This window comes from Streptomyces sp. NPDC002886, assembly GCF_042888445.1.
Taxonomy (GTDB): domain Bacteria; phylum Actinomycetota; class Actinomycetes; order Streptomycetales; family Streptomycetaceae; genus Streptomyces.
Genome location: NZ_JBIAPV010000004.1, coordinates 870,192 through 926,306, shown reverse-complemented (window position 1 = coordinate 926,306; position 56,115 = coordinate 870,192). Strand labels below are relative to the sequence as shown.

Annotated in this window: 52 protein-coding genes, 1 tRNA gene and 1 riboswitch (1 of these 54 cut by a window edge); of the genes, 26 read left to right on the top strand and 27 right to left on the bottom strand. The window is 71.8% G+C overall.

The features are described 5' to 3' along the window. The 3 genes from ACFYYB_RS22525 to ACFYYB_RS22515 form a co-directional block, all read right to left on the bottom strand. Positions 1-738 carry the start of a calcium-binding protein gene (locus ACFYYB_RS22525; RefSeq protein WP_389437024.1) on the bottom strand. The gene continues 1,284 nt to the left of window position 1, outside the view, so the window shows 738 of its 2,022 coding nt (coding positions 1-738); its start codon is at positions 736-738; its stop codon lies beyond the left edge, outside the window. A gap of 291 nt (positions 739-1,029) precedes the next feature. Continuing rightward, positions 1,030-1,434, bottom strand: a complete 405-nt coding sequence (locus ACFYYB_RS22520) for an FKBP-type peptidyl-prolyl cis-trans isomerase (protein WP_389437023.1) — start codon at positions 1,432-1,434, stop codon at positions 1,030-1,032. A 191-nt stretch (positions 1,435-1,625) separates the two neighbouring features. After that, positions 1,626-3,647, bottom strand: a complete 2,022-nt coding sequence (locus ACFYYB_RS22515; protein ID WP_389437022.1) for an ATP-binding cassette domain-containing protein — start codon at positions 3,645-3,647, stop codon at positions 1,626-1,628. 454 nt (positions 3,648-4,101) lie between these two features. On the opposite strand from ACFYYB_RS22515, the gene ACFYYB_RS22510 reads away from it, so the two are divergent. After that, positions 4,102-4,224: a hypothetical protein gene (locus ACFYYB_RS22510; protein ID WP_389437021.1), complete on the top strand. Its 123-nt coding sequence runs from the start codon at positions 4,102-4,104 to the stop codon at positions 4,222-4,224. On the opposite strand, the gene ACFYYB_RS22505 is transcribed toward ACFYYB_RS22510, so the two are convergent. Then, the gene (locus ACFYYB_RS22505; protein ID WP_389437020.1) at positions 4,214-5,449 is read right to left on the bottom strand and encodes a methyltransferase domain-containing protein; all 1,236 of its coding nucleotides are present in this window, start codon (positions 5,447-5,449) and stop codon (positions 4,214-4,216) included. The genes ACFYYB_RS22510 and ACFYYB_RS22505 overlap by 11 nt on opposite strands. Before the next feature lie 644 nt (positions 5,450-6,093). On the opposite strand from ACFYYB_RS22505, the gene ACFYYB_RS22500 reads away from it, so the two are divergent. Next, positions 6,094-6,513 (top strand): molybdopterin-binding protein, encoded by a 420-nt coding sequence (locus ACFYYB_RS22500; protein ID WP_389437018.1) that lies wholly within the window; start codon positions 6,094-6,096, stop codon positions 6,511-6,513. Between the two features lie 77 nt (positions 6,514-6,590). Here the strand turns inward: ACFYYB_RS22500 and ACFYYB_RS22495 are convergent, their stop codons facing one another. The 5 genes from ACFYYB_RS22495 to ACFYYB_RS22475 form a co-directional block, all read right to left on the bottom strand. Beyond that, complete coding sequence (locus ACFYYB_RS22495) at positions 6,591-7,367, bottom strand: class I SAM-dependent methyltransferase (protein ID WP_389437017.1); 777 nt, start codon at positions 7,365-7,367, stop codon at positions 6,591-6,593. Positions 7,368-7,832: 465 nt separating this feature from the next. Further along, positions 7,833-8,342, bottom strand: a complete 510-nt coding sequence (locus ACFYYB_RS22490) for a DUF2199 domain-containing protein (protein WP_389437016.1) — start codon at positions 8,340-8,342, stop codon at positions 7,833-7,835. Positions 8,343-8,489: 147 nt separating this feature from the next. Then, entirely contained in the window at positions 8,490-8,876 is a 387-nt protein-coding gene (locus ACFYYB_RS22485) for an excalibur calcium-binding domain-containing protein (protein WP_389437015.1), read from the bottom strand. 4 nt (positions 8,877-8,880) lie between these two features. Then, complete coding sequence (locus ACFYYB_RS22480) at positions 8,881-10,458, bottom strand: prepilin-type N-terminal cleavage/methylation domain-containing protein (protein WP_389437014.1); 1,578 nt, start codon at positions 10,456-10,458, stop codon at positions 8,881-8,883. A gap of 68 nt (positions 10,459-10,526) precedes the next feature. Beyond that, positions 10,527-11,123 carry a hypothetical protein gene (locus ACFYYB_RS22475; protein WP_389437013.1) on the bottom strand — a complete coding sequence of 199 codons (597 nt, stop codon included), beginning with the start codon at positions 11,121-11,123 and terminating at the stop codon, positions 10,527-10,529. A 417-nt stretch (positions 11,124-11,540) separates the two neighbouring features. On the opposite strand from ACFYYB_RS22475, the gene ACFYYB_RS22470 reads away from it, so the two are divergent. After that, entirely contained in the window at positions 11,541-12,686 is a 1,146-nt protein-coding gene (locus ACFYYB_RS22470; RefSeq protein WP_389437011.1) for a hypothetical protein, read from the top strand. A gap of 434 nt (positions 12,687-13,120) precedes the next feature. After that, entirely contained in the window at positions 13,121-15,013 is a 1,893-nt protein-coding gene (locus ACFYYB_RS22465) for an FG-GAP-like repeat-containing protein (protein WP_389437010.1), read from the top strand. A gap of 155 nt (positions 15,014-15,168) precedes the next feature. Here the strand turns inward: ACFYYB_RS22465 and ACFYYB_RS22460 are convergent, their stop codons facing one another. The 3 genes from ACFYYB_RS22460 to ACFYYB_RS22450 all read right to left on the bottom strand — a co-directional run bounded on the left by ACFYYB_RS22460 (position 15,169) and on the right by ACFYYB_RS22450 (position 17,196). Then, complete coding sequence (locus ACFYYB_RS22460; RefSeq protein ID WP_389437008.1) at positions 15,169-15,726, bottom strand: PadR family transcriptional regulator; 558 nt, start codon at positions 15,724-15,726, stop codon at positions 15,169-15,171. Between the two features lie 146 nt (positions 15,727-15,872). Continuing rightward, a complete protein-coding gene (locus ACFYYB_RS22455; protein ID WP_389437006.1) occupies positions 15,873-16,703 on the bottom strand; it encodes a prepilin peptidase in 831 nt (276 codons plus the stop codon). 145 nt (positions 16,704-16,848) lie between these two features. Beyond that, entirely contained in the window at positions 16,849-17,196 is a 348-nt protein-coding gene (locus ACFYYB_RS22450) for a type IV pilin protein (protein WP_389437005.1), read from the bottom strand. 280 nt (positions 17,197-17,476) lie between these two features. Between ACFYYB_RS22450 and ACFYYB_RS22445 the strand changes: the two genes are divergently transcribed. From ACFYYB_RS22445 to ACFYYB_RS22420, 6 genes are all read left to right on the top strand, one after another. Further along, complete coding sequence (locus ACFYYB_RS22445; RefSeq protein WP_389437004.1) at positions 17,477-19,318, top strand: GspE/PulE family protein; 1,842 nt, start codon at positions 17,477-17,479, stop codon at positions 19,316-19,318. Between the two features lie 144 nt (positions 19,319-19,462). Beyond that, complete coding sequence (locus tag ACFYYB_RS22440) at positions 19,463-20,674, top strand: type II secretion system F family protein (protein WP_389437002.1); 1,212 nt, start codon at positions 19,463-19,465, stop codon at positions 20,672-20,674. Further along, a complete protein-coding gene (locus tag ACFYYB_RS22435; protein WP_389437001.1) occupies positions 20,671-21,141 on the top strand; it encodes a prepilin-type N-terminal cleavage/methylation domain-containing protein in 471 nt (156 codons plus the stop codon). Before ACFYYB_RS22440 ends, ACFYYB_RS22435 begins: the two co-directional genes overlap by 4 nt. Then, a complete protein-coding gene (locus ACFYYB_RS22430; RefSeq protein WP_389437000.1) occupies positions 21,138-21,662 on the top strand; it encodes a type II secretion system protein in 525 nt (174 codons plus the stop codon). The genes ACFYYB_RS22435 and ACFYYB_RS22430 overlap by 4 nt, the downstream gene beginning before the upstream one ends. Beyond that, the gene (locus ACFYYB_RS22425) at positions 21,659-25,612 is read left to right on the top strand and encodes a hypothetical protein (protein WP_389436998.1); all 3,954 of its coding nucleotides are present in this window, start codon (positions 21,659-21,661) and stop codon (positions 25,610-25,612) included. Before ACFYYB_RS22430 ends, ACFYYB_RS22425 begins: the two co-directional genes overlap by 4 nt. Then, positions 25,609-26,709 carry a type IV pilus twitching motility protein PilT gene (locus ACFYYB_RS22420; protein WP_389436997.1) on the top strand — a complete coding sequence of 367 codons (1,101 nt, stop codon included), beginning with the start codon at positions 25,609-25,611 and terminating at the stop codon, positions 26,707-26,709. Before ACFYYB_RS22425 ends, ACFYYB_RS22420 begins: the two co-directional genes overlap by 4 nt. Here the strand turns inward: ACFYYB_RS22420 and ACFYYB_RS22415 are convergent. After that, a complete protein-coding gene (locus ACFYYB_RS22415) occupies positions 26,673-27,374 on the bottom strand; it encodes an NADPH-dependent F420 reductase (RefSeq protein WP_389436996.1) in 702 nt (233 codons plus the stop codon). The genes ACFYYB_RS22420 and ACFYYB_RS22415 overlap by 37 nt on opposite strands. Positions 27,375-27,450: 76 nt before the next feature. Between ACFYYB_RS22415 and ACFYYB_RS22410 the strand changes: the two genes are divergently transcribed. Then, positions 27,451-27,801, top strand: a complete 351-nt coding sequence (locus ACFYYB_RS22410; RefSeq protein WP_389436995.1) for a winged helix-turn-helix transcriptional regulator — start codon at positions 27,451-27,453, stop codon at positions 27,799-27,801. A gap of 64 nt (positions 27,802-27,865) precedes the next feature. Here ACFYYB_RS22410 and ACFYYB_RS22405 read toward each other — a convergent pair whose 3' ends face one another. From ACFYYB_RS22405 to ACFYYB_RS22390, 4 genes are all read right to left on the bottom strand, one after another. Continuing rightward, a complete protein-coding gene (locus ACFYYB_RS22405; RefSeq protein WP_389436994.1) occupies positions 27,866-28,720 on the bottom strand; it encodes an NmrA family NAD(P)-binding protein in 855 nt (284 codons plus the stop codon). 8 nt (positions 28,721-28,728) lie between these two features. Continuing rightward, positions 28,729-29,181 carry a hypothetical protein gene (locus tag ACFYYB_RS22400; RefSeq protein WP_389436993.1) on the bottom strand — a complete coding sequence of 151 codons (453 nt, stop codon included), beginning with the start codon at positions 29,179-29,181 and terminating at the stop codon, positions 28,729-28,731. Between the two features lie 113 nt (positions 29,182-29,294). Next, positions 29,295-29,816, bottom strand: a complete 522-nt coding sequence (locus ACFYYB_RS22395; protein ID WP_389436992.1) for a MarR family winged helix-turn-helix transcriptional regulator — start codon at positions 29,814-29,816, stop codon at positions 29,295-29,297. Positions 29,817-30,069: 253 nt separating this feature from the next. After that, positions 30,070-30,143, bottom strand: a tRNA-Met gene (locus tag ACFYYB_RS22390). Positions 30,144-30,453: 310 nt separating this feature from the next. Between ACFYYB_RS22390 and ACFYYB_RS22385 the strand changes: the two genes are divergently transcribed. From ACFYYB_RS22385 to ACFYYB_RS22350, 8 genes are all read left to right on the top strand, one after another. Then, entirely contained in the window at positions 30,454-31,317 is an 864-nt protein-coding gene (locus ACFYYB_RS22385; RefSeq protein ID WP_389436990.1) for a CAP domain-containing protein, read from the top strand. Positions 31,318-31,500: 183 nt separating this feature from the next. Beyond that, the gene (locus ACFYYB_RS22380) at positions 31,501-32,064 is read left to right on the top strand and encodes a hypothetical protein (protein ID WP_389436989.1); all 564 of its coding nucleotides are present in this window, start codon (positions 31,501-31,503) and stop codon (positions 32,062-32,064) included. Between the two features lie 286 nt (positions 32,065-32,350). Next, positions 32,351-33,145, top strand: a complete 795-nt coding sequence (locus ACFYYB_RS22375; RefSeq protein ID WP_389436988.1) for a thioredoxin family protein — start codon at positions 32,351-32,353, stop codon at positions 33,143-33,145. Then, a complete protein-coding gene (locus ACFYYB_RS22370; RefSeq protein WP_389436987.1) occupies positions 33,142-33,759 on the top strand; it encodes a TlpA disulfide reductase family protein in 618 nt (205 codons plus the stop codon). The genes ACFYYB_RS22375 and ACFYYB_RS22370 overlap by 4 nt, the downstream gene beginning before the upstream one ends. Then, a complete protein-coding gene (locus tag ACFYYB_RS22365; protein WP_389436986.1) occupies positions 33,756-34,544 on the top strand; it encodes a cytochrome c biogenesis CcdA family protein in 789 nt (262 codons plus the stop codon). Before ACFYYB_RS22370 ends, ACFYYB_RS22365 begins: the two co-directional genes overlap by 4 nt. Before the next feature lie 47 nt (positions 34,545-34,591). Beyond that, positions 34,592-35,233 carry a hypothetical protein gene (locus ACFYYB_RS22360; RefSeq protein WP_389436985.1) on the top strand — a complete coding sequence of 214 codons (642 nt, stop codon included), beginning with the start codon at positions 34,592-34,594 and terminating at the stop codon, positions 35,231-35,233. A 27-nt stretch (positions 35,234-35,260) separates the two neighbouring features. Continuing rightward, a complete protein-coding gene (locus tag ACFYYB_RS22355; protein WP_389436983.1) occupies positions 35,261-35,992 on the top strand; it encodes a response regulator transcription factor in 732 nt (243 codons plus the stop codon). Next, complete coding sequence (locus tag ACFYYB_RS22350; protein WP_389436982.1) at positions 35,989-37,392, top strand: ATP-binding protein; 1,404 nt, start codon at positions 35,989-35,991, stop codon at positions 37,390-37,392. The genes ACFYYB_RS22355 and ACFYYB_RS22350 overlap by 4 nt, the downstream gene beginning before the upstream one ends. 55 nt (positions 37,393-37,447) lie before the next feature. Here the strand turns inward: ACFYYB_RS22350 and ACFYYB_RS22345 are convergent, their stop codons facing one another. The 8 genes from ACFYYB_RS22345 to ACFYYB_RS22310 all read right to left on the bottom strand — a co-directional run bounded on the left by ACFYYB_RS22345 (position 37,448) and on the right by ACFYYB_RS22310 (position 45,686). Then, positions 37,448-38,083, bottom strand: coding sequence for a TetR/AcrR family transcriptional regulator (locus ACFYYB_RS22345; RefSeq protein WP_389436981.1), 636 nt, complete (start codon positions 38,081-38,083; stop codon positions 37,448-37,450). A gap of 132 nt (positions 38,084-38,215) precedes the next feature. Next, positions 38,216-39,076: a 3-hydroxybutyryl-CoA dehydrogenase gene (locus tag ACFYYB_RS22340; RefSeq protein ID WP_389436980.1), complete on the bottom strand. Its 861-nt coding sequence runs from the start codon at positions 39,074-39,076 to the stop codon at positions 38,216-38,218. Positions 39,077-39,156: 80 nt separating this feature from the next. Further along, positions 39,157-40,332: an acyl-CoA dehydrogenase family protein gene (locus ACFYYB_RS22335; RefSeq protein ID WP_389436979.1), complete on the bottom strand. Its 1,176-nt coding sequence runs from the start codon at positions 40,330-40,332 to the stop codon at positions 39,157-39,159. A 65-nt stretch (positions 40,333-40,397) separates the two neighbouring features. Continuing rightward, on the bottom strand, positions 40,398-41,573 hold the full coding sequence (locus ACFYYB_RS22330; RefSeq protein WP_389436978.1) for an acyl-CoA dehydrogenase family protein: 1,176 nt from the start codon (positions 41,571-41,573) through the stop codon (positions 40,398-40,400). Between the two features lie 67 nt (positions 41,574-41,640). Then, entirely contained in the window at positions 41,641-43,734 is a 2,094-nt protein-coding gene (locus ACFYYB_RS22325) for an acetate--CoA ligase family protein (protein ID WP_389436977.1), read from the bottom strand. 1 nt (position 43,735) lies between these two features. Next, positions 43,736-43,927, bottom strand: a complete 192-nt coding sequence (locus ACFYYB_RS22320; protein WP_389436976.1) for a ferredoxin — start codon at positions 43,925-43,927, stop codon at positions 43,736-43,738. Then, a complete protein-coding gene (locus ACFYYB_RS22315) occupies positions 43,924-45,237 on the bottom strand; it encodes an NADH-ubiquinone oxidoreductase-F iron-sulfur binding region domain-containing protein (protein WP_389436975.1) in 1,314 nt (437 codons plus the stop codon). Before ACFYYB_RS22315 ends, ACFYYB_RS22320 begins: the two co-directional genes overlap by 4 nt. Further along, a complete protein-coding gene (locus ACFYYB_RS22310; RefSeq protein WP_389436972.1) occupies positions 45,234-45,686 on the bottom strand; it encodes a hypothetical protein in 453 nt (150 codons plus the stop codon). Before ACFYYB_RS22310 ends, ACFYYB_RS22315 begins: the two co-directional genes overlap by 4 nt. Positions 45,687-46,097: 411 nt before the next feature. Here ACFYYB_RS22310 and ACFYYB_RS22305 point away from each other — a divergent pair, with 411 nt between their 5' ends. The 7 genes from ACFYYB_RS22305 to ACFYYB_RS22275 all read left to right on the top strand — a co-directional run bounded on the left by ACFYYB_RS22305 (position 46,098) and on the right by ACFYYB_RS22275 (position 54,291). Further along, a complete protein-coding gene (locus ACFYYB_RS22305) occupies positions 46,098-47,285 on the top strand; it encodes an aromatic ring-hydroxylating dioxygenase subunit alpha (protein WP_389436971.1) in 1,188 nt (395 codons plus the stop codon). 38 nt (positions 47,286-47,323) lie between these two features. After that, positions 47,324-48,454, top strand: a complete 1,131-nt coding sequence (locus ACFYYB_RS22300; protein WP_389436970.1) for a spermidine/putrescine ABC transporter substrate-binding protein — start codon at positions 47,324-47,326, stop codon at positions 48,452-48,454. Positions 48,455-48,578: 124 nt separating this feature from the next. After that, positions 48,579-49,379 (top strand): ABC transporter permease, encoded by an 801-nt coding sequence (locus tag ACFYYB_RS22295; protein ID WP_389436969.1) that lies wholly within the window; start codon positions 48,579-48,581, stop codon positions 49,377-49,379. Then, positions 49,376-50,305, top strand: a complete 930-nt coding sequence (locus ACFYYB_RS22290) for an ABC transporter permease (RefSeq protein ID WP_389436968.1) — start codon at positions 49,376-49,378, stop codon at positions 50,303-50,305. Before ACFYYB_RS22295 ends, ACFYYB_RS22290 begins: the two co-directional genes overlap by 4 nt. A 5-nt stretch (positions 50,306-50,310) precedes the next feature. Beyond that, positions 50,311-51,396 carry an ABC transporter ATP-binding protein gene (locus ACFYYB_RS22285; RefSeq protein ID WP_389436967.1) on the top strand — a complete coding sequence of 362 codons (1,086 nt, stop codon included), beginning with the start codon at positions 50,311-50,313 and terminating at the stop codon, positions 51,394-51,396. Between the two features lie 143 nt (positions 51,397-51,539). Beyond that, positions 51,540-52,856 (top strand): flavin monoamine oxidase family protein, encoded by a 1,317-nt coding sequence (locus tag ACFYYB_RS22280; RefSeq protein WP_389436966.1) that lies wholly within the window; start codon positions 51,540-51,542, stop codon positions 52,854-52,856. Positions 52,857-52,953: 97 nt separating this feature from the next. Beyond that, positions 52,954-54,291: an aldehyde dehydrogenase family protein gene (locus tag ACFYYB_RS22275; RefSeq protein WP_389437237.1), complete on the top strand. Its 1,338-nt coding sequence runs from the start codon at positions 52,954-52,956 to the stop codon at positions 54,289-54,291. Between the two features lie 39 nt (positions 54,292-54,330). On the opposite strand, the gene ACFYYB_RS22270 is transcribed toward ACFYYB_RS22275, so the two are convergent. Together ACFYYB_RS22270 and ACFYYB_RS22265 are read right to left on the bottom strand one after the other, a co-directional pair. Next, on the bottom strand, positions 54,331-54,783 hold the full coding sequence (locus ACFYYB_RS22270; RefSeq protein WP_389436965.1) for an Ohr family peroxiredoxin: 453 nt from the start codon (positions 54,781-54,783) through the stop codon (positions 54,331-54,333). A 75-nt stretch (positions 54,784-54,858) separates the two neighbouring features. Further along, positions 54,859-54,915, bottom strand: a riboswitch (guanidine-III (ykkC-III) riboswitch). A 58-nt stretch (positions 54,916-54,973) separates the two neighbouring features. Continuing rightward, positions 54,974-55,999 (bottom strand): AraC family transcriptional regulator ligand-binding domain-containing protein, encoded by a 1,026-nt coding sequence (locus tag ACFYYB_RS22265; protein WP_389436964.1) that lies wholly within the window; start codon positions 55,997-55,999, stop codon positions 54,974-54,976. Between the last annotated feature and the right edge of the window lie 116 nt (positions 56,000-56,115).

Genomic DNA, 56,115 nt, shown 5'->3' with positions numbered 1-56,115 from the left:
GACCGCGACGAACCTGCCGTCCGGCCGGAGCGCCAGGCCGGTGGCCTGGCCGCCCGCGTCCCCGGGGAAGGCGGGGGCGAAGCCCGCCACCACGGTGCCGTCCCCGCCGAAGGACGGGTCGGGACTGCCGTCCGGGTTGAGGCGGGCCAGCGCGAAGCCCGCCCCGCCGCTCAGGCCCACCGCGAGGATCTTTCCGTCCGGCTGGACGACCAGGTCGGCGGCGCCCGAGGCGCTGCCGAACGCGTCGACGCGCACGAGTCCGGCCGAGCCGAAGCCCTGGTCGGGCGAGCCGTCGGCGTTGTAGCGGGCGAGGGAGAAGAAGCAGCAGCCGCCGCCCTCGTCCGGGACCTCCGTACGGCCGGCCACCACGATCTTCCCGTCGGAGGGCTGTACCGCCACGGCCTCGGCTTGGTCGTCACCCCCGAAGTCGCTCGTCACCCGGCCGTCCCCGCCACCGAACCCGGTGTCGACACTGCCGTTGGCGTTGTACCGGATCAGCGCCATGTCGAAGGGGACGCCCGGCCCTGTCACCCGCCCGGCCACGACCAGCTTGCCGTCACCCTGCCGGGCGACGTCCAGACCCTCGGCGTAGTCCCAAGGCCCGCCGTCGTCGGGGAAGTACGTCTGCACCTTGCCGGAGCCGGCGAAGGCGGGGTCCAGGTCCCCCGGAGCCGCCAGCGCGGTGCCGGGCAGCGCGAGCACCAGCGCCAGGGCGGCAGCCGCCGAGGCCGCCACCACCCTGCCCGCCCGCCCTCCGGGCCGGCCGGGGCGGAGGAGATCTTCAGATGGTCTGGGGCAGGAGCGGGTCATGGGCGTACGGACCTCCGAGTCGCGTCGGCGCGAACGAGCAGGCAGCAGCTTCGTCCCGCCCGCGCGCGGTCCGCCCGAGGCGCGGTCCGCACTAAGCCCTCCGAGTCAGGGATCCACCCCTGCGGGCGAACTGAAGGGGGCCGCCCTCAGGGCCTAGGCCGTCTCTTTCGGATCTTGCCGGGCCCGCGGACTCGGCCGACAAGATCCGAAAGAGACGACCTAGCCCTTGCTCCACCCGGTCGTGCCGGAATAGCAGTCCAGCAGGTCCACCACGAAGACCAAGGTCGAGCCCGCCGGGATCAGCCGCGAGGGCGACTGGTTGCCGTAGCCGAGACGCGGGGGAACGACGATCTCGCGCCGACCGCCGACCCGCATCCCCTTCACCCCGCGGTCCCAGCCCTTGATGACCCGGCCGCCGCCCAAGGCGAACTTGAACGGCTCGCCCCGGTCCCAGGAGGCATCGAACTCCTTGCCGGACTCGAAGGTCACCCCGACGTAGTGGACCCTGACCACCATGCCCGACGTGACCTCGGGCCCGTCCCCGACGACCAGGTCCCGAATGGTCAGCTCGGCGGGAGCGGCACCCTCCGGAACCTCGACCTCGGGCTTCGTCAGCTCATTCATCGCAGCCTCACACTCTCCAACGGAAGCCCCGCACGGACCGGCCCGCACACAGGGACACAGGACACATGGACACCCCATGCGGCGGCTGTCCACGCTACCGACACCGCCGATCCCGGGAGTGCACGGGCGGGGCCCGGTCCGCGGCCGGGTGGACCGGCGGCCCGGGCGGGGCAACGGCTCAAGCATCCGCGTCACGACACCTCCTCCGCGTCGGCCGCGGCGGATTCCCCGCGCGGGCCGGGCAGGGTGTCGGCGAACGCGGCGGCCTGGATCCGGTACGCGGTCCGGAAGTCCCCCGTGCCCGTACCGGTGTTCTCGTCCATGAGCTCGGAAAAGGTCCCGGACTCGGCGAGTCGTCCGTCCTTCATGACGTGGATGACGTCCGCGTGCCGTACGGAGTGCAGGCGGTGGGTGATCAGTACGACGGTCTGGCCGGCCGCGGCCAGGGCCCGGATCCGGTCGAAGACGCGTTGTTCGGCGACGGCGTCGAGGGCGCTCGTCGGCTCGTCGACCACCAGGATCTGAGCGCGTTTGTACCAGGCGCGGGCGATCCCGACCATCTGCCACTCACCGCCGGAGGCTTCCTGGCCACCCCTGTAGCCGCGCCCGAGCAGAGTGGAGAGTTCGCGGCGCAGGCCGGCGATGAACCGGTCGGCGCCGGAGAACGCCGCGGCCTCCCGCACCGCCCGGTCGTCGATCGGGACGGTCGGATTTCCGATGCCGATGTTGACGCGGACGGTGAAGGGCCACCGGAAGAAGGACTGCGACATGAGCCCGACGCGGGCGAAGATCTGGCCGCGGTCGGCGGCGGCGGCGTCCACGTCGTCCCACCAGACCGTTCCTCCGCCCTGATCGGGCTGGTGGAGGCCGGCCAGGAGCTTGACGACCGTGGACTTGCCGGAGCCGTTCTCCCCGACCAGGGCGATGACCTTGCCCATGGGGAAGGCCATCGACACCTCCCGCAGCGTGGGGTCGGGCACGTGGCCCCCGCTGCCGGGATAGGTGAACGTGACCTTCTCGAACCGGACTTCCCGCACCCGCTCGGGCAGGTCCACACCGCTCTCGGGGATGGCCCGCGCCTTCGCCTCCGTGCACAGGCGCTCGAAGTCGGCGACGAACAGGGACTCCTGGTGCAGGTCGGCCATCTGCAGCACGAGACCGTCCAGGCTGGAGGACCCGGTGCGGATGGCCAGGACCGCGGTGCCCGCGACCGCGAGGTCCATCCGCCCGCTCCACAGCAGCAGCCCCAGCGCCCCGTACGTGAGCAGGGTGGCGACGCCGGACGCGCCGTCGGCGATCAGGCCGATCTTCGCCGCGTTGCGGGCCAGGCGGGTCTGCTCGCGCTCGCTCGTCTCGGCCATCTCCCGGAAGTGACCGAGGAGAAAGGGCCCGACCTCGTGGACACGGACCTCGGCGGCCGCCTCCCGCTGGGTCAGCAGCTGCCCCAGGAGGTGTCCGGCCCGTGCGTGCTGGACGAAGGCGTGGAAGGAGAGGTAGCGCTGCCGGGAGATCGTCAGGGACCGCCATCCGCTCGGCAGGGTCATCAGCACGAGCAGGGGCAGAAGTCCGAGGTGCAGCACGGTGAGCACACCGGCCGCGGCGACCAGGGAGATCCCGGAGTTCAACGTGTTGGTGCAGTACCGGATCATGCGCCGGGCGGAGTCGGCCCCGTAGCGGGCGGCGTCCAGCAGCCGGTGGAACTCGTCGTCCTCGATCGCCGCGAGCTCCACCCGGTGCACCAGCCCCAGGTACTGCTCGGTGGCGACCCGCTGCACTTTCGGCTCCAGCTCACCGGTGGCGGCCGTGGACGCGGACCGCAGCAGCGAACCGAGCAGCGCGGCGACGGCGACGACCGCCAGTGCCGGGAACGCGCTGCTCAGACGCTCGTTCGTGCCACCCCCGGCGAGTATGTGCCCCAGGACGGCATTGACCGCGACCAGCCCGGCCGCCTGCGCGATGCCGCGCCCCACCTCGGCGCCGAGTACGACGCGCAGGGCGCGCGCGTCGGCCAGGTGCGCGAGCCGCAGCCCCGTGCCGATCATCCGGGGTAAGCCCTTGGCCATGGCCCAAAGCCCCAGCTTGAGCCAGGCCCCCTCGTGCTGGTCCCAGCCGACGTCGTACGCGAGCTCCCCGCCGAACAGCAGCCGCTCGGAGTCCGACACCGAGGCGGCAGCGGGCGTCTCCTCCGCCGCCTGTTCCTTGGACCGGATCATTTCCCCACCTCCGCATCCGGTCGTGCGGTGCGGCGGACCCGGCCGACGGCGCCAAGCCGATGCCCGGAGGACGGCCGGGGGCGGCATTCGCTCTCGCGCTGTTCGATTGCGGGCCGGGTGGGCCGGGTGAGCCGAGGGACGGAGCTGGGATGCACGGGATCCTCCGGATGGGGGAGTCAGGGGTACGTATGCTCCAAGAACGGCCCGGATTCCGGCTCGTAACGGCCGATCCGGGGGCAGACCGTGAACGGATGTCCCAGTCTGGACGGTCGGTCAAGTGCCGGCCGGGCAGCGGGCACCGGCGATTGTTCGACCGGGCGGACCACCCTTTCGAGGCATTGCCGCCGCCCAGGCGCGGGCGGGCGGCGGGGCCGGGCCGCGGTCCCGGCGCTGAGAACGCCAAGTGCGCCCGGGTTCAGCCGACTCGGCGGCCGGCGGTTTCCCGTACTGGTGTGTGTCAGTGCTGTCCACCGTCGACCACAGGATCGACTACACCGACCCACAGCTGGTTCGGCTCGGAGACGGAGCGGGCATCGACCCCGTGATGGGGTTCCTGGGCGGCACGGTCATCCCGTGAGGATGGCGCGGGCGAGGAAGTACTGCTCGGCGTCGTCGTAGACCGTCAGCTTCCAGCCCGTGGCGTGCAGCGTCGGCCGGAGGTTGGGTTCGGCGAGCGGGTCGTCGGGGCTGACGGGGCGGCCGTGCCGGGCCGCCCGCTCGGCTCGGCCCGCCGGGTGGAACAGGAGGAGGGTGCCGTCGGCCGCGCTGACGCGTGCCCATTCGCGCAACGCGGCACGCGGGTGGGGCAGGTGGTCGAGGAGTCCCGCCGCGAAGATCCCGTGCACCGACGCCGAGGGCAGGGGGAGTTGGGTGCAATCCGCCAGGAGGAGTTGTCCCCAGCCGCCGCGGCCGATGCGGGCGGCCGAGGCGAGCATCGCGTGGGTGACGTCCACGCCGAGCACCGTTCCCTCGGCGCCGACCTGGGCGCGTAGGGCGGGCATGGCCCGTCCGGTGCCGCAGCCCAGATCGACCGCGGTCTGGCCGCGTTCCAGTGCCATGCGGGCGACCGCGGCATCGTAGGCCGGGGTCTGGTAGGCGAAGCGGTCCTCCCAGGAGCCGGCCCGCTGCGTGAAGAAGGCGCGGGTGGCGGTGTGCTCGGCGCGGCCTGCGGCAAGGTCGGTGAATCGTGCCAGCAGGCGCTCCCGCCACGTCTCCGGGACGGCGGACGCGCCCGGTTCCTCCGGGGCCGGTTCCCCTGCTCCGGAGTCGGGTTCGAGGGGGAACCGCAGGCCCCAGGCGCTACCGCCGATGCGGAACGCCTGGACGGCCTGGCGGTCGTCCGCGGCCAGGACCACCGCCTGCGCGGGGAGCTCGACGAGGTCGCCCTGCAGGTGCGGAACCCGGCTCTGCCCGGGTGCCCCGGCGAACAGCGGGTCGGAGGCGGCTGCGGGCGCGATCGCCAGCGGGCCCCAGCCGAGGTGCGCTTCCGGCGCGGAGACGGCGGTACCGCCGGCCGCCAGGGCCAGTCGCTGAGCGCCGTGGCCGACCCCGAGCACGGGAACCTCCGCCGCCAGCGCGCCGCGCAGCAGGGTGAGCTCGGCGCCCCTCGTCGTGGCGCCCTCCTGGGTGCGGGTGGTCGTGGGGTCGCCCGTCACCACCAGGGCGTCGACCCCGGCGAGGCCGTCCGGCAGGTCGCCCGCCCAGGCCTGGTGTACGCGCAGCTCCAGGCCGGCGGCTTCGATGGCGGCGGCGATGGTCTGGGGTGCAGCCCCAGGTGTGTGCTGCAGGACGACGACGGCCACCGGCAACTCCTTACGTGCAAGCTGTTGCGGCAGTCTTGAGCCGCACATGCGCAATGATGACGCGAATGGTGGCGCATATGCCAGACCCTGCGAGGGGTTCGCCTGCCGCCTGCCGCGCGCCGTCGGCGCGAACTCCATGGCATGACGGAGCCCCCGCCCGCCGAACACCGCGATCGGCAAGCAGGGGCTTCCTCCACCGCGCCCGCTGTGGCAGCGAGAGCCGCAAGCAGCCCAGGGGCGGGTGTTCGTGCCCAGTGAACCAACTGTCGACCGGGCAGGGCGACTGGTTCTGGATACGGAAACCGGCCACGCGGGCCGGTCTGAATGCAGTAAATCATCCAAGAGGCGAACGCGCCATAGTTGCCGGTATCTGCGAGCTGAAATTGTAAAAGTGTGCCGCAAATGCCGATTCTGGTGGATCGGGGTGGTGAGCGCCGTGCCCGGAGTGCGGGGCCCCATGGGGCACGGTCGAACGTCCCGAATGGTCGAGATGGTCGAATGGACGGAAAATGCCATGTCATACGGGTTGTTCGCCTAGCGGATGAGATAGGCGTCCAGCAGCGGGGGACCGCTGCGGATAGCGTGATCTTCGTGGCGGCCAACAGGTCGCTTTCCCCACCCATTCAAGGCGAGGCGCCAACTCCATGAGCCTGAGCATCCGTAACCAGATCCCCGGCACCATCACCTCCGTCACGGCCGGCGAGGCCATGTCCACGGTGAAGGTCCGCCTGGCCGGCGGTCAGGACATCACCGCCGCGATCACCACCGACGCCGTCAAGGACCTCGGCTTCGCCGAGGGCACCGCCGTCAAGGCGCTCGTGAAGTCCACCGAGGTCTCCCTCGCCACCGGTCCGGTCGAGGGCATCTCCATCCGCAACCAGATCGCGGGCACCGTCACCGACGTCGCGACCGGTGGCGCCATGGGCTCCGTCAAGGTCTCCGTCGAGGGTGGCGAGCTGACCGCCGCCATCACCAAGGACGCCGTCGAGGCCCTCGGCCTGGCCGCCGGATCCTCCGTCGTCGCGCTGATCAAGTCGACCGAGATCTCCCTCGCCACCGCCTGATCGCCCCCGCGTCACGCCCGAGGGCCCCACACCGGCCGGTGCGGGGCCCTCGGGCGTGGTCCTGGTCCTGTTCGTCGTCACGGATTCGCGCGCACGATGACCAACGAACCCTCGTACGTGGGCTGCGTGCGCAGGTGCCCGTAGCGCTCGTCCCAGGCCCCGGACTCCAGATCGCGGCGGAGCCGTTCGTCGAAGCGTTCGCGGACGCCGTCGTCGATGAAGCTCCATGCCGAGCAGGCCTGGCGGACCGCGGGGTCGAGGAGCATGTCCGGACGCCCGTAGTAGGCCTCGTTGAAACCGTCGGTGCAGTCCAGGGGGATCGGGACCGTCTGGATGGTGCCGGTTCCGCCGAGGGCGGCGGCCATGTCCTCGATGGGCGGGAAGCGGCGGGCTTCCGTGTCGAGGACCTCGGGGGCGTACTCGTACAGCCAGAAGTCGCGTACGAGCTTCGGGTCGCAGGTCAGGACGACCACCGGGCCGCGGGTGACGCGCCGCATCTCGCGCAGGCCGGCCGCGACGTCGCTCCACTGGTGCACGCTGAACAGCGTCATCGCCGCGTCGAACTCCCCGTCGGCGAACGGCAGGTCCTCCGCGACGGCGTCGACGGCGCGTGCGAGGCGGGCCGGACGCTGGGCGCGCATGGACTCGGAAGGCTCGACGGCGGTCACGGAGCGGGCGGCGCTCTCGTAGGAACCGGCGCCGGCACCGACGTTGAGGACGGCCTGCGCACCGGCGAGGGCCTCGGCGATGAACTGGGCTATCCGCGCGTCGGGTTGGCGGTAGGAGGCGTATTCGGCGCCGATGGTGCCGTAGTCGACATCGCCGGCGCCGCCGTCGCGGGTGCGCGTATTCATGGGTCCTTACCTCGCCTCGTGAGCAGGAACAGGGGGATGTGCCCGCCGCCCGCCGGAGGTACCGACGTCGCAGGGTGCGGGCGGGTGCGGTGCCGCTACGGCCGCTGCGACCAGAGCCGCGACCGTTCCCAGCCGGCGGCGTTAACCTCGCCGGGGCCGGGCGTCACGGGCCCGCGGATCCTGACCCGGCGGCCGTGCTCCGGCCCATCGCGTGCGGATCGCACACACCGTCCACCTGCTCCGAGCCCGCTGTCATCCTCGGCTCCTCCAGCTCATCCGGCCCCGGCAACCTCACGACACCATCTTGCATCCGCGAGGCTATCTTTGTGAATCAACTAGCAAATGCTTGTTGATTCGACCAGTGGGCTCCTAGGTGCGGTTTGGATGAACCGTGCCCGGTCTCGAGGCCGGCAGAGCGGCGCGCCGTCGGCGCGTCGCGTACTGGCGGGTCTGGTCCGCGGCCCGTCAGGCCGGATGCAGTACGGCCATGGCGATCTCGCGCACGCGGTCCCGCGTGATTCCGGTGCGCTGTTCGACGGCGAGCGGGTGGTCGGTGGGCTCCAACTGGATGAGGGGCCTCCTGCCGACCGGTCGGGTGTGGGCGTTGGTCTTCAGGTCGGTGGTGCTCTCCGAGTAGAGCGCGAGCTCGGTGCTGAGCCAGCCGAAGTACGGCTTCTCCGCCTCACGCCCCTCCGTGTTCCACACGTCGAGGGCACGGGAGAAGTTGTCCCTGCTCAGAGAGACCCAGACGCCCCACGAGAAGACGTCCTCACCGCCGATCACGGGTATCTCGATCAGGCCCCGGACGAAGAAGTGCTGTCCCTTGATCACGCACTGGTCGGACGACAGCGTGCTGTCCGGATCACTCTCGAAGGCGGGTTCCCAGACGTCAGGAGCCATGGCCGAGTAGCTCATGGGGAGTTCCGCGTGGTGGTCGCCGCAGCGTGAGCACCTGAAACCGAGACTGTTAGACATGGCGCGAGCCTAACGACCATCCGGGCGGGTGTTTCCCGCGGGCCGCTCTACGGCTACCGGCTCGCCGCCGCCATCGCGGCCGTCGCCCTCACGCACGCGGGCCCCTCCCGGAAGGACGAACGGGGAGGGGCCTTACGTCGATCGTTGCTACGTCGACGACGGGTCGACCGGCTCGGTGATCGGGGCACCGTCGAGATCGGTCATGAAGTCGCGGTGGACCGGCTTCTTGTCCGTCGGCTTGGGGAGGCTCGGGCACGCGATGCCGTCGCCGTCCCGGTCGAGTTCGTTCGGGTCGAGTGCGTCCGCCCGCAGCACCGCTTGCGCGTCGGCCTGGGCCTTGAACGCGTCGCAGTCGGCCACGTGCCCCTTGTTCACGTACGGAGCGACGTCGAACGTGTGCTTCGGGGCGTCATTGCCGGTGCACGCGGTCAATGTGATCGCCGCGATCACACCGATGGCCGCGATGGAGGTACGACGACCCGGTCGCAGCCGGTGATACCGGCCCTTGTGGTCGGTGCGTGACTGGTCTGCCATGGTCCTAGGCCGATCCCGTCCGGAACACCCTGACATTCCCGTTTGCCGGATCGAGTGCGTACAGCTTCGCCGTGGTGTTGTTCACGGCCAGCGAGCCGAATTGGTGAGGCCTGCCGAGTGGAGCCTGCGTCAGCATCGTGGTGCCGTCGGTCACCGCGAGGCCGCCCGGCGCGACGTCTGTCAATTGCTGTGAGACGAAGACCCTGTTGGAATTCTTCAGCACGGTGAGCTTGTGCGCCGGGTTCGCGGCGGCACCCGAGTTTCCGCAGGCCGGCGCCTGCGTCGTGACCGCGTTTCCCTGGATCAGGGTGATCAGGCCGCCGGACTGGCCGCATTCTCCTTCCCCCTTGGTGGTGGAAAAGGTGAAGACCGACGCTGCCGAGGCGTTGTAGACCGCGTAGAAAGGACTGGTATTCGTATCCGGGTGTTCGTTGATCTCCGTTGACTTGCCGTCGGTGAGGTTCAGGACGATCGTCGTCCCGACTGATTTCACCCCGACGGTACTCTTCGGGTCCTGAACGCACCTACTGGCAAGGAGATAGACGAAGTTGCGGTTCGGGTCGACGACCGTCACGCCCTTGACGGAGGTGGGCGAGAGGTGTCCGTAGCCGTTGGCCCTGGTGCAGGCCTTGGTCGGGAAGTCCGCTACGACCCTGACCTCATGGGTCTGCGTCGAGATGGCGAAGAGGCCGATGTTGGCGCTCGCGTTCTGGCCGGCTCCCTGCTTCGCGAAGTACACCGTGTGACGCGCGGCGTCAAAGGAGAAGTCCATGCCGGAGGCTGCGGACGCGAGGAGACCCCCGGCGGGCAGAGGGATCAGCGTCGCCGATGAGCTGCCGGCCGCGATATAGGCGACCGCCGGGGTGTTCGGGTTGGGACCACCGCCGACGTAGACGTCGCCGTTCTCGGGCGAGACGGCCAGGCCGCTGACGATCCCCGGGAAGTCGACGCGGGTCACTTGATCGCCATTGGCCGTGTCGATGATCGCGACGCTGTTCGTACCCCCGACGTAGACACGCCCCGTGCCGGAGTCGATCGCGATCCGGATCGGGTTCGACACCGCGCCGGAGACGTCGATCGGAGCACCGATCGCTTTGTCGGTCTTGCCGTCGATCACCGTCACGGTGTTGTCGGTGTCGGAAACGACGTACACGCGGTTGGTCTTCTCATCGACCGCGAGGTCCGTCGGACGCCGGCCCGCCGGGATCGGATCACCTGTGGGCTTCGACGGTGACAAGTCATACAGCGTGAACGACGACTTCGCGCCCCGCCCGCACTTGTTCTCCTCGCCGACCGCCACCATGTTGTAGGCCGGTTCGCCGGCCAGCAGCCCGTCGGTCTTCAGATCATCGATGGTCCCGTAGTGCCCGTGCTTCGCGCAGTAGGACTCTTCCGCTGTCCGCAGGGTAGCCGCGTCCGCGGCGACCGCGTTCCCGCGGCCCTTGTCGCCGATGCCCCTGACGGAGAACACCACGATGGCCGCGAGGACGCCCAGGATCACGATGACCACGAGCAACTCGATGAGTGTGAAGCCGTCTTCGCGTCTGGCGCGCAAGGGGAACAGACGATGGTCCGGTCTCATGACAGTCGGGGTTTCCTTCAATCGATGGGTCACGTCCAGCCCGAGCGGACGCGCGAGCCCTCGCCGCGTCACGGTGTTCCCCGTCGCACGGGCTTGACGTCCTTGGGTTCCGGCAGATCCGGGCATGCGATGCCCTTCCGTTCGCCGTCAAGGTGATTCGGGTCGGACGGCGCGAAGCGCAGGACGGCCTGCGCGTCCGCTTGGCTGGCGAAGTCCTGGCAGTCGTAGGCGTCGTTGCCGTGGCGCAGGAAGTAGCGAGCCTCGAAGGCTCGATCCGGCTGCGGGCAGAGTCCGCTACGGGCGTCGCCGGGACGGCACTTGAACTGCTGCGCGATCTGCGGAATCGGTTTGGCATCGCGCGGTTCCGGCAATCCGCGACACGCGACGCCGCCTCCGTCGTCAAGGTGATTCGGATCGCTGGGGTCGGCCCGCAACACGGCCTGGGCATCCGCCTGATTGGCGAAGTTGATGCAGTCGAAGGCGTCGCCGTGAGTGGCGTATTCCTCTGCGTCGAACGACTTGTTGTTCGGGCAGAGCACGGTGCGCGGGGTACCCGGCGTGCACCACTCGCGGTCGGGCCTCTGGGCTCGGGGAGCCGTATCCGACCCACCGCGTACGAACACCGCGACGCCCAGTGCCACTGCGACCACGGCGAGAACCAGCACACCCCGCCTGATCGCGCGCGAGCCCGACCATCTGCTCACCACTGCCATACCGCGCCTCTGCCCATCGTGCCGCCAGTCTCTTCTCTGCTTCCTGCAGCGGCCCGACGACACTCGCCCACCAGGCCCGTTGCAGTCTGGATACGTGCATTAGATCCACAGCAAGTGGAGTTGTCAGAGATTGACTACTGGAGCCCCACGTGAGCACCATCTAGGCGCGTGCGGCACCTTCATGCCGGAAACCTCGCAGATGCCCATGAGTTTCCGGCATTCGCCTGGACCCATCAGCAGGGTGACCGTCCGGCAGTCGCCGCGAGTCAGAACAACTAGGAGTAGCAGATGCAATCAAGGTTCAGCCGCGCTCGAAGCGGTCCGAACTCCGTCCGCACCGCGATGCGCCGGGTCCGGAACGCGTTCGCGGTGGGTGCCCTCGCGACGGCGCTGATCACCGCCGCGGCACCGGCAGCGTCCGCGACCACGGACTCGGAGGTCGGCGTCGCGAACAATATGTACCCCGCGTTGAAGGATCTGAGGACCTACATCGCGACCTACAAGTCGTTCACGCCGTTCGTGGCGAACCCCGCTTCGCAGATCGGCGGGTTCTGGAACAAGCCGGTGATCGATACGTCGACGATGCGGGGGATCACCTCGGGAAGCCTGCGTCAGCAGCTGAAGAGCGCCGGCCCCTACACCACCTGCAATCCCGCCGCCTCGAACAACTGCGTCAATGGGCCTTTGCACATCGATGCGTTCCTGTCGGCGGACGAGACCAACGTGGACGCGGTCATCCCGACCTCGGATGGCGGGACGTGCACGGCGAGCGGGTCCGTCGAGTGCAACGGCGATGTCAACAGCAAGCACCTCGTGGCCATAGGACGCCTGGCGATCTACAGCTGTAGCGGCAGCTGGGCGGGCTCGACCAAGGGTGACGACCCGTCCAACGCGGGAAGCCCCCCGCTGGCGTTGGGTTCGGACGTCAATGGCAGCGGCAACGGCAAGGCCCAGTCGCCTCGTTGTGATGCCTCGCCGATCTCCGGCGCTCCCACGACGATCTCCCAAGTGGTGAGCTGGCTGACGGGGAGCGGGAAGCGGATCGCGGTGGCCGACCCGGCTTCCGCACCGTTCGGTGCCGCGTCCAAGCAGGCTCTGGTGCAGGCCGGGTTCCCGTGGACCGACAGCGGAGCGGGTCAGAACGTGTTCCGGGGAAGCGCGTGTGACAGCGCGGGCGCGGCGTGCAAGGTGCGCCTGGAATCAGGGATCAGCCAGGTGCGCGGCGCGGTGACGGCGAACGCCGGCGGAAACACCCAGCTGGGTCTCGTCGCGAAGTCGAACGTCGTGAACGTGAGCTGGTCGTCGAGTTCGCTGAGCGGCACCACGGCCAATGACCCCAACACGTGGACCGAGCTCAATGCCAGCGCGTACTCCGGCTACGGGGACATCGAGCAGTACGGCGTCGCCCTGAGCGGTGGACACGCCGGCGCGGCGGCCATCTGGAGCGACCTGTTCACCAACGACTGGGACTTCGACGGCACCGTCCAGGGGACCCTCGCCGCCTACGGCTACTAGGCGATCCGGAACGCCGGGCAACGGACTGTCGGCGGGCGCGAGCAGCGCCCGCCGACAGTCCGGGCTCGGGGGATCCTCGGCGGCGGTCCCAGTGACCGCCGACGGCAGAACCGCCGGAGTGCGCGTCCCGGCAGACCGCATGAGGCGAATGGCTCGCTTTGCTACCCCGGTTGTCAATCACTGACTAGCGTCGTCGGTCACCCGACGCCATCCCGCCGTGAATTCCGGCCGGACCGATAGCGATCGGCACGGCATTTCGCCGATCGCCGATCGCCGGCCGTCAGGCCGAGCCGTGTAACCCATTCCCATTCATCAGGCCCTTAGGAGGGTCCTCACCCATGCATAGATCACCACGTCGCCACCTCACGTCGGCCGGCACCTCAGGCGCGGTCACGCGCAGGCGGTCACGCCGAATCCCGGCGCTCGTCTTCGCGGTGGCGACCGTCGTGATGGCCGCGACCCCGGCCTCGGCGACAGGCACCAACACGACCGGCTTCGCGACCGCGGCGAACCTCGACGACAACGGCCGCGGCAGCTCCGCCGTCGCGATCGGGGACCTCGACAACGACGGGACGCCGGACCTCGTGACGGCGATCCGCACCGAAGGCCTCGGTGTGTTCCTCGGGTCCGGCGGCGGCAGCTTCGGTGGTGTGACCAAGTACGCGGCGCCGCTGACCTCGACGAGCCGCTTCCTCAACTCGGCGGAGATCCGCGACGTCAACGGCGACGGCCACAAGGACGTCGTCAGCCAGGACGCGCGCGGCAACGTCGCTCTGGTCTGGCTCGGCGACGGTTCCGGTGCTCTCGGCGCCGGAGCGGTGGTGGAACTCAACCCGACGCCCGGGTGCGACACCACGGGCGACAACCCGTGTGTCGCGCGCTTCCCGTTCGGCGTCGCCGTGGGCGACTTCGACGAGGACGGCAAGCCGGACCTCGCGACCAACAACGCGAACACGAACAACGTCTCGGTCGTGCTCGGCAACGGCGACGGCACGTTCGGCGCCGCGACCGGATTCGGGCTGAACGGCGGCACCAACCCGCAGGGCGTCGCGGCTGCCGATCTCGACGGCGACGGACACCTGGATCTCGTCACGTCGAACGCATCGAGCGGGACCCTCTCCGTGCTGCCGGGTGACGGAGACGGGGGCTTCGGTACCGCGTCGAGCGTCGCGGCCGGCCTGACACTGGCGTCCAAGCTCAAGCTCGCCGACGTCAACGAGGACGGCAAGCCGGACGCCGTCCTCGTGGCACCCGGCACGCCGGGTCGCGTCGCCGTGCTGCTGGGCGATGGGACGGGCGGCTTCGGTACCGCGAACCCGCTGTCGGCGGGGTCGAACCTCACCTCCGCTTCGGTGTCCGACCTGAACGGCGACGGCCACGTCGACCTGGTCGTCTCCAGCTACGGCTCGAACGAGGTCGCGGTGTTCGAGGGCGACGGCACGGGTGCCTTCGGCAGCCCGCTCGCATTCGGGCTCAACGGTGGTACCAACCCGCAGGCCACCGCGGTGGCCGACCTCAACGGCGACGGGCGTCCCGACGTCGTCACCGCCAACAGCAACAGCTCGGCGACGTTCGTCAAGGACGCGTCGGTGCTGCTCAACGCGACGAACCGGACGCCGACGGCCGCCAACGACTCGTACGGCCACGTCGGGGCGGACACCCCGCTGGTCGTCGGCGCTCCCGGTGTGCTCGGCAACGACACGGACCCCGACGGCAACACGCTCACGGCGTCCCTCGTGACCGGCCCGACGCACGGCACCCTCACGCTCAACCCGGACGGCTCGTTCAGCTACCAGCCCACCAGCGCCTACACCGGAAGCGACAGCTTCACGTACAAGGCAACGGACGGCACGGTCGACTCCAACATCGCGACCGTGACGATCAACGTCTCGACCGGCTGCAACGGTCTCGCCGCCACGATCACCGGCAACGGGATCGTGAGCGGTACGAGCGGCTCCGACGTGATCGTGACCGGCAACGGGAACGACGCCGTCGCCGGGAACGGGGGCAACGACACGATCTGCACGTTCGGTGGCAACGACGCCGTGTCCGGCGGCAGCGGCAACGACTACCTCGACGGCGGTGACGGCAACGACGCCCTCAGCGGCGGCAGCGGCAACGACAGCGTCAAGGGCGGGGCCGGCGACGACGCGCTCTCCGGCGGCTCCGGCAACGACACCGTGGTCGGCGGCTCCGGCAGCGACATCCTCTCCGGCGGCAGCGACACGGACGTCTGCGCGGGCGACGCCAACGGCGGTCCGACGCTCCCGGGCACGGATTCGATCGCGTCCGGCGGCTCCTGCGAGACCGTGGTCGAGGTGCCGTAGCCGACGAGGCGTATTCTGCGGCTGACTAGCCAACTGGACGGCCAAGAGACGCTGACGTGCGTCGCGGGTGGGCTCGGTGATCGCGATCGATGCGATCGTCGGGCCCGTCTTGCCGCTCGGTACGCGCGCGTCATTCGGGTACCGCGAGCGTGAGGTCAGCTCGCCTTGGCGGCCGGCCGCGTCGAGTCGACGTTCACGGCGTCGAGGAGCTGGCGCGCGGCGTGGACGAGGTCCAGCCGCCAGGCGTAGATGGCACGGGTGACGTGATCGCCGGTGTGCTCCTTGACGCGCAGCGCCTCCTCGATCTCGTCGAGGACCACCCGTTGGCGCTCGACGAGGCGGGCCGGGCTGATGCCGCGGCGCTGGAGCAGGAGAAGTTTGCTCGTGAGGTCGGCGCGGATGTCGCGCAGGTGACCCACGGGTTCGCCGAGCCACCGGTTGACGATCGTCTTCGCCGAGCGGGTGGCGGCGTAGATCGTGCGCTGCGGTCCGCGATCGCTTTCCTCGGTGCCGACCGGTGTGATCAGTCCGCGCTCGACCAGCCGCGTGATCGACCTGTAGACCATGGGCCGGGAGATGTGCCAGAACTCACCCATGTCCGTGCCCTCTACGGTCAGGGCCGCGATGGCGAAGCCGTGGCTCGGTCGTTCGGCCACGAGGGCGAGCACGATCCACTCGGCCAGCGGCAGATCAGGGCGGTCGGGTTTCTCCATGGTGACCAGGTTACCAATCGGTCCGTCCAGGTGGTTGTGCGATGAACCAGGTTCCGACGCCCGTGCGGCCCGCGGCCCTGTAGGTAAACCCAGAAGCGCCGCCTCGGGTCCGCCGGTAGCCCATGGATGACTTCCGGCCCCGGTTCTTACGGTCGATGGCCGCCCGTTGTGAGCGACGTACCGATCGTGTTCGCGTACGGGTCACTCAGGCTGTCGTACCAGCGGACGACGGGAGCACCGACGAGGAGGGCGGCGATGGCGCCGCCGGCGAGGATCACGCCGAAGGGGAGGCGGGTCTGGCGGGTCATCCGTCCCGCCGCCATGAGCGCGAGGCCCACCAGCAACCCCGCGAAGCTGCCGGCTACCACCGCGAAGACGAGATGCCAGGGACCGAGCCAGCCCAGCCCCGTCCCGAGCAACCCGGCCAGGCGCACGTCGCCGAAGCCGAGCCAGGCCGGCCGCACCCAGTGCAGGGCGAAGAAGAGGGCGAAGGCGCCCACTGCGCACGCTGCGGTCACGCCGAGCCGGTGCCACTGGCCGGTGGCACCGGCGGCGGTGAGCAGGCAGGCCGCGGTGAGCCCGAGCGTCGGATAGACCAGCCGCAGGGGGAGGAGGAAGAGCTCGGCGTCGCAGGCGGCCAGGGCCAGTAGTCCTGCGGTGAAGACCAGTGCGGCGGGAAGGGTTTCCGACCAGCCGAAGCGCAGTGCCTCGGCGGCGAACAGGAGCCCGGTGAGCGCTTCGACGATCGGGTAGCGCGCGGGAATCGGAATCCGGCAGGCGCGGCAGCGCCGGCCCAGCAGGAGCCAGGACACGACGGGGATGTTGTCCCGGGCCGCGATCGGCGTGGCGCATCCCGGACAGGCGGAGCGGGGCCGCAGGACCGAGCGGCCGGCCGGCACCCGGGAGACGGCGACGTTGAGGAACGATCCGACCGCGAGCCCCAACAGGCCCATAAACACGGCAAATGTGGATGACATGGGCGCAATGGTGCCGTACCGGATGCCGCCCGTCACCACCCGCCCGTCGAGCGGGAGTGGCCAGGCGGCGCTTGCGCTGCCACCTGGCCAACGCGACCGCCCGACGGCCGCCAAGCGGCGTCGGGAGGTGAGGAATCCTCTTGCGTCAGGGGGTCTTGCAGGGGTTCGGCTTGCCGTTGGCGAGCGTGTCCTTCGGCGTCACGACGAACGCGGCGCCGGGGTCCTTGACCTCGTGCCACTCGGAAAGGGTGGACAGGAGCCCGGCCGTCTTGAGCTCCTCCACGGTGCCGTAGGCGTTCTTGTTGAGGAAGTACGCCTCTTCCGCGGTCTGGATCGTGGTCTTGTCGGTCTTGCAGGCCGCGTCCTGGCCCTTGTCGTTGATGCCGCTGACGGAGAAGACGACGATGGCGGCCAGGATGCCGAGGATCACGATGACCACGAGAAGCTCGACGAGCGTGAAGCCGGCTTCCGGGGTCTCGTTCCGTGCGCGCATTCGCTGACGCAACGCGCCTTGCAGGTTTGTGAACATCTTTCTCCATCTACGGCGACCGGTTCAAGAAAAACCGAGCGTTAGTAACTGCTTGATTAATCAGCCGTAGACTACTTAGTGGGTGATGGACTTACAAGGGGCGAATCCACCGACGGGGCCCCGAAGCGGTGCACTGTTGTGCTGTAGTGTTCCGCTGACTAATCAGTGGCTGACGACTGAGGCGATGTGCTTGCCGCAGATGATCGACCGCCGCTGTTCTGGATGGACGAAAGGGGTGGGTTCCTTGGCGAATGGCCGTTTCCTCCGGCGCCGGACGGCGACGACAAGTCCCGCGGGCGAGGAGCACACCCCGCCCGATGGGGCCCTGAGCTCGGCGCCGTCTCCGGCCCCGGCTGACGAACCCGCCCCGGACGCGAAGTCCGCCGCGGCGCAGGCCTCGTCCGAGGGGCAGGAGCGGCCGCGCATCGGGGAACTGCTGCTGCAGCGCGGGCAGCTCACACCGGCGCAGGTGGACGAGGCGCTCCTGCAGCAGTCCGCGTCGGGCAAACGGCTCGGCGCCCTGCTGGTAGAACTCGGCATGGTCGACGAGCGGTCACTGATCGAGGCGCTGTCGGTTCAACTCGGCGTCCCGGTCGCCGACCTGCGCCAGAGCGAGCCGGATCCCGAGGCTGCCGCCCGGGTGCCGGAGGCGCTGGCCCGTTCGCTGGGGGTCGTCGCCGTGCAGCGGTCCGAGGGCGCGCTGCTGATCGCGGCGGGCGACCCCGGTGACCCGCGCGTGCTCGACCAGGTCGGCCGGGCCGTGGCGCCGGACCGGGTGCAGCTGGCGATCGCGGCTCCCTCGGACATCCGGCGCTCGATCGACAGCGCCTACCGGGCGCTGGCCGGCGCCGGCAGCCTGGTCGAGGCCTTCGAGGCGACCGAGACCGGCCGCAACCTCGACTCCGGAGCCAGGGTGGTGAGCGAGGACGCGCCGGTCGTGCACCTGGTCAACCTCATGCTGACCCAGGGCCTGCGCGACCGTGCCTCGGACATCCACATCGAACCGCACGCCGACCGGGTCCGGGTCCGGTACCGCATCGACGGCGCGCTGCACGACGTGCTGAGCCTGCCGGAGAACATGGGCCCGTCCGTGGTCAGCCGGATCAAGATCATGGCCAACATGAACATCGTCGACCGGCGGCGCCCTCAGGACGGGCAGATCGCCACGGAGATCGACGGCAGGTCGGTCGACATCCGGGTCGCGACCACCCCCACCATCTGGGGCGAGAAGGCGGTGCTGCGACTGCTCGACCGGAACCGCACCCTGTTCCGGCTGGCCGAGCTCGGCATGCCCGCGGCCACGTACGAACGGTTCTCTTCCCTGCTCCGCTCCCCGTACGGCATGGTCGCCTGCGCCGGACCGACCGGCAGTGGCAAGACGACCACCCTGTACGCCACGCTCGGTGAGCTCAACCAGAGCGAGCGCAACATCACCACCATCGAAGACCCCGTGGAGTACGTGTTCCCGTCGGTCAACCAGATCCAGATCAACGACCAGGCGGGCATCTCCTTCGCGACCGGGCTGCGCTCGATCCTGCGGCAGGACCCCGACGTGATCCTGATCGGCGAGATCCGGGACGCCGAGACGGCGCGGATCGCGGTCGAATCCGCTCTCACCGGCCACTTCGTCCTGTCATCCATCCACGCCGGCGACGCCTGCTCCGCGCTGCACCGGTTCGCCGACATGGGCATCGAGCCGTTCCTGATCACCTCCACGGTCTCCGGGGTGGTCAGCCAGCGACTGGTGCGGCGGATCTGCGACCAGTGTCGCGAGCCCTACCGGCCGGGCGTGGACGAACTGGCCTTCTTCGCCAAGGCCGGTGGGTCGACCGACGCCGATTTCTGGCAGGGGAGGGGCTGCAACTTCTGCTCCCGGACCGGCTACCAGGACCGGATCGGCGTCTTCGAGCTGCTCGTGATGAGCGACGCGGTCAAGCGGCTGCTCGTCGAGAACGCGTCGATCGACAGCCTGCGCAGGACCGCCCGCGAGGAGCACATGGACAGTCTCCTGGACGGAGGCGTCCGTCTGGTGGAGGAAGGCGTCACGACCATCGCCGAGATCATGTCCAGCGTGTACGTCGTCTAGGCCGTCTCTTTCGGATCTTGCCGGGCCCGCGGCGAATGCCCCGCCCGAAGGCTGACGACGCGGACCTCTGACCACACGAATCTCTGACCATACGAACCTCCGAACACACGAACCGCTGACACTGGAACCCAGGAGAACACCGGCATGGCCACCTTCAAGTACGTCGCGGTCGGCCCGGACGGGAAGCGGGCCACCGGAGTGCTCAAGGGCTCCAGTGTCGACGGCGTGACCGAGAGCCTGACCCGGCAGGGCTACGACGTGCAGTCGGTCAAGGCCGAGGGCCGGAACCTGCTGCAGCTTGAAGTCACCCCGCAAAAAGCCGACTTGGTCGAGCTGAGCAACTTCTCCCGCCAGATGGCCGCCTTCATCAAGGCCGGCGTGCCCATACTGGACGCCCTGGAGATCATCCGCGCCGAGACCAAGGACAAGAAGCTGGGCAAGGTGATCGCCGACGTCATGGACTCGCTGCGGTTCGGCGAAAGTTTCGCCGCGTCGATGGCCGCCCACTCCAAGGCGCTCCCACCCTTCTACATCTCCGTCCTCCGCTCGGCGGAGGCGACCGGTGAACTCGATGTGGTGATGGCCCAGTTGGGCCGCTACATCGAGCGCGATGTCGAGGCCCGGCGCAGCATCCGCTCCGCCCTGACCTATCCGGGCCTGGTGATGGGCCTGGCCCTCGCCGTCGTCCTCGTCCTCGTCCTCTTCGTGCTGCCCCGCTTCAAGGTGTTCTTCGAGTCCTTCAACGCGGAACTGCCCTTGCCGACCCGGATTCTGCTGGGCTTCACCGACTTCGTCACGGCCTGGTACCCGGTCATCGCCGGCGCGCTCGTCGTACTCGTCGCGGCACTGATCGCCGGGTTGCGGACCGAGCGGGGACGGGTGCTGCGCGACCGCTTCCTGCTCGCCATGCCGGTGGTCGGCGACGTGGTCCGCTACATGGTCATCGAACGGTTCTGCCGCATCCTGACCTCGATGATCAAGGCCGGTGTGCCCATCCCGGAGGCGCTCAACCTGGCCGGCTCGGGGGCCAACAACCGGGTGTACGAACGGTCCATCGGGACGGCCCGGACGGAGATGCTCGAAGGCGGCGGCATGTCCCGGCCGATCGCCCGCACCAAGCTGTTCCCCGGAGCGGTCACCCAGATGATGCGCGTGGGGGAAGAGACCGGAACCCTCGACGACCAGCTCGAGAACGTGTCCGACTTCTACGAGAAGGAATTGCAGCACAAACTCAAGCGGCTGACCAGTCTGTTCGAGCCGGCCATGGTGATCATGGTCGGGGTCGTCGTGGGGTTCGTGGCCGTCGCCCTCCTTTCGGCGATCTACGGCGTCTTCAACCAGGTCAGCGTCCAGTGACCGGCCCGGCACACAGCCCGGCACACAGCCCGATACACAGCCCGGAACGCCGCCCGCGCCACCGCCGCGGCGAAGAGGGCGAGACGCTGATCGAGGTCCTCGTCGCCGTGGTGCTCATGGGCGTTGCCTTCGTGGCCATCCTCGGGGGCATGGGCACGGCGATGATCAGCTCGGTCACGCAGGAGAAGGTGACCGGCGCCGACTCGGTCATCCGCAGCGCCGCCGAGAAGGTCGTCAGCGACCCGTACGTGTCCTGCGCCCGTGGCTACGAGACTCCGACCCCGCCGGCCGGGTACACCGTGACCGTCGAGGTCCAGTACTGGGACGGGGTGGGTGCGTTCGGCCAGGACTGCCCGGCGGCCGATACCGGAGTCCAGAAGGTGACGCTCACCGTGCACTCGACCGGCCCGCGCCCCGTAAGGGACGCGACCCTCGAGGTGGTCAAGCGGGAGTCGATGCTGTCATGACGACCCAACAGCCGATCAACCGCTCGGAGTCGGGGTTCACCCTGACCGAACTGCTGGTCACGATCGTCATCATGGGCATCATCGGGGCCCTGCTGCCCCAGGCGATCATCCTCGGGCTGCGGTTCACCGCGGGCACCGGGAAGCGGGTGGCCGCCACCAGCGCTGCCGGCACGCTCAACCGCTACTTCTACGGCGACGTGCACAGCGCGGACAAGGTCACGACCGAGCCCGCGTGCGGGGTAGACGACCTGATCGTCCACCTGAGCCGGCCCGGCACCGACGTCGTCTACACCTACGACCGGGCGACCGGCGACCTCAACCGGGTGACGTGCGCCGACGGAGACGTCGTCACCACCTTGCTGGGCCGGTTCGACAGCACCACATCGACCCATCCGGTGACTCTGAGCTGCGGTGCCGAGACCTCGTGCGCCTCGCCCATGGAGGTAACACTGACCGTGCAGAGCGACCCCGCCGCGCCCCCGCGTGCCCTCACCGCCGTCCGGCGATCGAGCGCGTCATGACCGGCCGCCCGCATCCGCGCCGCCCGATTCCGCGCCACCTGAACCCGCGACGCCCGCGGGGTCCGCGCCGCCCGCGCGGCGACGAACAGGGGGCCACCCTGATCCTCGCGCTGGCCTTCATCGTCGTCTTCAGCCTGGTCGCCGTGTCGGTCCTGTCCTTCGCCGCCACGGGACTGAAAGCCGCGAAGGTGTACGCCGACCAGGGCAAGCAGGGCTACAGCGCGGACGGTGCCACGCAGCTCGCGATCAAGAACTTCTCGCAGGGCAATCCGTGCGCGGACTACACCGCCCCGCCGATCAACGGCCGGCAGATGATCGTCCACTGCGACTCCCTCAACGCGTCTCCCGCGGCCACGCGCGCGACCCAACCGCGTGACGCGCTGAGCAGCTTGGGGAAGGCGGCGAAGGACGGCATCAACGTGACCACGCGCGGCCTGCGCGTGCAGGGCAGCGTGTTCTCCCACGCGAACATCACCACCGGCGCCGGCGCCTCGATGGTCGTGTCGGGCGATGTGTCCGCCCTCGGCGACTGCTCCGGTGCCGTGTCACAGCCCCAACTGCCCCGGACCCAGGCACCGTACGTGCGCGCCTGCGCCAACGACACCCCGCCGGCTCCCGCCGACGAAGCTGTGGGAGGCGACCCCGACTACGCCCCGCCCGCCACGAACGTCCCGGTCCGGCAGACGGCGCCCGCGTGCCCCGCGCCCGGCCCCGGATCCTGGCTGGTGCGGCTGCGGCCCGGCTACTACGACGACGCCCGCGCCCTCACCCGCCTCACGGGTGGCGATTGCCCGAACCACGTCGTGTGGCTTCAGCCGGGCATCTACTACTTCGACTTCACCTTCACCGGCTCCGCCGCGGTCTGGACGGTAGACGACCCCACGGTCAGCGTCGTCGGTGGCACGCAGGCGGGCTGGGATCCCGCGGCTCCGTCCCGCCCGACGGTCCCCAACCCCGGCGGTTGCGCCGCCACACGGCCCGAAGGCGTCGAGGTCATGATGGGCGGCGGCAGCCGGTTTCAGGTCGACCGTGGACACGTCGAACTGTGCGCCCCGGTGACCCCGGGCGCGCAGCAGGTGGCGGTGTACGGGGTCCAGCCGCCGAAGCCGTCCCACACGCTGAAGCCGACAGCGGTGGTCGCGAACACCGGCTTCGCCAACCCGGGCCATGCCCTGACCAGCGGCGAACGGCCGACCCTGCCCGGGTGCGCGCAGCCGACGGGCACTGCGAGCTGCACGGCCGACGCCGTCCTCGACCCGGCGACGCGTCGGTCGGCCTCGATGCAGCTCGCCGGTTTCGCCCCGCGGGTGCCGCCCGGCTCGGTCATCACCCGCGCGACGCTGCGCATCAGGCACGCGGACGAGGGCGGCCTGACCGCCCCCGGCGCGGTGAAGGTCACCACCGCCGTGGGCGGAGAAGCCTGCCGCACCGACGACCTGCCCCGGCACGCGGCGCTCGCCGAGGATGCCCCGATCGACCTGCTGGGCGCGTGCGGGCTCACCGACCCGGCTCGGCTCACCGGCCTGACAGTGACCTACGCCGCCACCCTGGACACCGACGGCGCCAACGCCACGGAACGCCTGGACGGCATCCGGCTGGAGGTCGCGTACCGCACGGCGATCACGTTCAAGCCGACCGCCGTGACCGCATCGACCGGGTTCACCGCTACGGCCGCCCATCCCGACAACGCCCTGGAGATCGGCGAGCAGCCGACATCGTTGCTGGCCGACGCCGATCTGACCAAGGACGCCCCGTCCGCGTCGATCACCCTGGCCGGGTTCAGCCGCTCTTCCTTGCCGCCGGGTTCGACGATCGACTCCGCCGTGCTGCGGGTGGCCCACCGGGAGACCGGCGACGCGGCGGCGCCCAGGATCAACGTCACGCCCGCGGGCGGCGGTGGCAGGTGTACCAACCTGCCGCTCACCGCGCGCGCCGGCCTGGGCGACGACCGCGTCGACCTCAAGGCATGCGGGATCACCGACCCCGCGCAGCTGACCGGCCTGACCGCGACCTACGCCGCCGCACTGAACGCGGACGGCACCGCGGGCGCCAACGCTCTGGATGGCATGTGGCTCGAGATCGTCTACGACCCGCCGCGGCCCCGGCCGGCGACGAGCGCGGAGTCGACAACCTTCAGCCGAGCGGCCGACGCCAAGGCGATAGACGGCGCCGACACGGCCCGCGCCACACTCGACGCGGTCACCACGCCGAGCGCCACGATCGCCCTCGGCGGCTACGACACCCCCGCGGCGGCGCCCGGCTCGGTCCTGGACCGGGCCCTGCTGCACGTGGCGCATCGCGATGACCCCGGGGTGACCGGAGGGTCGTCGCCGACGGTCGCGGTCACCCTGACGGGGCCCGGCATACCCCGCTCCTGCACCACCCCGCAGAAGCTCGCCCCGCACCAGGACGACCTGGCCACCGACACCCTGGACCTGGTCGCCGCCTGCGGACTGACCGACCCCGCCCAGCTGACCGGGCTGGTCGTGACCTACGCCGCCACCCTCGGCGCCGGCAGCACCCGCGCCACCGACCAGCTCGACGGCGTCACCCTGGAGCTGGCCCACCGATCCCCGTTCCCGGTGCGGCCCACCCAGGCGACCAGTACCGCGACGCCCACCGCCGTGGCGTTCCTCGACCCGACGCGCGCGCAGGCGATCGACACCGCCACCGCGACCGCGACGCTTGCCACGGCCACCCCGTCGGCGTCGATCCAGCTCGGCGCGTTCGCGATGCTGCCCCTGTCGGCGGGGGCGGTGATCGACAAGGTCGTGCTGCGCGTATCGCACCAGGCCAACGACACCACCCCGGCACCGCCCGCGCCGACGGAACCGCCCGCGCCGCCCGCGCCACCCGTGCCGCCCGCACCCACGAAGCCACCCACGATCGCGCTGACCGTCTCCGGCACCGGTACCGCCTGCGACGCGAACCACACGCTGACCACCCATGAAGCGGCACTCGGCGTCGACGTGGTCGACCTCGGCGCCTGCGGGGTCACGAGGGGCGACCAGTTGTCCAGCCTCGCCGTCGACTACGCGGCGAACCTGAGCCCGGGCAGCACCGACGCCGCCGCCCGGCTCGACGGAGTCGAGCTCGACATCGTGTTCCGGGCCCCGTCCATCCGGGCCCTGTCCGACTGCCCCACCGAGGACAGCCGTTGCGCGGTGCTGAAGTCCACCGACGACGCCGACACGGCCACACGGCACAGCCGCCTGGTGATCAACGGCACCGTCTACGCGCCGACCGCTGCCGTGGACCTGTCGATGAGTCAGGTCAGCTCGCAGGTCGTCACCCGCGGCATCATCGCCCGGACCATCGATCTCGGCATCAGCCCGACCGCCAGGTACCTCCGCCCCGTGATCGGCGTCCCACCGGAGCCCGTCCTGTTCACCACCTACCCGGCCGTGAGCGCGAAACCGGCGTCGGTCACCGCGCTCACCAGGTTCACCACCCCGGCCCCCGGCGCACCCGTCGACGTCACGGATGCCACCCTCCCCGGCGGTGGTCAGGCATCCCTCACGCTCGGCGGCTACGCCCAGCCGGCACCGGCACCGGCACCGGCAGAGGCACCGGTACCGGCCACGACCGGACCGCTCGACCATGCCGTCCTGCAGGTGGCGCACCACGAGGACGGCGACGTGGAGTCGGTGAAGATGTCGGTGGAGTTCACCGGCAGCACCTGCGCCGGCGTCAACGCACTACCCCTGCCGGTCCATCTCGGCTCGGGCGGTCCGGTGACCGACCGGGTCGACCTGACACCATGCGGCCTGACCCGGGCCTCCCAACTGGCCGGGCTGACCGTGACCTACACCGTCACCGCCGGGGGCGGCGGCGCGACCGAGCACCTCGACGGCACCCGGATCGACCTGCTGTCCGGCCCGCTCGTCCGGGCCGCCGTGTCCTTCGACGGCCACGCCGGCACCGTCAAGCAGTGGACGGTCCTGCCATGAACGAGCACACCACCTTGGAGACCACCATGTCCGGGCCGAATTCCGCGATCATCGACCACCTGCTCGGCGAGCTGTGGGCGCGGCGCGGCAGCGACCTGCTGCTCACCGCCGGATCGGCGCCGTTCCTCCGCGTCGACGGCGCCCTGCGGCCGGTCGAAGGGCCCGCGCTGTCCGAGCCGGAGGTCGACCGCCTGGTGACCGGGGTGCTGGGCAAGGAACTCACGGATCGGTTCCGCCGGGAGAAGCAGGTCGATTTCGCGTTCAGCTGGGGGGAGCGGGCCCGGTTGCGCGGGAACGCCTTCGTGCAGCGCGGCGCGTCGGCGCTGGCCCTGCGGATCATCCCGTTCGACGTGCCGTCGTCCGAGCAGCTCGGGCTCCCCCCGGTCGTCATCGGGTGGGCGGCCAAGCCGCGCGGGTTCGTACTGGTCACGGGACCGACCGGGTCGGGGAAGTCGACGAGCCTGGCGGCCCTCCTCGACCACGTCAACACGCACCGCCCGGTCCACATCCTCACCATCGAGGACCCGATCGAGTACCTGCACCCGCACAAGCGCGCGGCGGTCAACCAGCGCGAGGTCGGCACCGACACCGACTCGTTCCCCGCCGCCCTGCGCGCGGCCCTGCGCGAGGATCCCGACGTCCTGCTCCTCGGCGAGATGCGTGACCCGGAGAGCATCTCCGCGGCCCTGACCATTGCCGAGACCGGGCACTTGGTGTTCGCCACCCTGCACACCAACGACACGTCGCAGACGCTGGACCGCATCGTCGACGTGTTCCCGGCCGAACAACAGCCGCAGATCCGGCTGCAATTGGCGCACACCATGGTGGGCATCCTCAACCAGACGCTCATCCCCAGGGTCGGCGGGGGCCGGGCGCCCGCCTTCGAAGTGCTGGTGGGTACGTCGGCGATCCGCAACCTGATCCGCGAGGGCAAGACCCGCCAGCTCCGCAACATGATCGCGACCGGCCACCGCGACGGCATGCAGACCCTCGAAACCAGCATCAACGCCCTCGTGGCGGCCGGCACCATCGCCTACGAGGAGGCCGTACTGCACACGGCCTACCCGGAGGACATCCAGCGCCCCGGCCGCACCTGACCCGCCGCCCCGCTCTCCGTACTCGGGCCCGCCGCAAAGGCCAACGGCGGCGCGATCGCCCGCACGTCGACCCGCTCCGCCACCCACAGGCCGATGAACAGCGCGGCGGTCGCCTCCAGCAGGCCGGCGCGTTCCAGCCCGCCTCCGGGCACCGGCTCGCAGCCCGCGTCCCGCACCAGCTCGTAGACCCGGGTGAGCGCCGCCTCGTCGTCCCCGCAGACCGGAACCGCGAGGGGCCGACCGTCGAAGACCGGCGGGGTCATCCGCCACACATCCTCGTGACAGAGGTTGAAGGCCTTGACGACGTGCGCACCCGGTGCGGCCGCGGCAAGGCGGCCAGCCGCCGAAGGGCCGCCCTCCGTCAGCAGCCGGAAGCCGGGTCCGACCGGGTTGGCGCAGTCGAGCAGGACCTTCCCGCCCAGCGCCGCCTGGAGTTCCGCGACGACGACCTCCCCCGCGCCGTACGGCAGCGCGGCCAGCACCACCTCACCGAAGCGTCCCGCCGCGTGCGGACTCCCGTGCCCCGCACCGCCCCCGACGCGTCCCGCGAGCCGTCGGGCCTTCGGCTCGTCCCGGCCTCCGATGAACACCTCGTGCCCGGCCCGCACCCAGTGCGTCGCCAGTGCGTCTGCCATGTTCCCCGTCCCCAGCACACCGATCCTCATGGATCCACCCCTCTCCGCGCTTCCTCCGACCGCTTCCGGGACGACAGTAGGAAACCCGTCAGGCACCATGTGGTACGTGACGACCGACGCCCGCCTCGCCGACTGCCGCGCCCGCCTCGCCTTCGACCTGCTCTCCAACACCTGGAACGCCGTACTGCTCTGGGTCCTGCGGGACGGCCCCATGCGTCCCGGCGAACTCCGCGAGCGCATCGGCGGCATCAGCCCCAAGGTCCTCACCGAGACGCTGCGGCGGCTGGAGTTCAGCGGTCTGGTGGAACGACACGCCTTTGCCGAGGCCCCGCCCCGTGTCGAGTACGAACTCACCCCTCTGGGAAGGACGTTGATCGGCCCGATCGGCGCTTTCGGTGTCTGGGCCTTCGAGCACGGCGATGAGGTCATGGCTGCTCAAGAGCGAAACGGCGGGTGAGTTCCGGACCCGCGACGCACGACGGGACAAGGACGGTCCTGTCAGGGGGACGGCGGGGCCGCTCTCAGCGGAACGTGTCGGCGTGTTCCGTCAGGAACGCCTCCAGCCCGCGCGGGGCGCGCCCCAGCAGCCGGGCGACGGTGTCGGTGGGCTGCTCCGGTCGGGTGAGCGCGAGCTGCTGGATCTCGACGATGTGGGCGGCCAGCCAGTCCGGCAGTCCTCGTTGCGTGCTCAGTTGCGCGCGGAACTGCTCCGGCGGCAGGTCGAGGTAGCGCACGGGCCGCCCCCGCAGTCGGGTCAGCAGCGCGGCGAGACGGTCGAAGGAGCAGGTCTCGGCTCCGGTCAACGCGTACGTGTGGCCCGCCAGTTCGGGTCGGGTGAGGACGGCCTTGGCCACCTCGCCGATGTCCCGGCAGTCGACGTAGTTGCACGCGGCCCGGCCCATCGCCCCTACCAGCAGGCCGCCGTGGACCACGCCCGGCCCGAGCAGCAGGAGGTTCTGCATGAACGCGTAGGGGCGCAGGACGGTGGCGGTGATGCCGGCCGTGCGCAGCCGGGACTCGACGGCGTGGTGGCCGCGGGCTATCGCGACCGGGGAGTCCGGCTCGGCGGCGGGGGAAGAGATCTTGACGATGTGCTCGATGCCGACGTCCAGGGCGGCCTCGATGGCCGCGAGCTCGAACTCGACCTGCCGCGGGCCGTTCTCCATGGCGAGGAAGAGCTGGCGGCCGCCGCTGAACGCGGTCCGCAGCGAAACGGGGTCGGCCGCGTCGGCGTACTGGACCTCGGTGGACGGCCCGGCACCGGAGCCGAGGAGGGCCTGCAGTCGCCGCGGGTCGCGGCTGAGGGCCCGGCAGGGCGCCGAGCCGTCGGCCAGACTGCGGACGAGCGCGCCGCCGGTCGCTCCGGTTGCTCCCATGACGATGATCATCGGTTTCCCTTCGAGGGGCGAGTGGTGAACCGGGCGCGCCAGCGCCAGCCCACGATCGTGGCGGCCAGTGCCGCGGAGAGGGGCAGGTCGAGCGAGAGGCGGTCGAGCGCCGCCCCGTGGAGCAGCCCGAGGCCTTCGGGCCGGGCGTGCTGGACGGCGTAGGCGAGGGCGAAGGCGAGAGCGGCCGTGAGGGCGGCCCCCGTCAGGGACAGTGCGGCGCGGCGCGCCCGTCCGGCCGGGCGCCGGCTGCCGAAGAGCTGCAGCCACGTGCCGATGAGAGCGGCCACCACGGCCGAGGTTCCGGCGATCGAGGTGCCGGCGGCCCACAGGAGCCGGCTGTTCCCGCCGATGAGCGCGCCCGCCCCCGCCGACACCGCGGGTGCGACGTAGGCCGTCGCGACCTCGCGCCAGAGTGTGAACGGCCTGCGATCGACTGTCTGTTGGTCCATCTTGGTCATGCAGTCCTCACGGAGCTAAGAGAGTCAGATAATTAGCTGGCTAACTGCATGGGCTGAAAAAGGCCCCCGCCGGCAGGCGGGGGAGCGTGCTACCCGTAGGGTCCCTATTCCTCGACCAGGGCGCCGATGCCCCGCGTGATCCGGTCCAGCAGCTCCAGGAACGTGCCGAGCTCGGCCTCGGTGAGTCCGCCGACCATCGACTCCAGTCGCCGGAAGTGCTCCGGCGCCATGTCCCGCAGGCGCTGGGCGCCGCGCGCCGTCAGCACCACGACCGTTGCCCGACCGTCCTCCCGGGAGGAACGGCGGGCCACCAGCCCTTCCCGTTCCAGTCCGTCCACCAGCCCCGTGACCGTGGCCCGCGATACGCCGAGCCCGGCCGCCAGCTGTGAAGGCGACTTCTCGCCCCCGCAGTCCTCGAGGTCGGCCAGGAGCCGGTAGCGGCCCGTGGAGAGGCCGAACCTGCCGAAGTGCACTTCGGTCGCCTGGCCGAGCCGGGCGCCGGTCGCCATCAGCCGGACGGCGACCAGAACGGCCTGCGGGTCCGCGGTCAGCCCGTAACTCCGGATCTGGCGGGCGGCCTGATCCAGCGTCGGCTGGGCTTGGTGATGATCGGCGTCCTGGGGCATGGAAGTAATATGGCACCTAACTACTGGTGTGGTCAATCGGTTGGGCGCCGTCATGCGCCGGGGATGCCCGCGGTCAGGGTGTGATGAATGCGGGGAACCCGTCGCAGCGGGGGCACTTCTCGTGCCGGGGGGGATGACGGGTTCGGAAGGCAGGGCGCACGAAGGGCGTCAGCGCGTCGCACCTGGGATCGTCCGCGCCGGATACGGCACAAGGGCCCGGATCCTTGGTGAGGATCCGGGCCCTTGTGAGCAGTAGCGGGGACAGGATTTGAACCTGCGACCTCTGGGTTATGAGCCCAGCGAGCTACCGAGCTGCTCCACCCCGCGTCGATGTCTCCACCATACGGCACCTTTGGCCCGGGCTTCGCCAGGTTTTCCCGCCCGACCGGCGCCCGCAAGCGCCCGCAGCGCCGGCAGCCCGGTGATCGCCACCGCCCAGCAGGGCGGCCTGCGGGTCTACGGGGTGGAGGCCCGGCGCCTTCCGGATCACGGCGGCCTCCGGTGCTGCGGCGTTCCTGTGGCGAGTCTGCGGGCTTCCTTAAGGGACCTTGAAGAACGCCCCCGGGCCGCTGTTTTCGCTGGTCATCAACCTAGGCTCGGGGGCCCGTCCCTCCTTTCCCGCAGAGGTGTCACCGGCATGAGCCGCAGCCGAACCCCCGCAGTGCCGTCCCGCGTCGAGACGCGACGGAAGAAGACGGTGCGCACGCGCGTCCTGCTGTCCCTCACCACGGCGGCCGCGGCCGCGGCAGTGGCGGTCGGGGTCGCGGTGGCCGACTCCGACGGCGGCGTACGTGCCCGTGCCGCCGGCCCGAGCTCCGGGACGGTGGGGTCCGCTGGTGAGGGCGCGACGGCAAGCCCCTCTCCGGCCGCCCCCACGGTCTCCGGCGTCGCCGCGTCCGTGACGGGCACGACGCCGTCCGCGACGCCCACCGCGGGTGCCACCGGATCCGCCGTCCCCACGAAGCCGGCGGCGGCGACCCGCCCGACCCCCGCGGCGTCGACCGAGGCCGCCAAGCCCAAGACCCCGACCCGTAAGCCCACCGCGACCACGGGTGGCGGCTCCGGTGGTTCCAGCGGCTCCGGCGGTTCGGGCGGTTCGGGTGGCTCCTCCGGTGCGTCCGGTACGGAGTCCGCGGTCCTGTCCCTGGTCAACAAGGAGCGGGCCGCGGCCGGGTGCCGTGCGCTGACCGTGAACTCCAAGCTGAGCGCCGCGGCGCGGGCCTACAGCGACACCATGGCCCGCAGCGGCGTCATGTCCCACACCGGCCCCGACGGTTCCACCATGACCACCCGCGTGGAAGCCGCCGGATACGGCTGGTCCCGCCTGGGCGAGAACATAGCCCGGGGCCAGGCGGACGCCGCCGCGGTCATGAAGGCATGGATGAACAGCCCCGGTCACAAGGCCAACATCCTCAACTGTGGGTTCAAGGAGATCGGCATAGGTTTCCACAAGGGCGACGGCGGTCCCTGGTGGACGCAGGACTTCGGAACGGCCAGGTAGGAACCCTCACCCGCCCCGCATCCACGGGGCCCGGCACACGACGTCCTCCGACCTGTACGCGGGCCAGGAGGACGTCTGCGTTCCCCCGGCGCGTCCGGTGCCGTCCGGGGGCTCTCCGGCGGGCCGGCTCCCTTGCGGGGGAGGCGGTGACGGGCGGCCGGGCGGGTCCGCCACTATGGGGCCGTGCCCCGAATTCCGCGCTACCTGCTCATATGGCTGTCCTGTACGGCCGCCAGCGTGACCGCCGTACTCGGCACGGTCCAGTTCGTCGTCGGTTCGACCAGGCACACGCCCCCGGTCGCGCGGTCCGCCCCCGTGGTCATCGAGACCCCGCCGGCCTGGACGGCGGCGCCGGACCAGTCACCGAGCCCGCAGTCCCCGGGCGCCACCGCCAGTGGTTCGCCCGTCGCGACCGAGCGGCAGTCACCCCCGGCCTCGCCATCCACGTCCGTGAAGCCCCCGACGGCAACGCCCCGGACGACGGCGGCCAAACCACCCGTCGACTGCAACGGAGGCGGGTTCGGCCTGCACACCGTCCCCTCGGAGGGCGGCAAGGTCACCGTGCGCTACGGCAGCCGCGGCGTGTGCCTGATCTCCGCGGTACCCGGCCGGGGATACAAGGCCGCCACGTCACAGACCGCGGACGACACCCTGACCGTCACGTTCACCGGCGCGGACCATCGCTCGGTGATCACGGCGACCATCACCCCGTCGGCGAAGGCCAGCGTGCGCGAGACGTCCTTCTGATTCCCTTTCCGGGTTTCGCCCCCTTCTGCACGCCTATCCGCCGGGCTCCGGTGAAGCGGAAGGTGAGCTGTTCCTTAGGGGAACCTCAAGATCACGCCCAACCGGTTCCTGCGGCCCCCGGCGGTCATATGCTCGCGTCAGCCGAGCGGCCTTCGGCGCCCGGGCACGACTGCCCGGCAGCCCCGTTGAGTCGCCGTGCCGCCGTGCCGCCGTGCCATCGGCTCCACCGATCCGGAAGGCGTTCCGCGCTTCCGTACTCCGAACCGTGCCCTGGGGTGTCTTCGCCATGTCTTCTCGCATACTCCGACCCGCCCGTGCCACCCGCCGTACGCCGCGCCCGCGCACCGCCGGACCCCTGGGCGTGCGGCTGCCCCTGGTGGCCGCGGCCGTGGTCGCCGCCGCGCTGACCGCGGCGTGCGGTCCGTCCGCCCAGTCCACCGGTGCCGCCGCGCCGCCCACGTCCGGACAGCCGTCGCAGACCCTCGCGGCCGCGACGGAGTCCGCGTCCGCGGAGGCCTCCCCGACCGCGTCCGGCACGCCGTCCGCGCCGCCGTCGGCGTCGGCGTCCGCGTCCGCCGGTACCCCGGCCGGCGCCTCGCCCACCTCCTCGCGCAGCAAGCCCGCCCAGCCCGCCAAGCCCGCCCCCAAGCCGTCCCGCACCACCGCCGCGCCCGCCCCGCCGGCCCGGATACCGGGCCCCGGCTACGACAGTTCGGCCGACGCGCAGAAGCTGATCGACGCGGCGCTGCGCGCGGCCAAGGCCGACGGCCGGATGGTGCTGCTCGACTTCGGCGCCAACTGGTGCGGCAACTGCAAGGCGGCCGACAAGGTGTTCGCCCAGCCCCGGACGGCATCGGTCCTCGGAGCCTCGTACCACCTGGTCAAGGTGGACATCGGCGGGAACAGCTCCGCCAACTCCGCCCTCCTGCGCAAGTACAGCCCCTCGGGCGGGACGTACAAGATGCCCGTCCTGGTCGTGGTCTCGCCGTCCGGCACGGTGCGCACCGACACACACGTCACCGGCAATCCCGCCCTGACCTCGGACGGCATCGGCTCCTTCCTCCGCAAGTGGGCGTCATGAGACGAGCGGTCCCGCGCCGCACCGTCCTGGCCGGCGCCGGCCTCGCGGTCGCCGTCGCCGGCTGCCTCTACGCCGCTGCGGGCCCCACCCACGGAGACGGCGGCGGGGCGCCGCCCGGCCCGGACGGCGCCGCGGTCAGGCCCATGTCCGAGGCCGTGGTCGTGGAGACGGGCGCCCGGCCCCACGCGCCCGTGCTGGCGGGCGCCGACCTGGACGGAAAGCCGCTCGGTCTCACCGAGTTCCGGGGGCAGGTCGTCGTCCTCAACGTCTGGGGATCGTGGTGCGGGCCCTGCCGGGCGGAGGCCGACGACCTGGAACGGCTCAGCGGGCAGACCCGCGCGCAGGGCGTCCGGTTCCTCGGGATCAACACCCGCGACCCGGACCGCGCGGCGGCGCAGTCCTTCGTACGCGCGCACGGCCTGGGGTTCCCGAGCCTCCACGACCCCACCGGCAAGCTCCTGCTCCGCTTCCCGCCCGCACTCCTCAACCCGCAGACCATCCCCTCGACGCTGGTGATCGACCGCCGCGGCCGGATCGCCGTCAGCATCGGGGGAGCGGTCACCGAGGAGGAACTGAGGCCCTTGCTCCTCCGCGTCGCCGAGGAGGCGGCATGACGGGGCTCACCGGCACGGCGACGCTCACCGCCGCCGACGTCGCCCCCTCCCTCCTCCACGGGACGCTGGCCGTGGCCGCCCCCGTGGCGTTCTTCGCGGGACTGGTCTCCTTCCTCTCGCCGTGCGTACTGCCGCTCGTGCCGGGCTACCTCAGCTACGTGACCAGCCTGTCGGTCTCCGACCTGGCGGACGCCCGCGGCGGGCAGCGCAGCCGCATGGCGGCCGGCGCGGCGCTGTTCGTCCTCGGCTTCACGGCCGTACTGGTCTCCGGAGGCGCCCTGTTCGGGTACTTCGGCCGCACCCTGCTGGCCCACCAGGAGGCCGTCACCCGGGTGCTCGGCGTCTTCACGGTGCTGATGGGGCTGTCCTTCATGGGCTTCCTGCCGGGTTTCGCGCAGCGGGAGTTCCGCAGCCACCGGCGGCCCGTGCTCGGCCTCGCGGGCGCGCCGCTGCTGGGGGCGGTGTTCGCGGTCGGGTGGACCCCGTGCATCGGCCCGACACTGGCCGCCGTACAGGCGCTCGCCTGGAGCGAGGCCAGCGCGGCCCGCGGGGCCCTGCTGATGGCGGCCTACTGCCTGGGGCTGGGCCTGCCGTTCCTCCTGGCGGCCCTGGCCTTCCGCCGGGCACTGGGCGCCTTCGGCCTGGTCAAACGGCACTACCAGTGGGTCTTGCGGACCGGCGGCGGAATGCTCGTCCTCGTCGGCGTCCTGCTGGCCACCGGGGTGTGGAACGACCTGGTGTACCGGCTCCAGTCGTGGAGCGCGGCGTTCACCACCGCCGTCTAGAACCGGCCCCGCCCCTGTCCCGTCCTCTCCTCACGAAGGCACAGCCGATGAACGATTCCCCGTACGCGAGGCACTCCCGCAAGGCCGGCGTCGCCGCGGCCCTGGTCACCCTGTTCTCCCTGGGCGCCCTCGCGGCATGCGGCGAGCAGCCCGCCGCGACCGGCTCCGCGACCGGCTCCGCGACCGGCTCCGCGACCGGCTCCGTGACCGGCTCCGTGACCGGCTCCGCGCCCACGACGAGCTTCACCGAGAACGGCGTCACCGTCACGCTCTCCGTCTCCGAGTGGCAACCACCGCGGGCCACCTTGACCGCGGTCTTCACCCCCGAGGAGAAGGGGTTCCACCTCTACAGCACCGATCTGCCGGCCACCGGAATCGAAGGCGTCGGCCGGCCGACCTCGCTGGCCGTCACCGGCGTGCTGCGGGCGGACGGGAAGCTGACGGCCGCGGCGGACGTACGGACGATCAGCGTGCCCGGCGTCGACGCCCCGGTCCCCGTCTACCCGGACGGCCCGGTCACCACCACCCTGCCCGTCCGCCTGGACGGCAACGGGGACGGGACCCTACTGCTCGGGTACGCGAGCTGCAGTGCGCGGGAGGGCTGCACCATTCCGGTCTCCGACCGCCCCGTCCACCTGCACGTCACCGACGAGGGCCCGGCCTTCGGCGACCAAGCCGGCAACCAATAGGAACGAGCGTTCACCTAAGGTGTGCCCATGCCGAGCGTCCTGGTCGTCGAAGACGACCCCAGCATCCGCCAGTCACTCATCGAAGTCCTGGCGGAGCACGGCTATGCCGTACGCAGCGCGGGCGACGGGTTCGGCGCCCTGCGCGAGGTCACCCAGTCACCCGTCGACGCGGTGGTCCTCGACCTGGGGCTGCCCGATCTGGACGGAGGAGACGCATTGCGCATGATCCGGGGCATTTCCTCCGTTCCCGTCCTGGTGGCCACCGCCCGCGACGACGAAGCGGAAATCATCCGGCTCCTCAACGCGGGCGCCGACGACTACCTGGTCAAACCCTTCTCCGGGGGACAGCTCATCGCACGCCTCTCCGCCGTCCTGCGGCGCACCCACCACCTGCCGCCGGCCCATGCCGCGCACGGCGGCGGGGGTGCGCGGCCGGCCCCCGCGGCCGAGCCGCTGCGCCCCACCACCGTGGGCGAGCTGGCGGTGGACCCCGGGGCGCGCACCGCGTACCTGTCGGGCCGCGAACTGCGGCTCACCCGGCGCGAGTTCGACCTCCTGGCCTTCCTCGCCCACCACACCGGCCAGGTCGTCTCCAAACGGCGGCTGCTGACCGAGGTCTGGCGCGAACCCTACGTCGACGACCAGACCGTCGACGTGCACCTGTCCTCGCTGCGCCGAAAGCTCGGCGAACGCGCCGCGGCCCCGCGCTACTTGCTGACCGTCCGCGGTGTCGGCATCAAGCTGGTGGCACCGCGGTGAGACGCTCGCTCGCCGGAGTGGCGCTCGCCGTCACGTCCATGGTCGCCCTCTCCTTCCTCATACCGCTGGCCGCCCTGGTGATGTCGCTCGTCAAGGAGCAGAGCGTCACCGCGGCCGAGCAGCGGGCCGCCGCCCTGGCCCCCGTACTGGCCCTGACCACGGATCCGTCCGCCCTGCGGGAATCCGCAGCCAGCCTGGACGCGGCCGAGTACGTGGTCGTGCACCTGCCGGACGAGCCCGCCCTCGGCACGTCCCGGGCTCCGGCGGCCCTGCTCGAACGGGCCGAGCAGGGCCGCGAGTCCATCTCCCAGCGGATGTCGGGCGGGTGGATCTGCCTGCAGCCGGTCGTACTGCCCGGGGACCAGGTCGCCGTCATCGAGAACTTCGTCCCCGAAGAGGAGCTGACCCGCGGGGTCACCGCCTCCTGGACGGTCATGCTCCTCCTCGCCGTCGGACTGGTCGGCGGGTCCGTCTTGGTCGCCGACCGCCTCGGCGCGAAGGTCGTCAGGTCCTCCAAGAGGCTCGCCCACGCCTCCCAGGCCCTGGGCCGGGGCAACCTGGACGCCCGCGTGGACCCCATGGGGCCCAGGGAACTGCGCGAGGCGGGCATCGCCTTCAACACCATGGCCCACCGGATGACCGAACTGCTCGCCGTCGAACGCGAACTGGTCGCCGACCTGTCCCACCGGCTGCGCACCCCGCTGACCGCCCTGCACCTGGCAACGGAACGCATGGCCGGCTCACCGGAGTCGGCCAGGGTCGAGGCCGCCGTGTGCGCGCTGGAAACGGAACTCCGGGCCATCATCACCGCGGCCCGCACCCCGCTCGCCGTGGGCCCGATGGGGCAGGGCATGCTCGGCCCGGAAACGGGCGGGACACACCGCGCCACGAACCCCGGACCGGCCGGACCCCGCTGCGAGGCCGCGGACGTCGTGCGCCGGCGGACCGCCTTCTGGGCGGTCCTGGCGGAGCAGCAGGACCGCCCCTGCTCCCTCGACCTCACCCAGGAGCCCGCGGCCGTCGGCCTCTCCGAGGACGACGTCGCCGCCGTGGTGGACGCGCTCATCGGCAACGTCTTCCGGCACACCCCGCCCGGCACCGCGTTCGCCGTCCGCGTCGCCCGCACCGCCCAGGCCGTGGAACTGGTCGTGGAGGACGAGGGCCCCGGCATCCCCGAACCGGACCAGGCACTCTCCCGCGGAAGCAGCACCGGCTCCTCGGGGCTCGGCCTCGACATCGCCCGCAGGGCCGGGTCCGTCACCGGCGGCTCGGTGCGCATCGCCCGCGGCCCCCGCGGCGGCGCCCGGATCACCGTGGTCTTCGGCCTGGCCGCACCCCTGCCGTCCGGGCGTGCGTCGCGCGGCTCCCGGCGGCGTACGGGATGGCCGCGCGGCCGGTGAAGGCCGGCTGAGGGCAGCGTCGTCCGACCGCCGGGGAGACCTCGGGCGCGAGCTCTCAGACCGCCGGGGGAACCTCCGGCGCGACCTCGGGGAAGGCGGGGGCGATCCCGAGGGCCGGCGCGATCGCCCGCCAGATCGTCGACTGGGCCGTGGCGAGGTCGATCCGGGGGTCCCCCAGCATCAGCCGGTTGCCGAGGCCGTCGCACAGGGCCAGCACCAGCGTGCCCACCTCGGCGACGTCGCAGTCGGTGAACTCTCCGGAAGCGATGCCCCGTTCCACGACCCCGGCGACCCACGCGTGCAGTTGGTCGTACAGGTCGACGGCGAGGTCCCGGGCCGCCGCGTCGCGCAGGGCGCGCACCCACAGCTCCTGCCAGAGCTTCCAGTCCTGGCGGAGTTCGGCGTCCGTGGGCAGCATGCTGCGTACGATCCGCGCCAGGACGGCGGCGGCCGGGAGCGAGGCGTCCTCGCTGCCGGTGTCCGTGCCGGTCTTGGCGAAGGAGTGCGTCATCGCCTCGGCGAAGAGCTTCTCGCGGGTGTCGAAGTGGTAGTGGAGCAGGGCCTTCGAGACACCCGCGTGCTCGGCGACCTTGCGCATGCTGACGTGTTCGAAGCCGATGTCGGCGATCACTTCGCACGCGGCCGTGAGGATTCGCTCACGCGTTTCGAGTGCCCGCTCGGCCTTGGTCACGTGGGCTGCTCCCCGGGTCGGCACCCGTCGGTCGGGGTGCGTGGGTGGGTGGAAGGGCCCCGGCGGCCCCGCCCGCCGGACCCCCATCCTCGCGCATGGGGCGTTCGGGCTCGGGCCGCCGGGGCACCGCGGTCATGAATAGGTGTGGAAGCCCCGGCCGGTCTTGCGGCCGAGCAGGCCCGCGTCCACCATCCGCGCCAGCAAGGGCGGCGGTGCGTAGAGCGGCTCCCGGTACTCCGCGTACATCGACCGGGAGATCGCCTGGACGGTGTCCAGTCCGATGAGGTCGGCCAGGGCCAGCGGCCCGAGCGGGTGCGCGCAGCCCAGGGTCATGCCCCGGTCGATGTCCTCGGCCGAAGCGGTCCGCGATGCGGCCATCCGGACCGCGGCCAGCAGGTACGGGACGAGGAGCGCGTTCACCACGAACCCCGCCCGGTCCTCGGCGTGGACGACCTGCTTGCCCAGCACGCCGGAGGCGAACTCCCCGGCGCGCCGGACGGTCTCCGCGGAGGTGAGCAGGGAGGGCACCAGCTCGACCAGGGGAAGCACCGGGACGGGATTGAAGAAGTGGAGGCCGACGACCTGCTCCGGCCGGGACGTTGCCGCCGCCAGCCGGATGACCGGGATGGAGGAGGTGTTCGTCGCGAGTACCGCGTCCCCGCGCCCGACGATCCGGTCGAGCCGGGCGAAGACCTCCAGTTTCGCCCGCTCGTCCTCGGCCACCGCTTCGACGACGAGGTCCCGGTCGGTCATCCGGTCCATGTCCGTGGTCATCACGATCAGGCCCAGGGCGGCTTCGCGTTCGGCGACGGTGAGCTTTCCGGCGGCCGTGGCGCGGGCCAGGGAGCGGGTGATCCGCTCCAGGCCGGCGTCCGCGGCCCTCTGGTTCGACTCCACCACCACGACGTCCCGCCCGGCGCGGGCGCAGACCTCGGCGATCCCGGAGCCCATCAGGCCGCACCCCACGATCCCGACGCGTTCGACATCGCTCATCGGTTCTCTCCCTTCGGACCTGTCGGATGCCTCGTGTACGTCGGATGGGCCGGATGCCTCGGATGCCTCGGATGCGGAGGTCACACGGCCGACGGCATCCGCAGCACGCCGGTGCCGCGCTTGACGAGTTCGCCCGCGATGATCAGGCGCTGGATCTCGGAGGTGCCCTCCCAGATCCGGTCCACGCGCAGTTCGCGGTAGAGCCGCTCGACGGGGTACGTGCGGTCGTAGCCGCGGCCTCCGAAGATCTGCAGGCAGCGGTCGATGACCCGGCCGGAGGCCTCGCTCGCCGACAGCTTGGCGATGGCGGCCTTCGCGTGCAGCGTCTTGCGGTCGAGGACGCCTTCGTCGACCTCCCAGGCGACCTGGTGGGTGTAGGCGCGGTTGACGGCGATGTCGACGGCGCAGTCGGCGAGCATGCCCTGGATCAGTTGGAAGTCGGCGATGGGGGAGCCGAACTGGCGGCGTTCGACGGCCCAGTCGCGGGCGAGTTCCAGGGCCCGCTCCGCCGCTCCGATCGTGCGGGCGGCGATCATCAGCCGTTCCTCGGTGAACCAGGAGCGGGTGATGTCGTAGCCGGTGCCCACCTCCCCCAGCACGGCGTCCGCGGGCAGGCGGACATCGGTGAAGGTGAACTCGGGGTGCTCGTAGACGAAGGTGTGCATCCAGCGGGGCACCCGCGTCATCTCGATGCCCGCGGTGTCCTTGTCGACGAGGAACAGGGTCGGTGCCCGCTCCTCCCCGGCGGCGGCGAGCACGATTATGAAGTCGGCGTGGTCGCCGACGGTGACGAACCACTTCTCGCCGTTCAGCACCCAGCCGCCGTCACCGGTCCGCGTCGCCGTGGTCCGCAGGCTCTGGGGGTCGGAGCCCGCCTCGGGCTCGCTCACCGCGTAGCAGTCGCGGCGCTGTCCCCGGATCACCGGGACGAGGTAGCGCTCGCGCTGCTCCGGCGTGCAGAAGGACAGTGCGTTGGCCGGCCGCCACACCATGTCCCACAGGGCGCCGGTGAGCCGGCCGAGTTCGGCCTGGACGGTGACCTGCTCCAGGATGGTCAGGCCGGCGCCGCCCCACTCCACGGGCATGTTGACGGCCTGGAGTCCACTGTCGAGGACGGCGTCGCGGATCTCGGTGTGCGCCTGCGGGGGCAGGCCGTTGTTCTCCTCGCAGTCGAGCTCGTACTTCGTGATGAATTCGGTGAGGGCGCGCGCCGAGTCGCGGAGCTCTTCCTGGCGGGCGGTGAGGCGGAAGTCCATGTGGTGTTCGTCCTCGTGATCGTGATGGCGGTGACGGGGTGGCGGGCGGTGGTGGGGCGGGCCCGTCAGGAGCGGCCGGGCAGCGCGAGTGCCCGCGTACCCCGCTTGACGAGCTCGTTGGCGATGATCAGGCGCTGGATCTCGGAGGTGCCCTCCCAGATCCGGTCGACGCGCAGTTCGCGGTACATCCGCTCGACGGGGTACGAGCGGTCGTAGCCGCGGCCCCCGAAGATCTGTACGCACCGGTCGATGACCCGACCCGCCGCCTCGCTCGCGGCGAGCTTCGCCGTCGACGCCTTGGCGTGCAGGGTCTTGGGGTCGGTGTGCGGCTGGTCGGCCTCCCAGGCGACCTGGTGGGTGTAGGCGCGGTTGACGGCGATGTCGACGGCGCAGTCGGCGAGCATGCCCTGGATCAGCTGGAAGTCGGCGATGGGGGAGCCGAACTGGCGACGGCCGACGGCCCAGTCGCGGGCGAGCTCCAGGGCCCGCTCCGCCGCTCCCACGGTCCGGGCGGCGATCATCAGCCGCTCGTCCGTGAACCACTCCTTCGTCAGCTCGTAGCCGTTGCCGACACCGCCGAGGACGTCCTCGTCGGCGACGAAGACATCGGTGAAGGTGAACTCGGGGTGCCCGTTCACCGCGGAGTGCATGAACCGGGGGACCCGCGTCATCTCGACGCCCGCCGCACCCTTGTCCACGAAGAACAGCGTCGCGGCCCGCTCCGGGCCCGCATCGGCCTGCACCAGCAGGAAATCGGCGATGTCACCGCAGGTCACGAACCACTTCTCGCCGTTGAGCAGCCAGCCGCCCGCGGTGCGGGTCGCCGTACTCGTGCACGAGCCGGGGTCCGAGCCCGCACCCGGTTCGGTGACGGCGAACGCGTCGAACCGCTCGCCCCGGATGACGGGCAGGAGGTACTTCTCGCGCTGCGCCTCGGTGCCGTGGGCGAGGACGTTCGCGGGCCGCCAGGGGATGTCCCAGAGGCAGTTGGTAACCTTGCCGAACTCCTCCTCGACGATGACCTGGTCCAGCAGGGACAGGCCGGCCCCACCCCAGGCGGCGGGCATGTTGATCGCGTAGACGCCGGCGTCCATGGCGGCGCGGGTCAGTTCGCGGACCGTTTCGGCGGGCAGCGGACCGCCCGCTTCCTCGGACTGCTCCTCGTACCCCATCAGGAGGTGTGCGTAGGCGGCGGCGCGGGCCTTGAGGTCGGCCTGCTCGGGCGTGTAGCGGAAGTCCATGGTGTTCTCCGGGGCCTAAGGGGCGGAAGGGATGGGGAAGTCGAGGTGCGCGGAGAGTGGCGCGGGGTCAGCCCAGGACGGCCCGTGCGTCCAGCGCCAGGGCGCCGTCGGGGCGGACCAGCAGCGGGTTGACCTCCAGCTCGGCGATCTCCGGATGCGCGGCGGCCACGGTCGTGATGCGTTCGATCACGTCGGCCGCGGCCGCCACGTCGACGGCGGGCCGGCCTCGGACCCCCGACAGCAGGGCGGCGGTCCGCAGCCCCCGCAGCAGTTCCCCGGCCCGCCGCGCCGGTACCGGCGCCAGCGCGAAGGCCACGTCGCGCAGGGTCTCGGTGAGGACCCCGCCGAGCCCGACCATGGCCACCGGTCCGAAGCGCGGGTCGCGGTTCACGCCCACGATCAGCTCGATGCCGTCCGAGAGGTCGGCCATCGCCTCGACCGAGTACGAGCCGGGGCCGAGCCGGGCGCGCATGTCCCGGTAGGCGGCCAGGAGATCGTCCCGGCCGGCCAGGCGCAGCGCCACGCCGCCCGCGTCGGACTTGTGCAGGAGGTGCAGGGCCTTCAGTACGTACGGGCCTTCGAACTCACCGGCCGCGGCCAGTACCGCGGCCTCGTCGGTGACCTCGCGGGCCGACGGGAACGGCACTCCGGCGGCGCCGAGCAGTCCGCGCACCGCGTGGTACCCCGGGTCCCGCAGCGGCGCGGCGGCGGCGGGCAGTGCGGGGAGCTCCGGGCCGGAGCGAGCCGCCCGGCGGGTCATCGCCGACAGCGCGCGGGCGGCGTCCTCCGTGGCGGCGAACACCGGTATCCCGGCCCCGGCCAGGACGCGGCAGCTCGGCGACTGCGGATACATCGACTGCACCACCAGGGGTTTGGGTGACTCCGCGAGGTGGGTGACGATCTTCTCGGCGGCCCGGGTCTCGCCCTCCGCAAGCACGGAGCCGCCCGCCGGCCCGCCGCCCAGGCCGCCCTCGGACGCCGCGTACCCGCCGAAGTAGCCCGTCATCAGGACCGCGTCGACCTCCTCGGCGGCGAGGAGGTGCCCGACCGTGTCGGCGTACGACAGGGGCTGCTGCTCGCCCATCCCCGCCAGGTCGACCGGGTTGGCGACCGCGGACTGCTGCCACAGCACGGTCCGCAGCCCTGCCTGGGTCGTGTCCGCGAGCTCCGGCACGTCCAGCCCGGCGTCCTCGGCGGCGTCGGCCGCGATCGCCCCGTGGCCACCGCCGTCGGTGAAGACCGCGGTCCGGCGCCCTCCCGTACGGGGCCCTGGGCGGCTGCTCACCGCGGCCAGTACGACGGTCATCTCCCGCGGCGTGCGCACCAGTTCCACTCCCGCGTCGCGGCAGGCGGCGGCCACGACGTCGGCCGACGTGGTGAGCGCCCCGGTGTGCGAGCGGGCGCTGCGCGCCGAGGCGGAGCCGCGCCCGGCGGTGAGCAGGACCACCGGTTTGCCCGCCGCGGCGGCGGCCCCGGCGAAGGCCCTGCCGTCGCCGAAGTCCTCGGCGTACACGGCGATCGCGGTGGTGGCCTCGTGGCGGGCGCAGTCCTCGACGAGGTCGACGAGGGTGACGTCGGCCTGATTGCCGAGGGAGACGAACCGGGAGAAGCCCAGGCCGTGCGGAGCGCCGCGGAGCTGGAGTTCGAGGGCGAGGTTGCCGCTCTGGCTCAGCAGGGCGGTGCCGCCGGGCGCGAAGCGGTCCGAGGCGAGGTACAGCTCGGTCGTGTTGTCCGCGATGCCCAGGCAGTTGGGCCCGACGAGCACGGCTCCGGCCTCCCGGACCCTGGCGACGACCGCGCGCTGGCGGGCCGCCCCCGCGGGGCCGGCCTCGGCGAAGCCGGCCGTGATGCCGACGATCGCCTTCGCCCCGCAGCCCAGGGCGTCCTCCACGGCCGCTTCGAAGCCGCTGCCGGGGACGGAGATCACCACCAGCTCGACGGGTTCGCCGATCGCCGCGAGGGACGGGGCCGCCCGTCTGCCGAGGACGGTGCCACCGCGCCGGTTCACCAGGTGCACGGGGCGCCGGCCCTCGGCGCGGAGCGCCTGGGAGGCCACGGCGTGGCCGTACTTGGCCGGATCGTCGCTGGCGCCGACCACGGCGACCGAGCGGGGGTCGAAGAGAGCGGTCAGATCACGGCGAGCGGTCAGATCACGTCCCATGTCACTTCTCCACTCGGAGCGCGGAGTTGGGGCAGCTCGCGGCGCAGTCGCGCGCCGCTTCCTCGGCGCCGGGCGGGACGGGGACGGCGATGACCTTCGCGTAGCCCCACTCGTCGAGTTCGACCAGGTGGGGTGCGTGTTCCTGGCACAGTCCGTAGCCCTGGCAGCGGGTTGAGTCCAGCAGGAGGTTCACGGTGTTCCTTTCAGCACGGGCGAGCGGGGTACGGTCCCGTCGCCCACGGCCGTGCCGGCGATCTCCGGTACGGCCACGGTGAGGCGGCGCCCTTGACCGCCCGCGGGTGAGGAGACGGCGGCGCAGCCGGGGCAGGGCCCGCGCAGGTGGGACCGGACGGGTTCGGGGAAGGAGCGCAGCAGGCTCCCGGCGATGCCCGCGGCGGCGTCGAGCAGGCCGCAGGCGCCGCGCCCGGGCAGGCCCCGCGACCACCGGTCCAGGTGGACGGGGGTGTCGGGGCCGGCGGTCCCCGTGGCGAGGGCGTACACGGCGTCGCGGACGGCCGCGGTGCCCGAGACGCAGACCCCGCACTGCCGTGCGCTCTCCGCCGCGAGGTGGCCGACGGCATCGGCGGCGGTGCTCACCGGGCAGGCTCCGGCGGCGAGGAAGCGGATCGCCCCGCAGCCCAGTGCCGTGCCCGCCGCGGTGAGCGCGCCGGGTTCGAGGGGGAGATCCAGGGCGCGGGCGTCGACGAACCCGCCGAACAGTCCGCCCATCAGGGCCCCGGCCGCGTCCGGGACACCGAGAGCGGCGGCCAGTACGCGCAGGGGGACTCCGTAGGGGACTTCGGTGAGGACGGGGGCGGCAGCGCCGCCCCCGGACAGGGTCACCAGGGTGGAGCGGGCGATCGACTCCCGCAGGCCGGGGCTGGTGGCGATGAGGGCGATGCGGGCGAGGGTCTCGACGTTGGAGACGAGGGTCGGCGCGCCGCCGACGCCGCGCTCGAAGGGACGGGGAGGCTTGGCGGTGGGCAGGGCCGGCCCGCCGTCGATCCGGCGGACGACCGCGCTCTCCTCCCCGGCGACGTAGGTGTGCGCGGTCTCGACGACCTCGACGGGAAGGCACGGCTCCCGTTCGGCGAGGGCCCGGCGGACGCGGTCGGCGGCCACCGGGTCCGAGAGGTAGACGTAGCCGCGTACGGCGCCGGTGACCGCGGCGGCGCGGGCGAGGCCGTCGAGGACCAGATGGGGCCTGGCCCGCAGCAGCCAGCGGTCCTTGACCGAGCCGGGCTCGCCCTCTTCGCCGTTCGCCACCACCACCGGGACGCCGCCGCGCTCGCGGACGGCGCGCAGCTTGACGGCGGCCGGGAAGCCGGCCCCGCCGCGCCCGCACAGACCGGATGCGGCGAGGTGGCCCAGCAGCTCGTCCGGGCCGGTGGCATCGGCGTAGCCGCCGGTGGCGAGGTACGCCTCGACGTCTTCCGGCGCGTCCGGAGCGGCTCCGAGTACGGAACCCGGTGGCTGCCCCGCCGGGAGTCGAATCGTGGTCATCGGATGCTTCCTGTAAGGGAGGTGGAGCGCAGGGTCAGCACCGCGCGCTCAAGTGCTGCACGGTCCGCGGCGGTTCGGGCGTATCCCGGTCCCGGGAGCCCGATGAGCATGCGGTGGTGGTCGAGGACCACCTCGCCGGCGAGCAGGGCGGCCGGGTGATCGCCCTGACCGGCGCCGTCGGCGGCGGCGGCGATCACCAGCGCGGCGACTTCGGCCAGGTAGCGCAGCCAGTCGCGCCGGCTGCCCCGCAGGACCAGGTGCTCCAGGCGGCGCCGCTCGGAGGCGACGAGCTCGGCCGGTGGTGCGGGTGCGGGTGCGGGGCCGGTGGGCCCCGTGGGTTCCGTAGGGGGACGGTGGGAGGAAGCGCGCAGGGCGGCGACCGCAGCGGGCAGTTCCCGCTCCGGTTCGGGGGTGAGCCCGAGCCAGTCCAGACGCCGACGACCGCTCATGCGTGCCTCCGGGAGGAGTGGGGGTGCCGTGAGCGACCGGGCCGGTGCCGTGTGCCGGGGGCGGTGTGGGGATGCCCGGGGCTCACCGCGGGGACGCCGATGGCGTGTGGCGGGAGATGGGGGAGGGGGTGGAGGGGTGCGGTCCGGGCGGATGCCAGGGCTCGCGGGGCCGCATCGGGTCAGACAAATGGCTCAGAAGAGGATGAACTCCGGTGCGGCGACGAGAATTACGCTAGCTGACCGATCGGTCAGCGTACAAGTCTTGACCCAGCGGAAATCAGCCAGCAATCTGACTGTCCAATCGGTCAGCAAGGTCTCGGCGTCCGCCCCGGCCCGCTGCCCACCGCCGGGTCGTCTCGCTGCCCTTCGCCGAGACCGATCGCCGCACCGCAGGTACGGAGGAGTCACCCGATGCACTCCAGAGCACCCGAAAAGCCCCCGGCCGACCAGCCGGTCCCGCAGGTCCCCGGGCCCGCCCTGTCGGCCCGCTACTACACCGATCCCGACATCGCCGCCGAGGAGATCCGGCACGTCTTCGCGAAGTCCTGGCAGCTCGTCTGCCACGAGTCCGACCTGCCGAACCCGGGCGCCCGGCTCGCCGCCACCGTCGCCGGCCGCGAGGTGCTCGTCGTCCGCACCGAGGACGGTGCCCTCGCCGCCCACCTCAACGTGTGCCGACACCGCGGAACGCGCCTGGTCACCGCTCCCGAACCGGCCGGCAAAGCGATCCGCTGTCCCTACCACGGCTGGACCTACCGCCTCGACGGAAGCCTGGTCGGAGCCCCCGAGGCACGGCAGATCCCCTGCCTCGACAAACCCGCGCTCGGCCTTCTCCCGGCCCGCGTCGAATCCTTCCTCGGGTTCGTGTTCGTCAATCTCGACCCCGGCGCGGTGCCCCTGGCGCAGCAGTGCGCCGGGCTCGCGGAGGCCGTCGGCCACTACGCCGGGGCCGGCCTGGTACCGGTCGGCCGCGCCCGGATCCACGACCTGGCCGCAGCCGAGGTCCAGGAGGCCAACTGGAAGGTGACGGTCGACAATTACCTGGAGGGCTACCACGTACCGGTGGCCCACCCGGGACTGATGCGGCTGCTCGACTACCAGGGCTACACCTGCGAGCTCGAGGAGTCCTACGCACTCTTCGCCTCGCCCCTGCGCGACAAGCCGTCCTCGAACTGGGCCGAACGCCTCTACCAGCGCATCGCCGCACCCATGCCCGGCCTCACCGAAGCCGACCGGCGGGTCTGGCGGTACGCGGTCATCTACCCGAACACCCTCATCGACTTCTACCCCGACCACGTCCTGGCCTGGACCGCGATCCCGACGGCGGTGGACCGGGTGGCCGTCCCCGGCGCGTTCTACACCCGTCGCGGTACGAGCCTGCGCACCCGCATCGCCCGCCGCCTGAACATCCACATCGGCTGGATCACCAACGACGAGGACGTCGAGCTGGTCGCCCGCGTGCAGAAGGGGCTCTCCACACCCGGTTTCGAGCCCGGCCCGCTGTCCCGCCGCGAGTCGGCGGTCGGCTGGTTCGCCGGCCGCATCCGAGCGGAGCTGGACGCCGTCGCAGATCCCGACACGGCCGACGCCGAGCACTGAACCGCGCCCCCCACGGCCCCCTACGGAGAGGACCCCGCATGTCCCCCGAGGCACACCCCCTGTCCAGACGCTCCCTCCTCCGCGCCGGCACCGCCGCCGCACTCGGCCTCGCCGCAGCCGGTTGCGGGTTCGCGGCCGGTGACGACGCGGCCGGCGAAGCGGCCGAGGCGACGCCGATCGACGTCAAGGTCGACGGCGACCTCGTCTACTTCAACTGGGCCGACTTCGTCGACCCGGCCGTCTTCGAAGGCTTCGAGAAGGAGTACGGCGTCAAGGTCGTCCAGTCGAACTTCGACTCGATGGAAGGCATGGCCGCCAAGCTCAACTCCGGGAACCAGTACGACATCATCTTCCCCACGGCGAAATGGTCCCAGCGCCTCGTCACCGGGGGGAAGCTGCGGACGATCGACCACACCCGGCTGAAGAACGCCGAGGCCGTGTTCGCCGGCTACGACTACTTCGCCGACCCCTGGTACGACCCCCGCTCCCGGCACACCGTGCCCTTCACCATGTACAAGACCGGCATCGGCTGGCGCCGCGACCGGCTCGGTGACCTGACCGGTTCCTGGGACGACCTGTGGAACGAGCAGGCCAAGAGCAAGGTCTTCGTACTCGACGACCGTGACGAGGTGCTCGGCGTGGGCGCGCTGAAGCTCGGCCTCGGCCTCACCACCGACGACCAGGACGAGCTCGCGCGCGTCACCGACACCCTGCGCTCGCTCCGCCCCCGTCTGCGCGGCTTCTCCAGCGACAGCTACAACAACCTGCTCAACGGCAACGCCGACATGACACAGGCGTGGAGCGGTGACATGGCCGCCATGCTCGCCCAGGCCGAGGACCCCGCCGTCTTCGGCTTCGAGGTCGCCCGCGAGGGCGCTCCCCTCAACTCCGACTGTTACGCGATCCCCGCCAACGCGCAGCACCCCGGCACGGCGATGCTCTTCATCGACTACATGCTCCGCCCGGAGAACGTGAAGAAGAACATCGAGTACATCGGCTACCCCATGCCGGTCCGTGGCACCGAGGACACCTACACCGCGCTCGTGGAGCCGTTCCCCCAGTGCCAGGTGACGGCGGCCGACCTCAAGGACGACCTCTACTTCCGCAACGGCACGGCCAAGGGCGAGCAGCACCGCGACGCCGCCTGGACCGATGTGAAGGCCGGCTGACATGCCACGACCTGATCTTCGGGGTCCGCGGAGCCGGTCCGTCCCGCCCCGTCCGCCACGCGGAGGACGTGCGGGGAAGGAGGCGAGGCTGTGGACCTGGTTCCTGCTCCCGGGCACCCTGTGGATGACCGGGTTCCTCGTCGCGTCCCTGCTCCTGGTGGCCACCCTCGCCCTCGGCACCACCGATCCGCTCGGGAACCCGCGCTTCGGGCTCAACTTCGAGAACTTCGCCGCGCTCGCCGATCCGGCCTACCGCACCGTCCTGCTGCGCTCGCTCGGCTACGCGCTGATCACCTGCCTCATCTGCCTGGCCGTGGCCTACCCGGTCGCCTACGCCATCGCCCTGCGCGGCGGCCGCTTCAAGAGCCTGCTGATCGCCGCGATCGTCGTGCCGTTCTTCGCCAACTACCTGGTACGGATGTACGGCTGGTCCGTGGTGCTCTCCGACGACGGGCCGGTGCTGAGGGCCCTGCGCGCCATCGGCCTCGCCGACGGCGACACCAAGATCCTCCAAACCGCCCCGGGGGTCATCGCCGGCCTCGTCTACGGCTTCGTGGTCTTCATGATCATCCCGCTGTACGCGGCCATGGAGCGCATGGACACCTCGCTCATCGAGGCCGGGCGGGACCTCTACGGCGGCCCCTTGAGGACCTTCCTCTTCGTCACCGTGCCCGCCACCCGCCAGGGCGCGGCCGCCGGCTGCGTCCTCGTCTTCCTGCCCGCCATGGGCGACTTCGTCAGCGCACAGCTCATGGGAGGCCCCGACCAGATCATGATCGGCAACCTGATCCAGGACAAGTTCTTCCAGGGCCAGAACTGGCCGCTCGGCTCGGCCCTGACCATCCTGCTGATGGCGGTCCTGCTCATCGGGATGCTGGGCTACCTGAGGCGCACCCGCAAGGACGAGGCGGAGGCGGTCCGATGACCCCGCGCCCCGTTGCCCGTACGGCACCTTCACCTCGTACGGCTCCGTCACCCGGTACGGCACCGTCACCCGGCACGGCTCCGTCACCTCGTACGCCGCGCGGCAGGCGGCGCCGCGGCGCCGACCGCCGGCCCCGGTTCGCCATCGCCGTCACCGCGGTCTTCTTCGCGCTGCTCTACCTCCCCGTCGGCGTCGTCGTCCTCTTCTCCTTCAACGCGCAGAAGTCCCTCACCGTCTTCGACGGCGCGAGCCTGCGCTGGTACCGCGCGTTCCTCCGCGACGAGGCACTCGTCGGCTCGCTCGGCATGAGCCTGCGGGTGTCCCTGGTCGCGATGGCCGTCTCGCTCGTCCTCGGAGTGCTCCTCGCCCTCGGACTGGTCCGCGGTCGCGGCCGCCTCGGCTCCTTCGCCGGCCTGGTCATGCTCGTACCGCTGGTCACCCCGGAGATCGTCACCGGCGTCGCGTCGATGATGCTCTTCAAGGGCCTCGGCATCACCCTGTCCACCACCACCGTGATGCTCGCCGAGGTCACCTTCTCCATCTCCTACGTCACGGTCATCCTGCGCTCCCGCATCGCGGCCCTCAACCCGGAGGTCGAGGAGGCGGCGATGGACCTCGGAGCCACCCGCCGCCAAGCCCTGCGCCTGGTGACCCTGCCCGCGCTGCTCCCCGGCATCCTCGCGTCCGGGGTACTCATCTTCGCCCTGGTCTTCGACGACTTCGTCCTCGCCTACTTCACCACCGGCGTCGACCCGCAGCCGCTTTCCGTCCGCATCTACTCGGCGATCAGGTTCGGCGTCCAGCCCACCATCAACGCCGTCGGAACCCTGATGCTCGTCGGGTCCATCGCCCTCATCGCCTTCGCCCTTGCCATCCCGCGCCTCTTCGGCCGCCGAGGCGGCCTCGATCTGCTCCCGGGGAAGTGACACCGATGCACCACCCGAACCCCCAGCCCGCCGTCCGGCTCGACCGGGTCGCCAAGCAGTACCGCAACACGGACACCTACGCCGTCCACGACGTCACCCTCGACATCGCCCCGGGCGAGTTCTTCTCCCTCCTCGGCCCCTCCGGCTGCGGGAAGACCACCCTCCTGCGCATGACCGGAGGCTTCACCGACCCCACGGAGGGCAGCGTCCTGCTCGGCGGCGAGGACGTCACGGGTCTGCCGCCCAACAAGCGCAACGTCAACACCGTCTTCCAGAGCTACGCCCTCTTCGACCACCTCTCGCTCGCCGACAACGTGGCCTTCGGCCTCAAGCGCAGCGGCGTGCCCCGCGCCGAGATCCGCCAACGGGTCGGCGACATGCTGGACCTCGTACAGCTCGGGGAACTGGCCGGCCGCAAACCGCCCACCCTCTCCGGCGGCCAGCGCCAGCGCGTCGCCCTCGCCCGCGCCCTGGTCAACCGGCCCCAAGTGCTGCTCCTGGACGAGCCGTTGGCCGCCCTCGACCTGAAACTGCGCCGGCGGATGCAGGTCGAGCTCAAGCAGATCCAGCGGGAGGTCGGCATCACCTTCGTCTTCGTCACCCACGACCAGGACGAGGCCCTGACCATGTCGGACCGCCTCGCCGTCATGAACGAGGGCCGCATCGAGCAGTGCGGCACGCCGGAGGACGTGTACGAGCGCCCCACGAGCAGCTTCACGGCCACCTTCATGGGCACCTCCAACCTGGTCCAGGGGACCTACCGCTCCGGTCGCGTCGTCCTCGACCAGGGGCCTGCCCTGCCCGTCGGTCCCCGGTCCGGCGTCCCCGACGGCAGCCCGGTCAGCCTCTCGATCCGCCCCGAGAAGATCTGGCTCTCCGGATTCGAACCGGGCATGGCCAAGGTCGGCGGAGTCGTCCGGGAGACCGTCTACTCCGGCCCGACCACCACCTACCTCATCGAACTGGCCCCCGGCGTCACGGTGTCCGTGCTGGAGCAGAACACCGTCCGCTCCCGCATGGAGGACCGCTGGAGCGGCGGCGAGCAGGTCGAGATCGGCTGGAACCCCGAACACTGCCTGGTCCTCGACTGACGGGTTCTCGACCGACCGGTCCGCGACGGACCGGTTCGCGACGGACCGGTTCGCGAACCGACCGGTCCTCGACCCGGTTCTCGACCGACGGTCCTCCCATCGCCCCCGCCGCCATCCGGCACCGACCGAAGGAAGCACACCCCATGAACCACGACGTCATCGTGCTCGGCGCCGGACTGGCAGGCCTCGCCGCCGCCCGCGACCTGGCCGCGGGCGGGGCAGACGTCCTCGTCGTCGAGGCACGGGACCGCGTCGGCGGACGCGTCGAACAGACCACCCTCCCCGACGGCCGGCTGGTCCAGCTCGGCGGGGAGGTGGTGGGCCGCGCCCACACCGCCTACACCGCCCTCGCCGCGGAACTGGGCCTGACCCTGGTCCCCAGCTACGTCGCCGAGCCCGGCGCCCTCGTCCGCGCCACCCCCGAAGGAGTCTCCGCCACGGATCCGCCCCACTGGTTCGGCCCCGGCGACGACGCCTGCCACGCCAAGGTCACCGCCGCCTTCACGGCGCTCGCCGAGACCGTCGACCCGGCCGACCCCTGGTCCCACCCCGAGGCCGCGCACCTCGACCGGCTGTCCGTCGGCGCCTGGCTCCGCGCCCAGGGCGCCACCCAGGCCGTCGTCCGCCTCTGGGAGATCGGCCAACTCGCCCTCGCCGACGGCTCCTGCGAACGGACCTCCCTGCTCGCGGCCCTCCGCAAACACGCCGCCGTACCCGGCACCGGCCACTACGAGTACGAGGCGTGGGAGGGCCTGCGCGTCGCCGAGGGCTCGGCCACCGTGGCCCTGCGCATGGCCGAGGCCCTCGGCGGCCGGATCCGTACGGGCTCACCCGTCGAGGCGGTCGCGATACGCCGGCCCGGCCGCAGCTCCGTACGCCTGGCCGGTGGCGAAACCCTCACCGCCGCCGCCGTGGTCAGCGCCCTCCCGGTGGGGCCGCTCCGCGCGGTCGCCGTCACCGGGGTCACGGACGAGCGACTCTCCTCCCTGCACCGCCAACGCCACGCCCTCGCAGCCAAGTTCACCGCCGCCTACGCCCGGCCCTTCTGGCGCGACCGGGGCCTCAGCGGCCTCTCCGAAAGCGAAGGGATCCTCGGCAGCACCTGGCCGCAGAGCGAAGGCATCCTCTCCGCCCTCGTGCCGCCCGAACGCTACGGCGTCCTCCTCGGTGCGCCCGCCCCCCTGCGCACCGCCGAACTGCTGGCCGACATCGCGCGCCTCTACGGCGACGAGGCCAACCGGCCGCTCGCCACGTTCGTCCGGATGTGGGGCACCGACCCGTGGACCCAGGGCTACGTCACCCAGTGGACCCCCGGCGACGTCATGGCCGTCGGCCCCCGGCACGGCACCCACGAACCCCCTTTCTACGTCTGTGGATCCGACCAGTGGGTGGCCGGCTACATGGAGGGCGCCGTCCGCACCGGACGCGCCGCCGCCGAGGAGGCCCTGCGCCGTGGCTGACACCCCGCACCACCGCACGGGACCCGTGGACCACCACACCGGTCCCCTCTCCAACCACATCGGGGGAGTGGACCGGCCGGCCGCCTCGGGCGAGACCATGCCCCTCACCGACCCCGCCACCGGCCGCGTGCACGGCCATGCCCCGCGCTCGGGCCCCGCCGACACGGACGCGGCCTGCCTCGCGGCAGCGGCCGCGTACGGGCAGTGGTCCCTCACCACCCCGGCGGTCCGGCAGTGCGCCCTCCTCGCCGTGGCCGATGCCATCGAGGCGCACGCCGATGCCTTCACGGCCGCCGAGACCGGGGACACCGGCAAGCCCGCCGAGCAGTTCAGGGACGACGAGCTGCCCGCGATCGTCGACGCCGTCCGCTACTTCGCCGGGGCCGCGCGGAACCTCCCGGGCGCCGCCGCGGCCGAGTACACCGACGGCCGCACCTCCCTCCTGCGCCGCGAACCGGTCGGGGTCTGCGCCCAGATCACCCCCTGGAACTACCCGCTGATGATGGCCGCGTGGAAGATCGCTCCGGCCATCGCCGCCGGAAACACCACCGTGCTCAAGCCCGCGGACACCACCCCCTCCTCGTCCGTGCTCCTGGCCCGGATCGCCGCGGAGTACCTGCCGCCGGGCGTGCTCAACGTCGTCTGTGGGGACCGCGACGCGGGCCGCGCCCTCACCGCCCATCCGGCGGTCGCCCTGATCGCGGTCACCGGCAGCGTCCGAGCCGGACGGGAGATCGCGGCGGCCGCCGCGGCCGGCCTCAAGCGGGTCCACTTGGAACTCGGCGGGAACGCGCCCGTCATCGTCCACGAGGACGTGGACGTGAAAGCCACCGCCGCCGCCCTCGCCGCGGTCGCCTACTACAACGCCGGCCAGGACTGCACCGCGCCCACCCGGTTCCTGGTCCACCACCGGATCCACGACGCGTTCCTCGCGGCCCTCGCCGCCGAGGCGGCAGGGCTCCGCGCCGGCGCCGACTTCGGCCCCCTCAACAACGCCGGCCAACTCGCCTCCGTACAAGGGCTGCTGGACCGGCTGCCGCCCCACGCCGATATCGTCACCGGCGGCAGCCGGTCCGCGGGCCCCGGCTTCTTCCACGAGTCCACCGTGATCGCGGGCGTCCGCCAGGACGACGAGATCGTGCAGGAGGAGATCTTCGGACCCGTCGTGACCGTCCAGTCCTTCGCGGACGAGGCCGAGGCCCTGCACCTCGCCAACGGAGTGCGCTTCGGCCTGGCCGCGAGCGTGTGGACCACCGGCCACGAGCGCGCGATGCGCGCCACCCGCGCCCTGCACACGGGCATCGTCTGGGTGAACACCCACGGCACCACGGTCTCCGAGATGCCGCACGGCGGAGTCAAACACTCCGGCTACGGCAGCGACCTCTCCCTGTCAGGCCTCCTGGACTACACCCAGGCCAAGCACGTCATGCTGTGACCGGGGCCGCGAGGGATGCCGTCACCGTGGCGGCCGGGCTCAGGCCCCGTCGGCGGGAGCCGGGTCGTCCAGGGCCAGGAGCGTCAGCGGTACGTTGCCGCGTACGGCCTGCGAGTAGGGGCAGACCGCGTCCGCCCGGTGCAGCAGCGGCTGGAGGTCCGCCGCCCGCCACCCGGGCAGACTGACGGTGAGGGCCACCGCCAGACCGTAGCCCGCGGGCGTGTCCGTGGTGCCGAGCTGCACTTCGCACGCCACGCGTGCGGCGGAGGCGTCCGCCCCGAACTCGGCGGCGACCTCCGCGAGCGCGGAGGTGAAGCAGGCGGCGAAACCGGCCGCGAACAGCTGCTCGGGGTTGGTGGTGCCGGGGACGTTCTTGCGGGGCGGGGCGAGGCGGACGTCCACGCGGCCGTCCTCGGTGCGGACGGATCCGGTGCGGCCCCCGGCCGCGTGCGCGGTCGTCCGGTACAGGCTGCGGGTGAGTGGCACGGTCATGGCGTTCGGCCCATCTTGCTCGACGAGGACGCTGCCCGGGTGCGGACAGCGGAAGGCGCCGCTGGTGCGGCACCTCGCGCGTCGTCGTGCGTAACCGGGTACGGCGCGTCTCGTCCGGGGCCTGGGGTCGGCCGCCGGACAATCTAGCAACGGAGAAGGCCGGCCGGGGCGTCGCCCGCGGTGACCCTCCTCACCCGTGGCAGACCGGGCCGCGCTCCTCGGACCGGGGCCGGTGCCGGCTGCGGTACGCCCCCGGAGGCATGCCCTCCCAGCGGTTGAAGGCGCGGACCAGGGCCGTCGCACCGCTCAGGCCGACGAGCGGCGCGATCCGGTCCAGCGGCAGGTCCGTGGTCTCCAGCAGCCGCCCGGCCCGGCCGTGGCGGGCGGTGTCGAGGAGCGCGCGCCACGACGTGCCCTCCGCGTGCAGGGCCCTGCGCAGGGTACGGACGCTGAGGCTGAGCTCCTTGGCGGGGCCGTCGGGGCCCGCGTCCGCGAGTGAGGCGTCCTCCAGCCACTGCCGTACGTGCTCGGCGACGGTCAAGGTCACGGCCGTGGACAGCCGGCGCAGGAGCCGGTCGGCGTAGGCCCGGTGCAGGGCGTTGAGCGCCGGGTCGTAGAGGGGGCGGCGCCGGTCGAGGTCGTCGTCGGCGACCGTGATCGCGGTCTCCGGGGCATCGAAGACGACGGGGCAGCCGAGGACGTCGGCGTACGGCTCCGCCGAGCCCCTGCGGGGGTGGGTGAAGGACACGGCCAGGGGCGCCCAGCCGTCACCGGCGATCCAGCGGCCCGCCCGCACCATGCTGCTGACGACCGCCTCCACCTGCTGCGGGTGCATGGCCCCCGGCGCGACGTTCGGCCGGTAGCAGACCCGCCCGACGCCGGCGCGGCGCTGCAGGGTCACCGTGCCCGCCTGACTCACCAGGGGGTGGTAGCGCTCGGCCGCCCGCGCGGCGTCCGCGAGGCTGGCGCAGGTGAGGACGAGGTGGCCCAGGATGTGCAGTCCCTCGGGCCTGATGCGGTCGCCCACGAGGAGTCCGGTGTGCGGGCCGGCGCCCACGGCGCCGAGCACTTCGTCCCACAGGGCGCGCATCTCGCCGAACTCCAGCCGGTCCGTGGGCAAGGCCCAGGCGGCCGACCCGCCGGTGCCTTCCGCCGTGGCGCTCAGGACGGCGAGGGCGTAGCACGCGGTGACCGAGGGCGGCTCGATGGCTGACACATCGGTCAGTCAATGCGGACGCACCGCCCGCGTCAACACCGCCCGCGTCACCACGGCCCGCGTCAGCACGGCCCCGGCGCAGCTCCCCGGGGCGACGCCGTGGTCGGTCCGGAGAG

What these genes read in the sequence shown, in the direction of transcription:
- ACFYYB_RS22520 (WP_389437023.1), bottom strand. Translation starts at nt 1,434, where the DNA reads ATGAATGAGCTGACGAAGCCCGAGGTCGAGGTTCCGGAGGGTGCCGCT.
- ACFYYB_RS22515 (WP_389437022.1), bottom strand. Translation starts at nt 3,647, where the DNA reads ATGATCCGGTCCAAGGAACAGGCGGCGGAGGAGACGCCCGCTGCCGCC.
- ACFYYB_RS22500 (WP_389437018.1), top strand. Translation starts at nt 6,094, where the DNA reads ATGAGCCTGAGCATCCGTAACCAGATCCCCGGCACCATCACCTCCGTC.
- ACFYYB_RS22495 (WP_389437017.1), bottom strand. Translation starts at nt 7,367, where the DNA reads ATGAATACGCGCACCCGCGACGGCGGCGCCGGCGATGTCGACTACGGC.
- ACFYYB_RS22490 (WP_389437016.1), bottom strand. Translation starts at nt 8,342, where the DNA reads ATGTCTAACAGTCTCGGTTTCAGGTGCTCACGCTGCGGCGACCACCAC.
- ACFYYB_RS22485 (WP_389437015.1), bottom strand. Translation starts at nt 8,876, where the DNA reads ATGGCAGACCAGTCACGCACCGACCACAAGGGCCGGTATCACCGGCTG.
- ACFYYB_RS22480 (WP_389437014.1), bottom strand. Translation starts at nt 10,458, where the DNA reads ATGAGACCGGACCATCGTCTGTTCCCCTTGCGCGCCAGACGCGAAGAC.
- ACFYYB_RS22460 (WP_389437008.1), bottom strand. Translation starts at nt 15,726, where the DNA reads ATGGAGAAACCCGACCGCCCTGATCTGCCGCTGGCCGAGTGGATCGTG.
- ACFYYB_RS22455 (WP_389437006.1), bottom strand. Translation starts at nt 16,703, where the DNA reads ATGTCATCCACATTTGCCGTGTTTATGGGCCTGTTGGGGCTCGCGGTC.
- ACFYYB_RS22450 (WP_389437005.1), bottom strand. Translation starts at nt 17,196, where the DNA reads ATGCGCGCACGGAACGAGACCCCGGAAGCCGGCTTCACGCTCGTCGAG.
- ACFYYB_RS22440 (WP_389437002.1), top strand. Translation starts at nt 19,463, where the DNA reads ATGGCCACCTTCAAGTACGTCGCGGTCGGCCCGGACGGGAAGCGGGCC.
- ACFYYB_RS22430 (WP_389437000.1), top strand. Translation starts at nt 21,138, where the DNA reads ATGACGACCCAACAGCCGATCAACCGCTCGGAGTCGGGGTTCACCCTG.
- ACFYYB_RS22425 (WP_389436998.1), top strand. Translation starts at nt 21,659, where the DNA reads ATGACCGGCCGCCCGCATCCGCGCCGCCCGATTCCGCGCCACCTGAAC.
- ACFYYB_RS22420 (WP_389436997.1), top strand. Translation starts at nt 25,609, where the DNA reads ATGAACGAGCACACCACCTTGGAGACCACCATGTCCGGGCCGAATTCC.
- ACFYYB_RS22415 (WP_389436996.1), bottom strand. Translation starts at nt 27,374, where the DNA reads ATGAGGATCGGTGTGCTGGGGACGGGGAACATGGCAGACGCACTGGCG.
- ACFYYB_RS22405 (WP_389436994.1), bottom strand. Translation starts at nt 28,720, where the DNA reads ATGGGAGCAACCGGAGCGACCGGCGGCGCGCTCGTCCGCAGTCTGGCC.
- ACFYYB_RS22400 (WP_389436993.1), bottom strand. Translation starts at nt 29,181, where the DNA reads ATGGACCAACAGACAGTCGATCGCAGGCCGTTCACACTCTGGCGCGAG.
- ACFYYB_RS22395 (WP_389436992.1), bottom strand. Translation starts at nt 29,816, where the DNA reads ATGCCCCAGGACGCCGATCATCACCAAGCCCAGCCGACGCTGGATCAG.
- ACFYYB_RS22385 (WP_389436990.1), top strand. Translation starts at nt 30,454, where the DNA reads ATGAGCCGCAGCCGAACCCCCGCAGTGCCGTCCCGCGTCGAGACGCGA.
- ACFYYB_RS22375 (WP_389436988.1), top strand. Translation starts at nt 32,351, where the DNA reads ATGTCTTCTCGCATACTCCGACCCGCCCGTGCCACCCGCCGTACGCCG.
- ACFYYB_RS22370 (WP_389436987.1), top strand. Translation starts at nt 33,142, where the DNA reads ATGAGACGAGCGGTCCCGCGCCGCACCGTCCTGGCCGGCGCCGGCCTC.
- ACFYYB_RS22365 (WP_389436986.1), top strand. Translation starts at nt 33,756, where the DNA reads ATGACGGGGCTCACCGGCACGGCGACGCTCACCGCCGCCGACGTCGCC.
- ACFYYB_RS22360 (WP_389436985.1), top strand. Translation starts at nt 34,592, where the DNA reads ATGAACGATTCCCCGTACGCGAGGCACTCCCGCAAGGCCGGCGTCGCC.
- ACFYYB_RS22355 (WP_389436983.1), top strand. Translation starts at nt 35,261, where the DNA reads ATGCCGAGCGTCCTGGTCGTCGAAGACGACCCCAGCATCCGCCAGTCA.
- ACFYYB_RS22340 (WP_389436980.1), bottom strand. Translation starts at nt 39,076, where the DNA reads ATGAGCGATGTCGAACGCGTCGGGATCGTGGGGTGCGGCCTGATGGGC.
- ACFYYB_RS22335 (WP_389436979.1), bottom strand. Translation starts at nt 40,332, where the DNA reads ATGGACTTCCGCCTCACCGCCCGCCAGGAAGAGCTCCGCGACTCGGCG.
- ACFYYB_RS22330 (WP_389436978.1), bottom strand. Translation starts at nt 41,573, where the DNA reads ATGGACTTCCGCTACACGCCCGAGCAGGCCGACCTCAAGGCCCGCGCC.
- ACFYYB_RS22325 (WP_389436977.1), bottom strand. Translation starts at nt 43,734, where the DNA reads ATGGGACGTGATCTGACCGCTCGCCGTGATCTGACCGCTCTCTTCGAC.
- ACFYYB_RS22315 (WP_389436975.1), bottom strand. Translation starts at nt 45,237, where the DNA reads ATGACCACGATTCGACTCCCGGCGGGGCAGCCACCGGGTTCCGTACTC.
- ACFYYB_RS22310 (WP_389436972.1), bottom strand. Translation starts at nt 45,686, where the DNA reads ATGAGCGGTCGTCGGCGTCTGGACTGGCTCGGGCTCACCCCCGAACCG.
- ACFYYB_RS22305 (WP_389436971.1), top strand. Translation starts at nt 46,098, where the DNA reads ATGCACTCCAGAGCACCCGAAAAGCCCCCGGCCGACCAGCCGGTCCCG.
- ACFYYB_RS22300 (WP_389436970.1), top strand. Translation starts at nt 47,324, where the DNA reads ATGTCCCCCGAGGCACACCCCCTGTCCAGACGCTCCCTCCTCCGCGCC.
- ACFYYB_RS22295 (WP_389436969.1), top strand. Translation starts at nt 48,579, where the DNA reads ATGACCGGGTTCCTCGTCGCGTCCCTGCTCCTGGTGGCCACCCTCGCC.
- ACFYYB_RS22290 (WP_389436968.1), top strand. Translation starts at nt 49,376, where the DNA reads ATGACCCCGCGCCCCGTTGCCCGTACGGCACCTTCACCTCGTACGGCT.
- ACFYYB_RS22285 (WP_389436967.1), top strand. Translation starts at nt 50,311, where the DNA reads ATGCACCACCCGAACCCCCAGCCCGCCGTCCGGCTCGACCGGGTCGCC.
- ACFYYB_RS22280 (WP_389436966.1), top strand. Translation starts at nt 51,540, where the DNA reads ATGAACCACGACGTCATCGTGCTCGGCGCCGGACTGGCAGGCCTCGCC.
- ACFYYB_RS22275 (WP_389437237.1), top strand. Translation starts at nt 52,954, where the DNA reads ATGCCCCTCACCGACCCCGCCACCGGCCGCGTGCACGGCCATGCCCCG.
- ACFYYB_RS22270 (WP_389436965.1), bottom strand. Translation starts at nt 54,783, where the DNA reads ATGACCGTGCCACTCACCCGCAGCCTGTACCGGACGACCGCGCACGCG.